Origin of the sequence: Micromonospora sp. C95, assembly GCF_018070465.1 — a bacterium.
In the GTDB taxonomy this organism is placed as follows: domain Bacteria; phylum Actinomycetota; class Actinomycetes; order Mycobacteriales; family Micromonosporaceae; genus Micromonospora.
The window spans coordinates 1-57,671 of sequence record NZ_JAGPXT010000018.1; the positions used below are offsets into that span (position 1 = coordinate 1).

General features: G+C 72.7%; 51 protein-coding genes and 1 riboswitch (1 of these 52 running past the window's edge). Of the genes, 37 read left to right on the forward strand and 14 right to left on the reverse strand.

The window, feature by feature from the left end:
• Positions 1-71: 71 nt before the first annotated feature.
• Complete coding sequence (locus tag KBX00_RS19685) at positions 72-446, reverse strand: hypothetical protein (protein WP_301548270.1); 375 nt, start codon at positions 444-446, stop codon at positions 72-74.
• Between the two features lie 143 nt (positions 447-589).
• On the opposite strand from KBX00_RS19685, the gene truB reads away from it, so the two are divergent.
• From truB to dapB, 6 genes are all read left to right on the forward strand, one after another.
• Complete coding sequence (truB, locus tag KBX00_RS19690) at positions 590-1,474, forward strand: tRNA pseudouridine(55) synthase TruB (protein WP_210829085.1); 885 nt, start codon at positions 590-592, stop codon at positions 1,472-1,474.
• A 60-nt stretch (positions 1,475-1,534) separates the two neighbouring features.
• The gene (locus KBX00_RS19695) at positions 1,535-2,464 is read left to right on the forward strand and encodes a bifunctional riboflavin kinase/FAD synthetase (RefSeq protein WP_210829086.1); all 930 of its coding nucleotides are present in this window, start codon (positions 1,535-1,537) and stop codon (positions 2,462-2,464) included.
• A gap of 194 nt (positions 2,465-2,658) precedes the next feature.
• Entirely contained in the window at positions 2,659-2,928 is a 270-nt protein-coding gene (gene rpsO, locus KBX00_RS19700) for a 30S ribosomal protein S15 (RefSeq protein ID WP_013732184.1), read from the forward strand.
• A 221-nt stretch (positions 2,929-3,149) separates the two neighbouring features.
• The gene (locus tag KBX00_RS19705) at positions 3,150-5,516 is read left to right on the forward strand and encodes a polyribonucleotide nucleotidyltransferase (protein ID WP_210829087.1); all 2,367 of its coding nucleotides are present in this window, start codon (positions 3,150-3,152) and stop codon (positions 5,514-5,516) included.
• Between the two features lie 135 nt (positions 5,517-5,651).
• The gene (locus KBX00_RS19710) at positions 5,652-7,019 is read left to right on the forward strand and encodes a pitrilysin family protein (RefSeq protein ID WP_210829237.1); all 1,368 of its coding nucleotides are present in this window, start codon (positions 5,652-5,654) and stop codon (positions 7,017-7,019) included.
• A gap of 68 nt (positions 7,020-7,087) precedes the next feature.
• On the forward strand, positions 7,088-7,861 hold the full coding sequence (dapB, locus tag KBX00_RS19715; RefSeq protein ID WP_210829088.1) for a 4-hydroxy-tetrahydrodipicolinate reductase: 774 nt from the start codon (positions 7,088-7,090) through the stop codon (positions 7,859-7,861).
• A 25-nt stretch (positions 7,862-7,886) separates the two neighbouring features.
• Here dapB and KBX00_RS19720 read toward each other — a convergent pair whose 3' ends face one another.
• Positions 7,887-8,468: a GNAT family N-acetyltransferase gene (locus tag KBX00_RS19720; RefSeq protein WP_210829089.1), complete on the reverse strand. Its 582-nt coding sequence runs from the start codon at positions 8,466-8,468 to the stop codon at positions 7,887-7,889.
• A 35-nt stretch (positions 8,469-8,503) separates the two neighbouring features.
• Between KBX00_RS19720 and KBX00_RS19725 the strand changes: the two genes are divergently transcribed.
• On the forward strand, positions 8,504-9,787 hold the full coding sequence (locus KBX00_RS19725) for a glycosyltransferase family 87 protein (protein WP_210829090.1): 1,284 nt from the start codon (positions 8,504-8,506) through the stop codon (positions 9,785-9,787).
• On the opposite strand, the gene KBX00_RS19730 is transcribed toward KBX00_RS19725, so the two are convergent.
• Positions 9,683-10,237 carry a GNAT family N-acetyltransferase gene (locus KBX00_RS19730; protein ID WP_210829091.1) on the reverse strand — a complete coding sequence of 185 codons (555 nt, stop codon included), beginning with the start codon at positions 10,235-10,237 and terminating at the stop codon, positions 9,683-9,685. The two genes, KBX00_RS19725 and KBX00_RS19730, sit on opposite strands and share 105 nt — an antisense overlap.
• A 79-nt stretch (positions 10,238-10,316) precedes the next feature.
• On the opposite strand from KBX00_RS19730, the gene KBX00_RS19735 reads away from it, so the two are divergent.
• The 6 genes from KBX00_RS19735 to KBX00_RS19760 all read left to right on the forward strand — a co-directional run bounded on the left by KBX00_RS19735 (position 10,317) and on the right by KBX00_RS19760 (position 17,041).
• Entirely contained in the window at positions 10,317-11,546 is a 1,230-nt protein-coding gene (locus KBX00_RS19735; RefSeq protein ID WP_210829092.1) for a winged helix-turn-helix domain-containing protein, read from the forward strand.
• A gap of 56 nt (positions 11,547-11,602) precedes the next feature.
• The gene (locus tag KBX00_RS19740) at positions 11,603-12,142 is read left to right on the forward strand and encodes a DUF2752 domain-containing protein (protein ID WP_210829242.1); all 540 of its coding nucleotides are present in this window, start codon (positions 11,603-11,605) and stop codon (positions 12,140-12,142) included.
• A gap of 54 nt (positions 12,143-12,196) precedes the next feature.
• Positions 12,197-12,940, forward strand: a complete 744-nt coding sequence (gene thyX / locus KBX00_RS19745) for an FAD-dependent thymidylate synthase (RefSeq protein WP_210829243.1) — start codon at positions 12,197-12,199, stop codon at positions 12,938-12,940.
• Positions 12,941-13,020: 80 nt separating this feature from the next.
• Entirely contained in the window at positions 13,021-13,947 is a 927-nt protein-coding gene (dapA, locus tag KBX00_RS19750; protein WP_210829093.1) for a 4-hydroxy-tetrahydrodipicolinate synthase, read from the forward strand.
• A 52-nt stretch (positions 13,948-13,999) separates the two neighbouring features.
• The gene (locus tag KBX00_RS19755) at positions 14,000-15,691 is read left to right on the forward strand and encodes a ribonuclease J (protein WP_210829095.1); all 1,692 of its coding nucleotides are present in this window, start codon (positions 14,000-14,002) and stop codon (positions 15,689-15,691) included.
• 165 nt (positions 15,692-15,856) lie between these two features.
• A complete protein-coding gene (locus tag KBX00_RS19760) occupies positions 15,857-17,041 on the forward strand; it encodes a S1 family peptidase (protein WP_210829097.1) in 1,185 nt (394 codons plus the stop codon).
• 48 nt (positions 17,042-17,089) lie between these two features.
• Here the strand turns inward: KBX00_RS19760 and KBX00_RS19765 are convergent, their stop codons facing one another.
• Together KBX00_RS19765 and KBX00_RS19770 are read right to left on the reverse strand one after the other, a co-directional pair.
• Entirely contained in the window at positions 17,090-18,742 is a 1,653-nt protein-coding gene (locus KBX00_RS19765) for a YbjN domain-containing protein (RefSeq protein ID WP_374225332.1), read from the reverse strand.
• Positions 18,739-19,218: a YbjN domain-containing protein gene (locus KBX00_RS19770; RefSeq protein WP_210829101.1), complete on the reverse strand. Its 480-nt coding sequence runs from the start codon at positions 19,216-19,218 to the stop codon at positions 18,739-18,741. Before KBX00_RS19770 ends, KBX00_RS19765 begins: the two co-directional genes overlap by 4 nt.
• A 112-nt stretch (positions 19,219-19,330) precedes the next feature.
• On the opposite strand from KBX00_RS19770, the gene KBX00_RS19775 reads away from it, so the two are divergent.
• Complete coding sequence (locus KBX00_RS19775; RefSeq protein WP_210829104.1) at positions 19,331-21,781, forward strand: DNA translocase FtsK; 2,451 nt, start codon at positions 19,331-19,333, stop codon at positions 21,779-21,781.
• A gap of 417 nt (positions 21,782-22,198) precedes the next feature.
• Here KBX00_RS19775 and KBX00_RS19780 read toward each other — a convergent pair whose 3' ends face one another.
• Positions 22,199-22,426, reverse strand: a complete 228-nt coding sequence (locus KBX00_RS19780; protein WP_093410153.1) for a hypothetical protein — start codon at positions 22,424-22,426, stop codon at positions 22,199-22,201.
• A 75-nt stretch (positions 22,427-22,501) separates the two neighbouring features.
• Positions 22,502-22,816, reverse strand: a complete 315-nt coding sequence (locus KBX00_RS19785; protein WP_210829107.1) for a multidrug efflux SMR transporter — start codon at positions 22,814-22,816, stop codon at positions 22,502-22,504.
• Between the two features lie 58 nt (positions 22,817-22,874).
• Positions 22,875-22,941, reverse strand: a riboswitch (guanidine-III (ykkC-III) riboswitch).
• Between the two features lie 90 nt (positions 22,942-23,031).
• Here KBX00_RS19785 and KBX00_RS19790 point away from each other — a divergent pair.
• The 8 genes from KBX00_RS19790 (at position 23,032) to KBX00_RS19825 (ending at position 29,566) form a co-directional block, all read left to right on the forward strand.
• Positions 23,032-23,955, forward strand: a complete 924-nt coding sequence (locus tag KBX00_RS19790; protein ID WP_210829109.1) for an ornithine cyclodeaminase family protein — start codon at positions 23,032-23,034, stop codon at positions 23,953-23,955.
• Between the two features lie 61 nt (positions 23,956-24,016).
• Positions 24,017-25,504, forward strand: coding sequence for a 30S ribosomal protein S12 methylthiotransferase RimO (gene rimO / locus KBX00_RS19795; protein ID WP_210829111.1), 1,488 nt, complete (start codon positions 24,017-24,019; stop codon positions 25,502-25,504).
• Positions 25,505-25,575: 71 nt separating this feature from the next.
• Positions 25,576-26,169, forward strand: a complete 594-nt coding sequence (pgsA, locus tag KBX00_RS19800) for a CDP-diacylglycerol--glycerol-3-phosphate 3-phosphatidyltransferase (protein ID WP_210829113.1) — start codon at positions 25,576-25,578, stop codon at positions 26,167-26,169.
• A gap of 56 nt (positions 26,170-26,225) precedes the next feature.
• Entirely contained in the window at positions 26,226-26,735 is a 510-nt protein-coding gene (locus tag KBX00_RS19805; RefSeq protein ID WP_210829115.1) for a CinA family protein, read from the forward strand.
• Positions 26,736-26,973: 238 nt separating this feature from the next.
• On the forward strand, positions 26,974-27,432 hold the full coding sequence (locus tag KBX00_RS19810) for a helix-turn-helix domain-containing protein (protein ID WP_210829117.1): 459 nt from the start codon (positions 26,974-26,976) through the stop codon (positions 27,430-27,432).
• Between the two features lie 182 nt (positions 27,433-27,614).
• A complete protein-coding gene (locus KBX00_RS19815; RefSeq protein ID WP_210829119.1) occupies positions 27,615-28,475 on the forward strand; it encodes a PspA/IM30 family protein in 861 nt (286 codons plus the stop codon).
• Positions 28,476-28,497: 22 nt separating this feature from the next.
• Complete coding sequence (locus tag KBX00_RS19820) at positions 28,498-29,277, forward strand: hypothetical protein (protein ID WP_210829121.1); 780 nt, start codon at positions 28,498-28,500, stop codon at positions 29,275-29,277.
• Between the two features lie 91 nt (positions 29,278-29,368).
• Positions 29,369-29,566, forward strand: coding sequence for a hypothetical protein (locus KBX00_RS19825; RefSeq protein ID WP_307868926.1), 198 nt, complete (start codon positions 29,369-29,371; stop codon positions 29,564-29,566).
• An 18-nt stretch (positions 29,567-29,584) separates the two neighbouring features.
• Here KBX00_RS19825 and KBX00_RS19830 read toward each other — a convergent pair whose 3' ends face one another.
• Together KBX00_RS19830 and KBX00_RS19835 are read right to left on the reverse strand one after the other, a co-directional pair.
• Complete coding sequence (locus KBX00_RS19830; RefSeq protein ID WP_210829125.1) at positions 29,585-33,196, reverse strand: hypothetical protein; 3,612 nt, start codon at positions 33,194-33,196, stop codon at positions 29,585-29,587.
• A gap of 246 nt (positions 33,197-33,442) precedes the next feature.
• Positions 33,443-34,246, reverse strand: a complete 804-nt coding sequence (locus KBX00_RS19835) for an Fpg/Nei family DNA glycosylase (RefSeq protein WP_210829127.1) — start codon at positions 34,244-34,246, stop codon at positions 33,443-33,445.
• A gap of 110 nt (positions 34,247-34,356) precedes the next feature.
• Here KBX00_RS19835 and KBX00_RS19840 point away from each other — a divergent pair, with 110 nt between their 5' ends.
• Positions 34,357-35,559, forward strand: coding sequence for a hypothetical protein (locus tag KBX00_RS19840; protein ID WP_210829129.1), 1,203 nt, complete (start codon positions 34,357-34,359; stop codon positions 35,557-35,559).
• Positions 35,560-35,639: 80 nt separating this feature from the next.
• On the opposite strand, the gene KBX00_RS19845 is transcribed toward KBX00_RS19840, so the two are convergent.
• Positions 35,640-35,882 carry a CPCC family cysteine-rich protein gene (locus KBX00_RS19845; RefSeq protein WP_164445633.1) on the reverse strand — a complete coding sequence of 81 codons (243 nt, stop codon included), beginning with the start codon at positions 35,880-35,882 and terminating at the stop codon, positions 35,640-35,642.
• Positions 35,883-35,908: 26 nt separating this feature from the next.
• Entirely contained in the window at positions 35,909-36,820 is a 912-nt protein-coding gene (locus KBX00_RS19850; RefSeq protein ID WP_307868930.1) for an SAM-dependent chlorinase/fluorinase, read from the reverse strand.
• A 223-nt stretch (positions 36,821-37,043) separates the two neighbouring features.
• Between KBX00_RS19850 and KBX00_RS19855 the strand changes: the two genes are divergently transcribed.
• Positions 37,044-37,658: a hypothetical protein gene (locus KBX00_RS19855; protein WP_210829132.1), complete on the forward strand. Its 615-nt coding sequence runs from the start codon at positions 37,044-37,046 to the stop codon at positions 37,656-37,658.
• Positions 37,659-37,783: 125 nt separating this feature from the next.
• Here the strand turns inward: KBX00_RS19855 and KBX00_RS19860 are convergent, their stop codons facing one another.
• Positions 37,784-42,355, reverse strand: a complete 4,572-nt coding sequence (locus tag KBX00_RS19860; RefSeq protein ID WP_307868932.1) for an ATP-dependent helicase — start codon at positions 42,353-42,355, stop codon at positions 37,784-37,786.
• 179 nt (positions 42,356-42,534) lie between these two features.
• Here KBX00_RS19860 and KBX00_RS19865 point away from each other — a divergent pair, with 179 nt between their 5' ends.
• The 10 genes from KBX00_RS19865 to KBX00_RS19910 all read left to right on the forward strand — a co-directional run bounded on the left by KBX00_RS19865 (position 42,535) and on the right by KBX00_RS19910 (position 52,587).
• Positions 42,535-42,915, forward strand: coding sequence for a hypothetical protein (locus KBX00_RS19865; RefSeq protein WP_210829133.1), 381 nt, complete (start codon positions 42,535-42,537; stop codon positions 42,913-42,915).
• Between the two features lie 147 nt (positions 42,916-43,062).
• Positions 43,063-45,897, forward strand: a complete 2,835-nt coding sequence (locus tag KBX00_RS19870; protein WP_210829134.1) for a Na+/H+ antiporter subunit A — start codon at positions 43,063-43,065, stop codon at positions 45,895-45,897.
• On the forward strand, positions 45,894-46,358 hold the full coding sequence (locus tag KBX00_RS19875) for a Na(+)/H(+) antiporter subunit C (protein WP_210829135.1): 465 nt from the start codon (positions 45,894-45,896) through the stop codon (positions 46,356-46,358). The genes KBX00_RS19870 and KBX00_RS19875 overlap by 4 nt, the downstream gene beginning before the upstream one ends.
• Before the next feature lie 37 nt (positions 46,359-46,395).
• A complete protein-coding gene (locus KBX00_RS19880; protein WP_210829137.1) occupies positions 46,396-47,898 on the forward strand; it encodes a Na+/H+ antiporter subunit D in 1,503 nt (500 codons plus the stop codon).
• Positions 47,895-48,464: a Na+/H+ antiporter subunit E gene (locus KBX00_RS19885; protein WP_210829139.1), complete on the forward strand. Its 570-nt coding sequence runs from the start codon at positions 47,895-47,897 to the stop codon at positions 48,462-48,464. Before KBX00_RS19880 ends, KBX00_RS19885 begins: the two co-directional genes overlap by 4 nt.
• Complete coding sequence (locus tag KBX00_RS19890; protein ID WP_164445627.1) at positions 48,461-48,724, forward strand: monovalent cation/H+ antiporter complex subunit F; 264 nt, start codon at positions 48,461-48,463, stop codon at positions 48,722-48,724. The genes KBX00_RS19885 and KBX00_RS19890 overlap by 4 nt, the downstream gene beginning before the upstream one ends.
• Positions 48,721-49,056: a monovalent cation/H(+) antiporter subunit G gene (mnhG, locus tag KBX00_RS19895; protein WP_210829141.1), complete on the forward strand. Its 336-nt coding sequence runs from the start codon at positions 48,721-48,723 to the stop codon at positions 49,054-49,056. Before KBX00_RS19890 ends, mnhG begins: the two co-directional genes overlap by 4 nt.
• Before the next feature lie 162 nt (positions 49,057-49,218).
• The gene (locus KBX00_RS19900; RefSeq protein ID WP_210829142.1) at positions 49,219-50,571 is read left to right on the forward strand and encodes a hemolysin family protein; all 1,353 of its coding nucleotides are present in this window, start codon (positions 49,219-49,221) and stop codon (positions 50,569-50,571) included.
• Positions 50,568-51,635, forward strand: a complete 1,068-nt coding sequence (locus tag KBX00_RS19905) for a hemolysin family protein (RefSeq protein WP_210829144.1) — start codon at positions 50,568-50,570, stop codon at positions 51,633-51,635. The genes KBX00_RS19900 and KBX00_RS19905 overlap by 4 nt, the downstream gene beginning before the upstream one ends.
• A 10-nt stretch (positions 51,636-51,645) precedes the next feature.
• Positions 51,646-52,587 (forward strand): sporulation protein, encoded by a 942-nt coding sequence (locus KBX00_RS19910; RefSeq protein WP_210829146.1) that lies wholly within the window; start codon positions 51,646-51,648, stop codon positions 52,585-52,587.
• A gap of 17 nt (positions 52,588-52,604) precedes the next feature.
• Here the strand turns inward: KBX00_RS19910 and leuE are convergent, their stop codons facing one another.
• Both leuE and KBX00_RS19920 read right to left on the reverse strand, forming a co-directional pair.
• Entirely contained in the window at positions 52,605-53,267 is a 663-nt protein-coding gene (gene leuE / locus KBX00_RS19915) for a leucine efflux protein LeuE (protein WP_210829147.1), read from the reverse strand.
• A complete protein-coding gene (locus KBX00_RS19920; RefSeq protein WP_210829148.1) occupies positions 53,264-54,499 on the reverse strand; it encodes a bifunctional pyridoxamine 5'-phosphate oxidase family protein/GNAT family N-acetyltransferase in 1,236 nt (411 codons plus the stop codon). The genes leuE and KBX00_RS19920 overlap by 4 nt, the downstream gene beginning before the upstream one ends.
• 34 nt (positions 54,500-54,533) lie before the next feature.
• Between KBX00_RS19920 and KBX00_RS19925 the strand changes: the two genes are divergently transcribed.
• From KBX00_RS19925 to KBX00_RS19935, 3 genes are all read left to right on the forward strand, one after another.
• Positions 54,534-55,874, forward strand: a complete 1,341-nt coding sequence (locus KBX00_RS19925; RefSeq protein WP_210829154.1) for an aminotransferase class I/II-fold pyridoxal phosphate-dependent enzyme — start codon at positions 54,534-54,536, stop codon at positions 55,872-55,874.
• Positions 55,875-56,356: 482 nt separating this feature from the next.
• Complete coding sequence (locus KBX00_RS19930; RefSeq protein ID WP_210829155.1) at positions 56,357-57,058, forward strand: UdgX family uracil-DNA binding protein; 702 nt, start codon at positions 56,357-56,359, stop codon at positions 57,056-57,058.
• A gap of 32 nt (positions 57,059-57,090) precedes the next feature.
• A protein-coding gene (locus tag KBX00_RS19935) for an acyl-CoA dehydrogenase family protein (RefSeq protein WP_210829156.1) crosses the window boundary here: on the forward strand, positions 57,091-57,671 show its 5' portion. The gene runs 559 nt beyond the window's last position; 581 of the gene's 1,140 nt are visible here — the first part of the coding sequence; it begins with the start codon at positions 57,091-57,093; its stop codon lies off the right edge, out of view.

Sequence of the window (57,671 nt, forward strand, 5' to 3'; positions counted from 1 at the left end):
GCAACCGCCTCGTCGGCATCCTCCACGGCTGCCTCAAGAACACCACCCACTACGACCAGACAACCGCCTGGTCACACCGCACCCAACCCGCCGCAGCTTGACATCCAAGAAGCTGGGGTGTCTGACAAGAGCTGGCCGTACAGCGCGTAGATGACGAGCACCAGAGCCAGGCTCGCCACGAAGGAGACGAGCAACGCGATGATCTTCATGGTGGTGGGGTAGCGCTGACGCAGGGGCTGTCGTCGCTGCCAGGCCCACCAGCGGCGGCGCAGGGCCCCGGCACCGGGCAGCGCGGCCAGACCCTCGGCGAGTCGGACGCCCAGCGTGCGCCTCGGCGGTGGTGGATTCAGCATCCAGTCCGGCAGCGGGCTGGGCTGGTCGGGCGTACGCAGGCCGACCGAATCGTCGGGCCGGCGCGTTCGATCGGGACCACGGTCCGTGCTCATCTCGTTCTCCCCGTGTCTGCCGGCGCGGCACTCACCGTCGCCGATGAGCCCATCGTGGCAGGGCGGTCCCAACGCGAACATCCCGTTTTCGGCGGCCTGTCCGGTGCTCGGGCCGGCGCGCGGGTCTGGCAGGCTTGCACGTCGTGAGCACAGACGGCCTGATCGTGGTGGACAAGCCCGGCGGTATCACCTCGCACGACGTGGTCGCCCGGATGCGCCGGTTGGCCCGGACGCGGCGGGTCGGTCACGGCGGCACGCTCGATCCGATGGCCACCGGGGTCCTGGTGATCGGGGTCGGTCGGGCCACCCGACTCCTGACGTACGTGATCGGTGCGGACAAGAGCTACGCGGCGACCATCCGGCTTGGCCAGGCCACCGTCACCGACGACGCGGAGGGCGACGTGATCGCCACCATGCCCGCCGGGACGCTCACCGACGAGGCGATCCGGGGTGCCCTGGCCGGGTTGACCGGGGAGATCGACCAGGTGCCGAGCGCGGTGAGCGCCATCAAGGTCAACGGTCGGCGGGCGTACCACCGGGTCCGTGCGGGGGAGAGCGTCGACCTGCCGGCTCGGCGGGTCACCGTGTCCCGGCTCGACGTGCTGGCGATCCGCCGTGAGTCGCCCGACGTCGTCGACGTCGACATCGACGTGGCCTGCTCGACCGGGACGTACATCCGGGCGATCGCCCGGGACGCGGGTCTGGCCCTCACGGTCGGCGGCCACCTGACCGCGCTGCGCCGCACCGCCGTGGGTGGGTTCACCGTGGCGGAGGCGGTCACCCTCGACGAGTTGGAGCAGCGCGCACCGGAGGTGGTGGACCTGCCGCTCGCGGCCGCCGCCGAGCGGTTCTTTCCGCGCCGGGACGCCACCGAGGAGGAGGCGAAGGTGCTGTCGCACGGCGGTCCGCTCGATCCGGTCGGCCGCACCGGGCCGTACGCCGTGTTCGACCCGGCCGGTGGGCTGATCGCTATCGTCAGCGAGCGGGCCGGCCGGGCCCGCGCGGAGATCGTGCTCGCCCCGGCCTGACGCCGGGTACCGGACGGCCGACTGCCGACGGTCGGCGGTGAACGACAGCGGAGGAGCAGCATGCAGCGGTGGCGGGGGTACGACGCGGCGCCCGGTGGCTGGGGACGGTCGGTCGTCACCATCGGCGTCTTCGACGGTGTGCACAAGGGCCATCAGGCGACGATCGGGCACGCCGTGGCCCGCGCCCGTGAACTCGGTGTCGAGTCGGTGGTGCTCACCTTCGACCCGCACCCGGCCGAGGTCGTGCGACCCGGTTCCCACCCGGCGGTGCTGACCGAGCCACAACGCAAGGCGGAGCTGATCGAGGCCCTTGGGGCGGACGTGCTCTGTGTGATGCCGTTCACGCCCGAGGTGTCCCGGTTGTCGGCCGAGGCGTTCGTGCACGACGTGCTTGTCGAGCACCTGCACGCCGCGCTCGTGGTGGTGGGCGAGAACTTCCGGTTCGGTCACCGGGCCGCCGGTGACGTGGCGCTGCTGGAGCGGCTCGGCCGCACGTTCGGCTTCGCCGTCGAGGGGGCACCGTTGGTCGCCGAGTCCGGCACGGTCTTCTCCTCGACCTACATCCGCTCCTGTGTCGACGCGGGTGACGTGACCGCGGCGGCCGAGGCGCTGGGTCGCCCGCACCGGCTGGAGGGGGTGGTGGTCCGCGGCGACCAGCGCGGACGGGAACTCGGCTTCCCGACGGCGAACCTGCTCTGCCACCGGCACGCGGCGGTCCCGGCCGACGGCGTCTACGCCGCCCGGCTGGTCCGTCGGGGGCAGCGGCAGCCGCTCGCCGCCGCCGTGTCGATCGGCACCAACCCGACGTTCTCCGGCCGGGAGCGCCGGGTCGAGGCGTACGCACTGGACTTCGACGGCGACCTCTACGGCGAACGGCTGGCGCTGGACTTCGTGGCGCATCTGCGCGGCCAGACCCGCTTCGACTCGATCGAGCCGTTGATCGCCCAGATCGCCCAGGACGTCGAGCGGACCCGCCGGGTGCTGGGCTGACCGGTCATCGACCCGCCCGTGGCCCTTGACCGGCCGGGTCCGGTGGGTGCTGGTAGGCTGGCCGGGACGTCGGCTGACCGACGTGGGGCCTCGCCTGCCTGCTCGACGCCGCGGGTGCGAGGGCCGTCCGTCACCGGTGCCGTAGCCCGGCCCGACGGACAAACACCGAGACAACCCACCAGAACAGGGAGAACATGGCGCTCGACCAGCAGGCCAAGGCCAAGATCCGCGAGGAGTACGCGACCGCCGAGGGCGACACCGGGTCGCCCGAGGTGCAGGTCGCGGTCCTCACCAAGCGGATCGCCGACCTCACCGAGCACCTGAAGGTGCACAAGCACGACCACCACAGCCGCCGTGGGCTGCTGCTGCTGGTCGGCCGTCGCCGTCGGCTGCTCAACTACGTTCAGAAGAAGGACATCAACCGCTACCGGTCGCTCATCGAGCGGCTCGGCCTGCGCCGGTGACGTGACGGGGGAGTGGCCCACCAGGTCACTCCCCCGCCGTCGTCCTAACCGAGAAACGGGCCACGACCACCCAGACAAGGGAGTGTCGGCGTACCGGTCTCCGGTAGTGGCCTCCGGGCACCCCGGCATCCCGCCGGCGGTCCCGGGCGCTTCGATCGAAGACCGGCCGTCCGCACAGCTCCCGCGTCGTGGCCCCCGATGCGAAGGAGCATTGAAACAGCATGACCGAGACCAAACTCGGCACCGAAACCCGCACCGCCGTGATCGACAACGGGTCGTTCGGCACCCGTGAGATCACCTTCTCCACCGGCCGGCTGGCCCGACAGGCCGCCGGCTCCGTCACGGCCCAGCTCGGCGAGACGGTCGTTCTCTCCGCCACCACCGCCGGCAAGCAGCCGAAGGAGCAGTTCGACTTCTTCCCGCTGACCGTCGACGTGGAGGAGCGGATGTACGCCGCGGGCCGGATCCCCGGCTCGTTCTTCCGTCGTGAGGGCCGGCCCAGCGAGGACGCCATCCTCACCTGCCGCCTGATCGACCGGCCGCTGCGCCCGTCGTTCGTCAAGGGCCTGCGCAACGAGGTCCAGGTCGTCGAGACGATCCTCGCGCTCGACCCGCAGCACCCGTACGACGTCGTCGCGATCAACGCCGCGTCGATGTCGACGAAGCTGTCCGGCCTGCCGTTCTCCGGCCCGATCGGGGCCACCCGGATGGCCCACGTGGACGGCCAGTGGGTCGCCTTCCCGACCCACGAGGAGCTGGCTCGGGCGACCTTCGACATGGTGGTGGCCGGCCGCGCCCTGGCGGACGGCGACGTCGCGATCATGATGGTCGAGGCCGAGGCCACCGAGCACACCGTGAAGCTGGTCGCCGGCGGGGCACCCGCACCGACCGAGGAGGTCGTGGCCAGCGGCCTGGAGGCCGCCAAGCCCGCCATCCGCGAGCTGTGCCGGGCGCAGAGCGAGCTGGCCGAGGTCGCCGCCAAGCCGGTCGCCGAGTTCCCGGTCTTCCTTGATTACCAGGACGACGCGTACGACGCGGTCGCCGAACTGGCCCGCGCCGACGTCGCCGAGGCCCTGCAGATCGCCGGCAAGGCGGACCGCGAGGAGGCTCTGGACGCGATCAAGGCGCGGGTCCAGGAGGAACTCGGCGCCCGCTTCGAGGGTCGGGAGAAGGAGCTCTCCGCCTCGTTCCGTTCGCTTACCAAGTCCGAGGTGCGCAGCCGGGTGCTGCGGGAGCAGGTCCGCATCGACGGTCGGGGTCCGCGTGACATCCGTCCGCTGAGCGCCGAGGTGGGCGTGCTGCCCCGGGTGCACGGCTCGGCGCTGTTCGAGCGCGGTGAGACCCAGATCCTCGGCGTCACCACGCTCAACATGCTGCGCATGGAGCAGGCGTTGGACACCCTCTCCCCGGAGAAGTCCAAGCGCTACATGCACAACTACAACTTCCCGCCGTACTCCACCGGTGAGACCGGTCGGGTCGGCTCGCCGAAGCGCCGCGAGATCGGGCACGGTGCTCTGGCGGAGCGGGCGCTGATCCCGGTGCTGCCCTCGCGGGAGGAGTTCCCATACGCGATCCGGCAGGTCTCCGAGGCGCTCGGGTCCAACGGCTCCACCTCGATGGGCTCGGTCTGCGCCTCGACGCTGGGCCTGCTCAGCGCCGGTGTGCCGCTGAAGGCGCCGGTCGCCGGCATCGCCATGGGTCTGATCTCCGACGAGGTCGACGGCAAGACCCAGTACGTGACGCTCACCGACATCCTCGGTGCCGAGGATGCCTTCGGTGACATGGACTTCAAGGTCGCCGGCACCCGCGACTTCGTCACCGCGCTCCAGCTCGACACCAAGCTCGACGGCATCCCGTCCGACGTGCTGGCCGCCGCGCTCCAGCAGGCGCACGAGGCCCGGCAGACCATCCTCGACGTGATGCAGCGGGCGATCGAGGCGCCGGCCGAGATGTCCGACTACGCGCCCCGGGTGACCACGGTCAAGATCCCGGTTGACAAGATCGGCATGGTGATCGGCCCGAAGGGTCAGACCATCAACGCCATCCAGGACGAGACCGGCGCCGAGATCTCCATCGAGGACGACGGCACCATCTACGTCGGCGCGACGAACGGTCCGTCGGCGCAGGCCGCCGTCGAGCGGATCAACGCGATCGCCAACCCGACCCTGCCGAAGGTCGGTGACCGCTTCCTCGGCACGGTGGTGAAGACCGCTCCGTTCGGCGCGTTCGTCTCGCTGCTGCCGGGCCGCGACGGTCTGCTGCACATCTCCAAGGTGGGCGACGGCAAGCGGGTCGAGAAGGTCGAGGACTTCCTCAACGTCGGTGACCGGGTCGAGGTGGAGATCGCCGACATCGACCAGCGCGGCAAGATCTACCTGGACAAGGTCCGCCCGGAGGGCGCCGAGGCGCCGGCCGCCGCGGCCGGCGAGGAGCGGCCCGCCGGCCGTGACCGGGGTGGCGACCGGGGCCCGCGTGACCGGGGCGACCGCGAGCGCGGTGGCGACCGGGGCGGCCGTGGCCCCGAGCGTGGCGAGGGCGGCGAGGGTGGCGGCGACAACCGTCCCCGGCGCCGTACCCGGCACAGCTGACAAGTGAACCGCTGACCGGCCGGGCGACACCGTCGCCCGGCCGGTTCGTTCGTCAACTCATCCATCCCCTCGTACTGAAAGCAGGTGGCCGTGAGCCGTACCCGGCATTCGTCTCTCCCCGCGAGCACAGCCGGGGTGACACCGCCCGGTGCCGGCCGGCGCGCCACCGCGACCGCCCGGGCCGCCGGTGGGTCGACCCGGGCGGTGACCCGGACCCTGAGCGACGATCCGCTGGGCGGCACGGTGCGCCGTACGGTGCTGCCCAACGGGCTGCGGGTGCTGACCGAGGCGATCCCGGCCATGCGCAGCGTCTCGTTCGGCGTCTGGGTGGCGGTCGGCTCGCGGGACGAGACCGGCCCGCAGGCCGGTGCCGCCCACTTCCTGGAACACCTGCTGTTCAAGGGCACCCACAAGCGGAACGCGATGGAGATCTCCTCGGCCATCGAGGCGGTGGGCGGTGAGACCAATGCCTTCACCACGAAGGAGTACACCTGCTACTACGCTCGGGTGCTGGACGAGGACCTGCCCCTGGCCATCGACGTCATGTGCGACCTGGTCGCCGACTCGGTGCTGGAGCCGGCCGACGTGGAGACCGAGCGCGGCGTGATCCTCGAAGAGATCGCCATGCACGACGACGAGCCCGGCGACGAGGTGCACGACCTGTTCGCCCAGGCCGTCTACGGTGACCACCCGCTGGGCCGGCTGATCTCCGGCACCGCGGACACGGTCACCCCGATGACCCGCCGGCAGATCCAGAGCTTCTACCGGCGGCGCTACGTCGCACCGCAGATCGTCATCGCCGCCGCCGGCAACCTCGACCACACCGCCGTGGTGCGGCTGGTCCGCCAGGCGCTGCGGGGCACCCCGCTGGACACCGACCCGGCGGTGCCCGCGCCGCAGCGGCCGGCCACTCCCGGCGTACGCACCCGGGCCACCGCCACCGTGGTGGAGGCGAAGGAGACCGAGCAGGCGCACGTCGTGCTGGGCTGCCCGGGCATCGACCGGCTCGACGAACGCCGCTTCGCCCTCGGGGTGCTGAACAACGTGCTCGGCGGCGGCATGTCCAGCCGGCTGTTCCAGGAGATCCGGGAACGCCGTGGCCTCGCCTACTCCGTCTACTCCTACGCCAGCCAGTACGCCGACAGTGGCCTGTTCGGCGTCTACGCGGGCTGCGCCCCGGGCCGGGTCGACGAGGTGCTGGAGCTGACCCGGGCCGAGTTGGCGCGTACCGCCGCGCGCGGCGTCACCGAGGCGGAACTGGCCCGGGGCAAGGGCATGAGCAAGGGTGCGTTCGTGCTCGGCCTGGAGGACACCGGTTCCCGGATGAGCCGGCTGGCCAAGGGCGAACTGCTCTACGGCGACCTGGTGCCGGTAAACGAACTACTCGACCGGGTCGAGGCGGTCACCCTCGACGACGTCAACTCCCTCGCCGCAGAGCTGCTGAGCCGGCCGATGTCCCTCGCGGTCGTCGGTCCGTTCGCCGGCCGGGACTTCAGCGCCTGACCCTCCGCGCCGACCGGGTGGTACCACCGTCGGGGTGTCCGCGTCCCGATTGGGATAGGTTGTGCCGCGTGACTGACGAGCAGGAGAAGACCGCCGCCGAGTCGATCAAGGTCGGCGTGCTGGGTGCCGGTGGCCGGATGGGTGCCGAGGTGTGCCGGGCCGTCGAGGCGGCCACCGACATGAAACTGGTGGCGACCGTCGACCAGGACGACTGGCTGGTCAGCGCCGCCGAGGCCGGGGCGGAGGTGCTCGTCGACTTCACCACCCCCGACGTGGTGATGGACAACCTGCGCTGGTGCATCGACCAGGGCATCCACGCGGTGGTCGGCACCAGCGGCTTCACCGAGCAGCGGATCGAGCAGGTACGCGGCTGGTTGGCCGGCCGCCCCGACGCGGGCGTGGTGATCGCACCCAACTTCGGTCTCGGCGCGGTGCTGATGATGCAGTTCGCCGCGCGCGCCGCCCGCTACTTCGAGTCGGTCGAGATCATCGAGCAGCACCATCCACGCAAGCTCGACGCGCCCAGCGGTACCGCCATGCACACCGCGCGCCTGGTCGCGGCGGCGCGTGCCGAAGCCGGTCTCGGTCCGGTGCCCGACGCCACGAAGGACGAGCTGGGCGGGGCCCGCGGCGCCGACGTCGACGGGGTGCGGGTGCACGCCGTGCGGGCCACCGGACTTGTCGCCCACCAGGAGGTGCTCTTCGGCACCACCGGCGAGACGCTCACCATCCGGCACGACTCGTACGACCGGGTCTCGTTCATGCCCGGCGTGCTGCTCGCGGTACGCGCGGTGCGGAACCGGCCGGGCCTGACCCTCGGCCTGGACGCCCTGCTCGACTGAGCGACCCGCCGGCCGGTTGGTCCGGTCAGTCGGTCCGGGGCGGCTCGGTGGGGACGGCGACGTGCAGGCGCAACTGGGGGACCAGCATGTCGTCGACGTCAAGTGCGCGGCCCGCGCCGTCGGGCTCCCAGCCGGCGGTGGTGAGGAACTTCCGGGACGCCTCGTCGCCCTCGAAGACCCACGCCACCGCCCGGTCGAAGCCGGACTCCCGCCACAGGTCGACGCTCGCGGCGAGCAGCCGGGAGCCGTGCCCGCGCCGGCCCCAGCGGGGCTCGACGAGCAGGTCGGTCACCGCCACCACGTCCGCGCCGAGCGCCTCGGCCGGTTCGTTCGGGGCCAGCGCCTCGGCGTCGGCCGGACCGGAGGCGGCGAAGCCCACCAGATACGATTGCTCGGCCTGTTCGACGGCGACCAGCACCCGGTGGGTGTCGCCGGGCGGCTGGCGCACCGAGGCGTCCCAGCGCTCGGCCAGCGACGCCTCGTCGAGGCTGGCCAGCACGTCCCGGGGCAGCAGTCGCCGGTAGGCGACCCGCCAGGTGGCGAGCTGGATGCGGGCGATCTCGGCGGCGTCCTCCGGACGCGCCGGGCGGACGTACCCGAGACTCATGGCACGACAGCCTACGCAGGGCGAGGGAGGCGACGGTGGCGCAGGGTGCCAGGCGGACGGTCGGACAGGTCGCCACGGTGATCGTGCTCGCCGTCGCGGTGGCCGGGTTCCTGTCCGTGGCGGCCGTCCGGCACGGCTTCTTCGACCTGCAGGTCTACCGGGGCGCTCTGGTCTGGTGGGTGCACGACGGCGGGGAGATCTACGACTACCTCAAGCCCGGCACCCAGTACGGCTTCACGTACCCACCGTTCGCCGCCCTGGTGATGCTGCCGATGGCGTACCTGTCCTGGCACGCGGCGATCGTGGTGAGCGTGGCGGCCGGCGTGGTGACCACGGCGGTGCTGATCTGGTGGCTGCTGGATCCGGTCGCCCGGCGCGCCGGTTGGACCCGCTGGTTCGCCTTCGCGGTGGCACTGTGCCTGGTCGCCGCCTTCGAACCGATGCGCGAGACGATCAACTTCGGCCAGGTCAACACGCTGCTGCTCTTCCTGGTCGCGGTGGATCTGCTCCGGCTGCTGCCGGGCGGCAGCAGATGGGCCGGGATCGGCATCGGCCTGGCCACCGCGATCAAGCTCACGCCGGGCATCTTCATCGTCTACCTGCTGGTGACCGGGCGCTGGCGCGCGGCGGTGACCGCCTCGGGCACCGCGACCGCCGCGACCGTGCTGGCCGCCGCGCTGTTCCCGGACGCCTCCCGGGAGTTCTGGACCAGCGCGCTGTGGAACACCGGGCGCGTCGGTGAGCTGGCCTTCGTCTCCAACCAGTCGTTGCGCGGCGTGGTGGCCCGGCTCGACCCGGAGAACCCCAGCACGCTGGCCTGGCTGCTGCTGGTCGCCGGGACGCTGCTGCTCTGGGCGTGGCGGTCCCGGGTCGCGGCGTCCGTGGGCGACGAGGCCACCGGGCTGGCCCTGACCGGCGCGGTGATGTGCCTGGTCAGCCCGGTCACCTGGGTGCATCACCTGGTCTGGCTGCTACCGGGTCTGCTGCTGCTGGTGGACCGGGGCATGGCCGCGCCACCGGGCAGCCGGCGGCGGGCCCTGCTGGCCTGCGCGGCCGTCGGGTACGCGTTCCTGACCAGTCGGATCGTCTGGGCGTGGGAGGAGGACTTCACCGGCCTCGACGGTTTCCTGTTCGGCAACACCTACGTCTGGATCAGCCTGGCGCTGCTGGCCTTCCTGCCGGTGCGTCCGGTCGCACCCCGGTCGACGTCGGATTCAGTCGCCGTCGAGCCGGCCGGTGTACCGCAGCTCGACCAGCCCGATCGCCGGTCGCCCACCGGACAACGGCACCGGATAGGTCGACCGCTCACCGTCCGGTGACAAACCGGCCCGCTCGTAGAACCGGCGGGCCCGGTCGTTGGCCGCCAGCACCCACAGCCGGTACTCCGTCCAGCCGGATTCGCGCAGGCCCGCCCGGGCCGCCGCGAACAGGGCCCGAGCGGTGCCGTCACCCCAGTTGTCGGGCGTGACGTAGAGGCTCACCACCTCGCCGTACGCCGGGTCGAGGTCGCCGCGATCCTGATTGTTGCGGTAGGGCCCGAAGGTGGTGAAGCCGACGAGCGTGCCGTGCGCCTCGGCCAGCAGGGTGGTGAACGGGTGATCGGGGTCGGCGGTGCCGAGGGCTCGCCGGCGTTGCGCCCAGGCGACCGGGTTGAGCCGGTCCAGCACCTCGTCCGGCATGATCCCGGCGTAGCCGGCCTGCCAGCCGCGCACGTGCACCCGGGCCACCGCCTCGGCGTCGTCGGGCTGCTCTTGGCGAATGCAGGGCATGCACGTAGTTCTAGGCCGCCGGGGCGGGCAGGTCCAGTGTCCGCACCGATGTCGTACCCCTGCCGTAGCCTGCCTAGCGATGGCCGCACCGGAATCGCTCTCGCTCGCCCAGGCCCGCCGCGTCGCGTTGGCCGCGCAGGGCTTCGCCGATCCGGCGCCCACCGGGGCGCCCACCCGCCGGCACCTGCGTCGGGTGCTCGACCGGATCGGGTTGATCCAGATGGATTCGGTGAACGTCCTGCAACGGGCGCACTACCTGCCGCTCTACAGCCGGCTCGGGCCCTACCCGACCACCCTGCTCGACGCCGCCGCCTACCGCCGCCCCCGCGAGTTGTTCGAGTACTGGGGCCACGAAGCGTCGCTGGTGCCGGTCGCCCTGCATCCGGCGCTGCGTTGGCGGATGGCGCGGGCGCACGCCGACGCCTGGGGTGGGATGCGTCGCATCGCCGCCGAGCAGCCCGCCCTGGTCGCCTGGGTACGCGACGAGGTGGCCGCCCGGGGGCCGCTCACCGTGGCCGAGATCGAGCACGACGTGCCCCGCCAGACCGGCAACTGGGGGTGGAACTGGTCGGCGGTGAAGCAGGCCCTGGAATACCTCTTCTGGGCCGGCGAGGTTTGCGCGGCACAGCGCACCACCTCGTTCGCCCGCCGCTACGACCTGCCGGAACGGGTGTTGCCGGCGCAGGTGCTGGACGCGCCGACGCCGTCCGACGCCGAGGCGTACCGCACCCTGGTGAGCATCGCGGCCCGGTCGCTCGGGGTGGCCGCGGAGCCGGAGCTGCGCGACTACTTCCGGCTGCCGGTGGCCGGCGCGCGGCAGGCCATCGCCGAGCTGGTCGAGGCGGGGGAGTTGCGACCGGTCACGGTGCAGGGGTGGCGGCAGCCGGCCTGGTTGCACGCCGAGGCCCGGCTGCCCCGCTGGGTACGCGGCAACGGCCTGGTGAGTCCCTTCGATCCGCTGGTCTGGGAACGCGCCCGCACCGAACGGCTGTTCGGCTTCAGCTACCGCATCGAGATCTACGTGCCCGCGCCGCAGCGTGTGCACGGCTACTACGTGCTGCCGTTCCGCCAGGGCGAGCGCCTCACCGCCCGGGTCGACCTGAAGGCGGACCGCAAGGCCGGGGCGCTGCTGGTGCCGGCCGCCTGGGTGGAGCCGGACGTCGACCCGGGAGAGACGGCGATCGCCCTGGCCGCCGAGCTGTACCGCCTGGCCGGCTGGCTCGGCCTGGACGCGGTGGCCCCGCCCGCCGCCGGTGACCTCGCGGCGCCGCTGGCCGCCGCGCTGGTGGGCCTGGCCGGTGTACGGTGAGGTCCGTGACGAGCGTTGACCGACCGGACGCTGCCCAGCCGCACCCGCACGCCGACATGCAGACGGCCCACCCGCACGGTGGCCACGAGGGCACCGCGCCGCAGGGCGACTGGCCGGCTGGTTACCCGGCCGGCTATCCGGTGGCCGAGTCCGACCGGCTCACCCGGTTCGTGACGCGGATGCACGCCCGCACACCGCGCTGGGTGGTGCCGTTGGCCGCGGTCGGCTGCGTCGCCGCCGGCATCGGCTACACGCTGCTCAGCGACCCCACCCGGTCGGCGCCCGACGCGCTGCCGACCTGCCTGCTCAAGCTGACCACCGGGCTGGACTGCCCGGGTTGTGGCGGCACCCGCGCCCTCTGGTACGTGCTGCACGCCGACCTGCCGGCCGCCGCCCGGCACCACTTCCTCTTCGTCTTCGCGCTGCCCTTCCTGGCGTACCTCTTCGTCGCCTGGGCCGGTCGGCAGGCGTTCGGTTGGCGGCTTCCCGAGCTGCGCATCGGTCCGAAGCTGGTCGGCGGGTTCCTCGCCGCCTGGCTGGCCTTCTCGGTGGTCCGCAACCTGCCCTGGCCGCCCTTCACCGCCCTCTACGTCTGACCCGCCTGCCCGCCGCCCACTACCCGGTCGGCTACAGTCCCAGGAATGCCGGAGATGGTGCAGCCCCAGGTCAAGCTGATCGCGTGGACACACTTCGATCCGCCGGAGGACGTGCCGTGGTCGACCGATGCCGACGGAGGGCAGGCGCTCGCGGAGTTCGCCGGGCGGGCCTGCTACCAGAGCTGGAAGAAGCCGAATCCGGCCACCGCCACGAACGCCGGCTACCTGGCGCACATTCTGGAGGTCGGGCACCTCTCGGTGCTGGAGCACGGCTCGGTGAGCTTCTACTTCACCGGCGTGTCCCGCTCGTTCACCCATGAGCTGATCCGGCACCGGCACTTCTCGTACTCCCAGCTGTCGCAGCGGTACGTGCCGGAGCGGGACGCCGCGATGGTGGAGCCGACCGTGATCGCCGAGGATCCGGAACTGCACAAGCGGTTCGTCGAGGCCGCCGAGGCGAGCGTACGGGCCTACAACGATCTGCTGGAGGGGCTGGAGCGGCGCTTCGCCGACGTGACGAACCCGACCCTGCGCCGCAAGCAGGCCCGCCAGGCGGCCCGCGCGGTGCTGCCGAACGCCACCGAGACCCGCATCGTGGTGACCGGCAACTACCGCGCCTGGCGGCACTTTATCGGCATGCGCGCCACCGAGCACGCCGACGTGGAGATCCGCGAGCTGGCGGTGGAGTGCCTGCGACAGTTGCAGCGGGTCGCACCGAACGTCTTCGCCGACTTCACCATCTCGACGCTGCCCGACGGCACCGAGGTGGCGCAGAGCCCGCACGCCCAGGTGTCCTGAACGGGGGCCGGGCCGCCCGCCCGGGGGGTGGGGAGCCCTTCCCCGGTGGCCGGCCGTCGGCCGTCCGATAGGTTGTCACCATGACGCACGACCACCTCGACGCTCCGGTTCGAACGGCCTCCCGTCCGTTCGGCCGGGTGCTCACGGCCATGGTGACCCCGTTCACCGCCGACGGGGCGCTCGACCTCGACGGCGCGGCGCGACTGGCGGATCACCTGGTCACCGAGCAGGGCAACGACGCGTTGGTGGTCAACGGCACCACCGGCGAGTCACCGACCACCACCGACGCCGAGAAGGAGCGCCTGATCCGGGTCGTGGTGGAGGCGGTCGGCGACCGGGCCCGGGTGGTGGCGGGGGTCGGCACCAACGACACCCGGCACACCATCGAGCTGGCGACCTCGGCGGAGAAGGCCGGCGCGCACGGGCTGCTGGTGGTCACGCCGTACTACAACAAGCCGCCGCAGACCGGCCTGCTGCGCCACTTCACCGCGGTGGCCGACGCCACCGGCCTGCCGGTGATGCTCTACGACATCCCACACCGCTCCGGTGTGGCGATCGAGACCGAGACCCTGGTTCAGCTCGCCGAGCACGGTCGGATCGTCGCGGTCAAGGACGCCAAGGGCGACCTGACGGCGACGAGCTGGGTGACCAGCCGGGCGGAGCTGGCGTACTACAGCGGCGAGGACTCGCTCACCCTGCCCGCCCTGGCCGTCGGCTGCGTCGGCGTGGTGGGCACCTCCACGCATTTCACCGGCGCCGAGACCAAGCGGATGATCGAGGCGTACGACACGGGGGACACGGCGACCGCGCTGGCGCTGCACCGCCGCCTGCTGCCGCTGTTCACGGGGATCTTCCGTACCCAGGGCGTGATCCTGGTCAAGGCCGGCCTGACGGTGCAGGGCCTGCCGGGCGGGCCGGTCCGACCGCCGTTGGTGGACGCCACCGACGGCGAGATCGCCCAGCTGCGCGCTGACTGCGCGGCGGCGGGCCTGCCGCTCCCTGAATGATCAAACGATACGACGGACGTCGGGTGACGGCGTCGCAGAATGAGGTGAACGCGTGACCGAGGCGCACAACGAGGAGGCCCAACTTCCACCGCCGCTGCCGGAGGGCGGGCTGCGGATCACACCGCTCGGCGGGCTCGGCGCCATCGGCCGGAACATGACCGTCTTCGAGTACGACGGCAAGCTGCTGGTCGTCGACTGCGGTGTGCTTTTCCCGGACGTTGAACAGCCCGGTGTCGACCTGATCCTGCCGGACTTCGGCCCGATCCTCGATCGGCTCGACGACATCCAGGCGATCGTGCTGACGCACGGCCACGAGGATCACATCGGTGCGGTGCCCTACCTGCTCGCCCACAAGCCCGACATTCCGCTGGTCGGCTCGCAGTTCACCCTCGCGCTGGTGGAGGCGAAGCTGGCCGAGCGGCGCATCCAGCCGTACACGCTCACCGTGCGGGAGGGCGGTCGGGAGCGGCTCGGTCCGTTCGAGTGCGAGTTCTTCGCCGTGAACCACTCGATTCCGGACGCGCTCGCGGTGGCCATCCGGACCCCGGCCGGGCTGGTGCTGCACACCGGCGACTTCAAGATGGACCAGCTGCCGCTGGACGGCCGGATCACCGACCTGGCGGGCTTCGCCCGGCTCGGCGCCGAGGGCGTGGACCTGCTGCTGTCGGACTCGACGAACGCGGAGATCCCGGGCTTCGTCACGCCCGAGCGGGAGATCGGTCCGGTCCTCGACTCGATCTTCGCGAAGGCCCGGGGTCGGATCATCGTGGCCTCGTTCGCCTCCCACGTGCACCGGGTGCAGCAGGTCTTCGACTCGGCCGCCGAGCACGGTCGTAAGGTCGCCCTGATCGGCCGGTCGATGGTCCGCAACATGGGCATCGCGCGGGATCTGGGTCTGTTGAACATCCCGCCCGGCCTGGTCGTCGGTCTCGACGAGGCGACCTCGATGCCGCCCGAGCAGATCGTGCTGATGTCCACCGGTTCGCAGGGCGAGCCGATGAGCGCCCTGGGTCGGATGGCCAGCGGCGACCACCGGCACATCACCATCGCACCCGGTGACACGGTGGTGCTCGCCTCGTCGTTGGTGCCGGGAAACGAGACCTCCGTCTACCGGGTGATCAACCGGCTGGCCCGGGCCGGTGCGGTGGTGGTGCACAAGGACGTGGCGAAGGTGCACGTCTCCGGGCACGCCCCGGCCGGGGAACTGCTCTACCTGCTCAACGTGGTCCGGCCCAGCAACCTGATGCCGGTGCACGGCGAGTGGCGGCATCTGCGCGCGCACGCCCGACTGGGCATCGAGTCCGGCGTGGCGGCGGACCGGGTGGTGCTCTGCGAGGACGGCGACGTGGTCGACCTGGTGGAGGGGCGGGCCAGCCTGGTGGGCCACGTCAAGAGCCGGTACGTCTACGTCGACGGCCTGGCCGTCGGCGACGTGAGCGAGTCACTGCTGACCGAGCGACGCATCCTCGGTGACGGTGGCTTCATCGCCGCTACCGTGGTGGTGGACTCGGTCACCGGCAAGGTGGTTGCCGGCCCGACCGTCTCGGCCAAGGGCTTCTCCGAGGATCCGGCGGCGTTCAACGCGGTGATCCCGCTGGTGACCGAGGCGCTCAACCGGGCCGCCGCGGACGGGATCACCGACCCGCACCAGCTCCAGCAGATCGTCCGGCGCACCGTGGGCCGCTGGGTCAACGACGCCTACCGTCGTCGTCCGATGATCGTTCCTACCGTGGTCGAGGTCTGAGCACCGGGCGTACCGGTCCGGTTCCGGTGGGCCACCACACCCGGCGGGTGGTGGCCCATCGGCGTCAGCAAATCGATTGGTCGCGTGCGAGTTCAACCGTTCGCGCGGTTTGCCCGTACTCCGAGCCGGCAGGCGTAACCGCGCCAGCCGGGAGGAGCATGGCGGATGGACCGCAGACGATTGACAGCCATCGGTGTCGTGGTGGCGGCCGTGGGCGCGGCGGCGGCCGTCGCCCTGCCGTCGTTCGCCGGTGACGGTGGCCCGCCGGCCGGCGCACCGACCAGCGGGGCGGTCGAGGGTGCCGACCCGGACGTGGTCGAGGCGATGCGCCGGGACCTGCGGCTGGACGACTCGCAGGTGGCCGCCCGACTGAAGACCGAACGCTGGGCCTCCGGGGTGGTCGACCAACTCCGGACGGACCTCGGCGCGGCCTACGGTGGCAGCTGGCTGAGCGCCGACGGCAGCGAGCTCAACGTGGCGGTCGCCGACGCGGCACAGGCGCAGCGGGTCCGGGCCACCGGCGCGGTGCCGAAGGTGGTCGAGCGTGGGGTGGGCCAGCTCGACACCCTCAAGAGCCGGATGGACCGTACCGCCGCCCGCGCCCAGCAGGTCTCCGGCTGGTACGTCGACGTCGCCTCGAACAGCGTCGTGGTGCTCGCCGAGCCGGGGGCGGAAACGGCCGGGTGGCGTTTCGTGGCCCGCGCCGGGGTACCGCGAACCGCGGTGCGGATGGCCACCGAGGAGCAGCCGCGGCTCTTCGCCGACGTACGCGGCGGCGAGCCCTACTTCATCGGTAGCGGGCGTTGCTCGGTCGGCTTCGCGGTGGTTGGTGGCTTCGTCACCGCAGGCCACTGCGGGCGGGTCGGTGCCCGGACCACGGGTGCCGACCGGGCGCCACAGGGCGTCTTCCGGGCCTCGTCCTTCCCGGGTGACGACTGGGCCTTCGTGCAGGTCAACAACAGCACCAGGGTGCTGCCGGAGGTGACCGACTTCCGCGGCGGGGTGGCCCGGGTGGCTGGTTCGCAGGAGGTGCCGGTGGGCTCGTCGATCTGCCGCTCCGGCTCCACCACGGGCGTACGGTGCGGCACGGTGCAGGCCCGTAACGCCACCGTCCGCTACCCGGAAGGGCTGGTGGGTGGCCTGGTGAGGACCAACGTCTGCGCCGAGCCCGGCGACTCCGGCGGCTCGTGGATCTCGGGCAACCAGGCGCAGGGCGTGACCTCCGGCGGCTCCGGCGACTGCGTCCGCGGTGGCACGACGTTCTACCAGCCGGTCAACGAGATCCTTCAGCGGAACAACCTGACCCTGCTCACCACGCAGAACTTCCGCGCCCTGAGCGGCCGGCGCTGACTCGCCGTTCCCGGCCGGGTGCTGTTCCGCCTCCCGGCCGGGAACGGGTCAGGGCAGGGCGGTGACCGCCGCCGCGTACGCGACACCGGTGCGGATCGCCGCGTCGACGAGCACCGCGACCTGATCCGGGGCGGCACCGCACGCCAGGTCCGTGCTCACCTCACCGGCCAGCACCAGCTCACCGTCGCCCGGATCGTGCGCGTACGCCTTGGGTAGCAGCCGGTCCCGGTTCCAGGCGTTGCAAAAGGCGTACGCCTCTGTGCGCCGGGTCGCCGCCAGCCGACGCCCGGCCACCACCCGGGCGTGCAGGATGTCGTGGTGTGCTCCGGCCCGCCGGAAGTGGATCACCGCGTCGCCCCAGCGTCCCAGCACCGTGCCGGCGGGGTCGACGGTGTAGCCGTCACCCCGGCGGTCGAGCGCGTTGGTGATCATGGACACGGTCAACGCGCCGATCTCGTCGACGGCCAACTCGGTGTCACCGCCGTCCGGCCCCGGCCGGTCGTCGGGCTCCCCGTCCAGCCCGACCTCGTCGGCCGACTCGAACTCCTCGTCGGCGGGCAGCGGCACCACGGGTTCGAGTGGCCGCTCGGCCAGCCAGGCCGCCATCCGACCCGACTGGTGCCCGGTGCCGTTGCGGGCGTCGAAGCTGCCGGCCAGCGTGGTCGCGACGGCGAGCAGTTCGGCACCGAGCCGAGTCGCGGTGATCTCGGCGGCCGGTCGCCCAGGGTACGCCGGCCGGCGTACCCTCCGGCCGGCGTCCGCCTCGCCCACCAGGCCGCAGACCAACGCACCCGCCGCGGCGAACTCCATCACACAGAGGTCCTCGTGTGCTCTGTCCAGTCGGGGCAGCTGCTCGACGACGATCTTCAGACCGCGGTCGAGGTGCCCGCCGAGCGCACAGAAGCGCAGGTGGGTGGCGAGGTGGGCGAACCCGTCGGGCTCCGTCCGGTGCCGCCGGTACGCCCGCACATGCGCATGGCCCGCCTGCTCTGCCCGGCCCGCCCGCAGCCAGGGCAGCAGCGCTGCGGTCAGGGCCGCCTCCGGCTGAGCGGTGCACCCGACCGGCGCGTCGAGCAGCGGATCGAGCAAATCGAGCGCGGTGGTCCAGTCGCCCCAGCCGGCCAGCAACTGCGCCTGCCGTACCGGCAGGCAGTCGGGGCACCCGGCGGCCGGGTCGGGTCCCCCGTCCCGCCACCGGGTCAGCCAGCGTCGGGCCACAGGCTCGTCGCCCACATGGTCAGCGATCCGGCATCTCAGCTGCGCCACCAGCGCCGTGTTCGCCTCGCCACCTGCCACGGTGAGCCCGTCCAGCACGCCGTGGGCCTGGTCCAGGCCGATGCGAGGGGTGCCGAGCAGCGCCTCGACGGCGTACCGCCGATAGCGGCGCAGCGTCTCGTCGTCCTTCTCCGCCGCGTGCAGGCACCGTCGCACGGGCTCGAACAGCCGCCACCGTTCGCCGTCGCGCAGATGCGTCTCGACCAGCTCGCACCAGGCGTCCAGCGCGGTCCGCCGATCGCCGTCCGTCTCGGCGAGGGCGGCGACCCGGGCCAACTCGCCGACGCGCGCTTCGCCGTCGGGCATGTCCCGGGCGTTGGCGAGGGCGTCGGCGATCCGCTGATCGGCGCGTACGCCGTCGGCCGGCCCGGCGGTGCCTCGCGCCCGGCTGCGGCTCCGGCGACCGCCGGGGAGCGGCCCGGTCACGGATGCACCGTCCCCGCCAGCCGGCCGACCTCGGCGGCCAGCCGGCAGCCGGCCGAGATGCCCCGGTCGAGCAGCCGGTCCAGCTGGTGCGGCGTGACGCCGCGTTCCAGGTCGGTGATGACCTCGCCGCAGACCCGGGCCTGCCCGGCGTCGTCGACGTGCACGAACGCCTTCGGCCAGAACCGGTCGCGGTTCCAGGTGTTGCAGAAGTCGTGCAGCCACGGCACGTCCTCGACGGAGAAGGCCCGGGCGGCGACGGTGCGCACCTGGAGCAGTTCCCCGGCGTCTCCGGCGCGGAGGAACCAGATGTGCCCGTCTGCCCATCTGCCCACCAGCGGGCCGTCGGTGTCTCCGCCGACCGCGTGACCGCGGTGCGTCAGCACGGCGGCGACGAGATCCCGCGTCAACGGGCGCAGCGTCGACGGATGACCCGCCAACGGGTCGCCGGTACGGTCCTCGAAATCCGGCGACCCCATCGGACACTCCCTCGCGAGGCGAATATCACGGCAGGCGGCGGGGACCGCGCTGCGACACGCGGAGCGACCAGGATGACCGGCCAATCACCCGGCCCGCCGTTACGGTGATGCTATGGCGGGCCGTACCCCTCAGGCGAGTCGGCGGCGCGGCGCGTCGCCGCGTGGCGGCGCGAACAGTCGTGCCCGCCAGCCGGCCAAGAAGACCACCCGTGCGCCGGCGCGGCGCCGGACCTCGACGAGGGGGCCGGGCCCCGCCGCGTACGTCGGTCGGGCCCTGCAGGCACTGTGGATGGGCCTGGCCCACGGGGTCGGCTGGGCGGTCCGCGCCGCCGGCCGGCAGGCCGCCTCGGCCCGCGACCTCGACCCGGAGCACCGTCGCGACGGTGCCGGCCTGCTGCTCATCGGCCTCGCCCTGCTCGGTGCGGGCGCGATCTGGTTCTCCGCGGCCGGCCCGGTCGGTGCCCGACTCGCCGACACCGTGCGGCTCTTCCTCGGTGCGATCTCCATCGTGGTGCCGGTCCTGCTGGGCATCGGCGCCTGGCGGCTGATGCGGCAGCCCGGCGACCCCGAGCACCGCGGGCGCGGGCTGGTCGGCTGGGGTTCCATGCTGGTCTCCACCGCCGCGCTGTTGCACATCGGCCAGCAGCCGGCCGGCCCGGGCGAACGGGACTTCGCCGGTGGCCTGATCGGCGCGGGCGTGGGCAGCGTGCTTGAGCGCGCGGTCACCGCCTGGGTGGCGGTGCCGCTGCTGGTCCTGTTGCTGGTGTTCGGGCTGCTGGTGGTCACCGCGACGCCGATCAACAAGATTCCCGAGCGGCTCGGTCTGCTGGCCGGTGGGGTGGTCGGGCAGGACGAGACGGAGCCGGCGGAGGCGTCCGCGACGCCGACCCGCCGGCGCCCCACCAAGCGGGCGGCCCCGCCGGTCGACCCGGACGAGTTCGACGACCTGGACGGCGCGGATCTGCAGGAGACCATGGTCCTGCCGCGCAAGGCGCCGTCCCGGGTGCCCGCCAGCCGCAAGCCCGCCGAGCCGCCGGAGCACTCACCCGCGCCGACCCGGGCCGAGCAGCTCGCGCTTACCGGTCTGGCCGGCGACTACACGCTGCCTCCGTCGAACATGCTCGGCAGCGGGGCGGCACCGAAGACCCGCAGCAAGGCCAACGACGAAGTGATCGCCGCGCTCACCGGCGTCTTCGACCAGTTCGACGTGGACGCGGCGGTGACCGGCTTCACCCGGGGGCCGACGGTGACCCGCTACGAGGTCGAGTTGGGCCACGGCGTCAAGGTGGAGCGGATCACCCAGCTCTCCCGCAACATCGCGTACGCGGTGAAGTCCCCGGACGTACGCATCCTGAGCCCGATCCCGGGCAAGAGCGCGGTGGGCGTGGAGATCCCGAACACCGACCCGGAGAACGTGTCCCTGGGCGACGTGCTGCGTTCGCGCGCCGCCACCAGCGACCACCATCCGATGGTGGTTGCGCTCGGCAAGGACATCGAGGGCGGCTACGTGGTGGCCAACCTGGCCAAGATGCCGCACATCCTGATCGCGGGAGCCACCGGCGCCGGCAAGTCGAGCTGCCTGAATTCCCTACTTATGTCCATTTTGACCCGGGCCACGCCGGACGAGGTGCGGCTGCTGCTGATCGACCCGAAGCGGGTCGAGATGACCGGCTACGAGGGCATCCCGCACCTGGTCACCCCGATCGTGACCAACGCCAAGAAGGCGGCCGACTCACTGGAGTGGGTCGTCCGCGAGATGGACATGCGTTACGACGACCTCGCCGCGAACGGGGTCCGGCACATCGACGACTTCAACCGGAAGGTCCGCAACGGCGAGATCAAGGCGCCACCGGGCAGTGAGCGCGAGATGCGCCCGTACCCGTACCTGCTGGTGATCGTGGACGAGTTGGCCGACCTCATGATGGTCGCCCCACGCGACGTCGAGGACTCGATCGTGCGGATCACCCAGCTCGCCCGGGCCGCCGGCATCCACCTGGTGCTCGCCACCCAACGGCCCTCGGTCGACGTGGTGACCGGCCTGATCAAGGCCAACGTGCCGTCCCGGCTGGCCTTCGCCACCTCGTCCCTGGCCGATTCCCGGGTCATCCTCGACCAGCCGGGCGCGGAGAAATTGCTCGGCCGGGGCGACGGGCTGTTCCTGCCGATGGGTGCCTCGAAGCCGGTGCGGATCCAGGGCGCCTGGGTCACCGAGCGCGAGATCAACGATGTGGTGAAGTTCTGCAAGGACCAGCGTGAGCCGGAGTTCCGCCCGGACGTGCTGACCCCCGCGCAGGACAGCAAGAAGAAGATCGACGAGGACATCGGCGACGACCTGGACCTGCTGGTGCAGGCGGTCGAGCTCGTGGTCACCTCGCAGTTCGGCTCGACCTCGATGCTGCAACGCAAGTTGCGGGTCGGCTTCGCCAAGGCGGGCCGGCTGATGGACCTGATGGAGACCCGGGGCGTGGTCGGCCCGTCGGAGGGCTCCAAGGCACGCGACGTACTGGTCAAGCCGGACGAGCTGGAAGAGGTCCTGGAGGGCCTGCGGGGTGGCGACGGCTGAGGCGGGCGTGGAGGCGCTCGCCGACCACGGCTGACCGACCCCGTCACTCAAGGTAACTACCTAGCCGGAACCCACCAACCCCTCCGTCGCCTTTGCTCTGCTTCACCATACGCAACGGTCACCGAGGGTGATGGTCCGTCGTCGTTCGACGGCGGGGGGCCGTTTGGTCACCCCAGCTCACAAGCTATTGCGCGGGTTGAAGCAGAGCAAAGGCGACGGAGGGGTAAGGGTGGGTGGGCGGCTGACGCTACGGATTGTGTCCGGCGGAGACGGTAGCTGTGCGTGTCCGTGCGTGGTCGCTCCACAGAGGTGGGACAGCCACGTGCGGGCGAGGGACGGCAGGGGCCGTCGTGCGGGTGGCGCAGGCATGACGACGGCCCGCCGCGGAGCGCGGCGGGCCGTCGAAAACAGCCGGGATCAGAGTGCGCTGAGGATCAGCATGCTCAGCAGCATGGCGACCACGTTGGCCGCGGCGGCGTACCAGCCGAGCGGCTTGTCACCGAGCACCGCGCCGACGACGCCGAGGACCAGACCGATGACTCCGAAGAGGATCGGGTTGAGCAGCAGCGCGAGTACCGCGCACACGAAACCCACGATGGTGCAGATGCGGGCGGCGCTGGTCGAGCGGACGGTGCTGGTGGCCATGTCTTCCTCCAGGGGTGAGTCTCAGGTCTGCCGTCCGGATCTCTACCCACTACGGACGATCGCCACGCACACACATCAGTGAAACAGCTTGAGCCCGATCACGCCGGCCACCACCAGCAGCAGGCTGAGCAGGCGGGGCAGGTTGGCCGGCTCGCCGAGCGCCACCATGCCGACGACGGCGGTGCCGACCGCGCCGATGCCGACCCACACCGCATAGCCGGTGCCGACCGGGATCTCCCGCAACGCGTACGCCAGGCCGGCCATGCTCAGCACCAACGTGACCGCGAAGACCACCGAGGCGACGGGTCGGGTGAATCCGGCGGAGCGGTCCAGGGCGATCGCCCAGGCCGTTTCGAGCAGTCCGGAGAGCACCAGCACGAGCCAGGCCATCAGGTCACCTCTTCGAGCCTTGCCCGGCCGCCGGGGCCGGGACGAGTCGGGTCCGTCATGCGGGGCGTCTTGGCCTGACCGGGTACGCCCGCGACTCGTCCGGGGCGGCCGCGTGGACCGCCGAAACCGACCGTAGCACCGGGCAACGGGCCGCCCGGGTGAGACGGATCACCCGGGGTATACCTCAAGTCCGCTTCAAGCTGCACCATGGACGCGTGACCGTGCTCATCTCCGATCCGGAGGTCGCCGCCGCGCTGGACGCGGCGACCTCGGTCGACGCGATGCGTCAGGCCCTGCTCGCCGCGTACCACGGGCGGCTCGTCGCCCCACCCCGGGCCGCCGCGCCGCTGGGCGGCGGCCGGATGGTGCTCACCGCCGGGCACCTGGTCGGGCAGTGGTACGGGTACCGGGCGTACGACACGTTCGGGCACCCGGAGACCGAGCAGGTGGTGGTGCTGCACGACGGGAGGACCGGCGCGGTGCGGGCCGTGGCCGTAGGGGAGGAACTGGGTTCCCGGCGTACCGGCGCACTCGGCGCGGTGGCGGTGGACACGCTGGCCCGTGCGGACGCGGCCACCGTCGGCGTGATCGGCTCCGGTGGTCAGGCGTGGACCCAGGTCTGGGCGGCCGCCGCCGTGCGGCGTCTGCGCGAGGTGACCGTGCACAGCCGCTCGGCCGCGCGGCGGGAGGCGTTTGCCGCCCGGGTGCGGGCGGAACTCGGCGTCCCGGCCCGCGCGGTGGACACCGCCCGGGAGGCGGTACGCGACCGGGACGTGGTGGTGCTGGCCACCGCCAGCCCGACTCCGGTGCTCAGCGCCGCCGACCTGCGTCCCGGGACCCACGTCAACGTGGTCGGCTTCAAGCAGGTGGACCGCGCGGAGTTCGGCACCGACCTGCTCGACGCCGCCACCGTGCTGGCCACCGACTCGGTGGCGCAGGCGCGGTCGTACACCCCGCCGATGCTCGCCGCGCTGCCGCCGTACGCCTCCCGGCTGCGCGACCTGGGCGCGGTGCTGGCGGGCGCGGCACCCGGCCGCACCGGTGCGGACCAGATCTCGGTCTTCTGCTCGGTCGGTCTGGCCGGCACCGAGGTCTTCCTGCTCGACCGGGTGGTCCGGATCCTCGCCGCGGCGGTCTGAGCGAGCCGACCCGGCGCAGACCGCCGTCGCCGGTGCGGGCGTCGTCGCCCGGTACCCTCGGATGGTGTCTGCCACCTCCTCTCCTGCCCCCGATGGTCGCCGGGTCGCACTGCTGACCCTGGGCTGTGCCCGTAACGAGGTCGATTCGGAGGAGTTGGCCGCCCGCCTGCACGCCGACGGCTGGCAGGTGACCACCGACGGCGAGGGCGCCGACGTGGTGGTCGTCAACACCTGCGGGTTCGTGGAGAAGGCCAAGCAGGATTCGATCCAGACCCTGCTGGCCGCCGCCGACACCGGTGCCAAGGTGGTCGCCGCCGGCTGCATGGCCGAGCGGTACGGTCGGGAACTGGCCGACAGCCTTCCCGAGGCGCAGGCGGTGCTCAGCTTCGACGACTACCCGGACATCGCCGCCCGGCTGGACGCGGTGGTCGCCGGCCGGGAGGTGGCCGCGCACACTCCCCGCGACCGGCGCGAGCTGCTGCCGCTGACCCCGGTCGCCCGGCGCGACAGCGCGGTCTCCCTGCCCGGGCACGGCCGGGGTAGCGACGTCGACGAGCACACCCCGGCCCACCTGCGTACCGTGCTGCGTCGCCGGTTGGACAGCGGACCGGTGGCCTCGCTCAAGCTGGCCAGCGGCTGCGACCGGCGCTGCGCGTTCTGCGCCATCCCCGCCTTCCGGGGCGCCTTCGTCTCGCGCACACCGGACGAGCTGCTCGCCGAGGCCGAGTGGCTGGCCAAGAGCGGCGTCCGGGAACTCGTGCTGGTCAGCGAGAACTCGACGTCGTACGGCAAGGACCTGGGCGACCCGCGCGCGCTGGAGAAGCTGCTGCCGCAGCTCGCCGCCGTCGAGGGCATCGTCCGGGTCCGGGCCAGCTACCTCCAGCCGGCCGAGACCCGGCCCGGGCTGATCGAGGCGATCGCCGGCACGCCGGGGGTGGCACCCTACTTCGACCTGTCGTTCCAGCACTCCAGCGAGCCGGTGTTGCGCCGGATGCGCCGTTTCGGCTCCACCGACCGGTTTCTGGACCTGCTCGCCGCCGCCCGGCAGTTGGCACCGGAGGCCGGGGCCCGCAGCAACTTCATCGTCGGGTTCCCCGGCGAGACCCGGAGCGACGTCGACGAACTGGTGCGGTTTCTCACCGAGGCCCGGCTCGACGCGATCGGCGTCTTCGACTACAGCGACGAGGACGGCACCGAGGCCGCCGGACTGTCGGGCAAGGTTTCCGCCGCCACCATCAAGCGCCGGTACGACAGGCTCAGCGCGCTCGCCGACGAGCTGTGTTCACAGCGGGCCGAGGATCGCCTCGGCTCGACGGTGGAGGTGCTCGTCGACTCGGTCGACGATGGGGTCGTCGAGGGACGGGCCGCACACCAGGCGCCGGAGGTGGACGGGTCGACCACCCTGGTCGCCCCCGACGGCGGTGGCGTCGACCTGGCCGCGCTGCGCCCCGGAGACCTGGTCCGCGCCACGGTGACCGGTACCGAGGGCGTCGACCTGCACGCCGTGCCGGATGCGATGATCTCCGCCGCGCCCGGCGCGGCGCGGTGACGGTGGGCTGGGACGAGGCGGGGGAGGCACGAGGTGCGGTGCCGGGTGCGCCACCCGAGCGGGGCGATTCGATGACCGGGGCGACGGAGTCACCTGCGGTGCCGGTGGTGGCCCGGGTGCCCGTGGTCAACGCCGCGAACGCCCTGACCGCGCTGCGGCTGGTGCTCGTACCGGTCTTCGCCGCCTCGGTGGTCGTGTCGGGGATGACGCAGGCCGGATGGCAGGTCATCGCCTGCCTGATCTTCGCCGTGGCCTCGGTCACGGATCTTGTCGACGGGTGGATCGCCCGCAGGTTCGCGCTTGTCACCGCCGTCGGAAAGGTGGCCGACCCGATCGCCGACAAGGCGCTCACCGGTGCCGCCCTGCTGCTGTTGTCCTGGTACGACCGGCTGCCCTGGTGGGTCACGGTGGTCATCCTGGCCCGGGAACTGGGGATCACGGCGCTGAGGTTCTGGGTGATCCGGCGCGGCGTGATCGCCGCCAGCCGGGGCGGCAAGATCAAGACTGCGCTTCAGGTACTGGCCATCACCTGGTATCTCTGGCCGATGCCGGCCGCTCTCACCCCGATCGGACCCTGGATCATGGGCGCGGCGGTCGTGGTCACCCTCGTCACCGGGCTGGACTACCTCGCCCAGGCCACCCGGTTGCGACGCACCCAGGGGTGAGCGGTCAACGGCGTTGCTACGGGTAGACCGCCCCGGGGCCGGGAAGGATGCAGATCATGGGTGTACGCGAGGGTGAGGGTTCGATGGGCGCTGCGGCGGCAGGCGTGGTGCACCGCCTCGCCGAGCGGCGGGAGACGTTCGCCACCGTCGAGTCGCTGACCGGCGGGCTGTTGGCCGCCACCGTGGTGGAGATCGCCGGGGCGAGCGCCGTCTACCGGGGTGGGCTGGTGGTCTACGCCACCGAGCTGAAGGAACGGCTGGCCGACGTACCGGCGGATCTGCTGGCCGAACGCGGCCCGGTCGACCCCGATGTGGCGAAGGCGCTCGCCGAGGGTGGGCGGCGACGCTGCGGCGCCGACTGGGGTCTGGCCACCACCGGTGTGGCCGGACCGGAACCGCAGGGCGGCAAGCCGGTCGGTCTGGTCTTCGTCGCGGTGGCCGGATCGGACGGCACCGAGGTGCGGCAACTGAATCTTGCTGGTGGTCGCGACCAGGTCCGGGGTGCCGCCGTGACCGAGGCCCTGCGCCTGTTGGCTGACCGGATCGACGCCCCCCAGCCGGCCTGACCTCGCCGTCGTCGATGCTGGGTGCCACCGACCGGGGCACTCCAGGTGCCGTCGTACGGGCGGATCGGACACCTGCGCTGCCACGGATCGGCCGAGCGGTGGACGGCGGCCGTGGGATGACCGGGCGGGGCGGGATGTCGCGGCGGCGCACAGCGGGTACGGTTGCGGGAAAGCTCCGACAGCCGGTGCTCCCGCAGGCCGGTCGGCCGGGCGAACTGTGTCCCCCAGGGGAGGTGCGATGGTCCTGCTACGCCGGGTGATCGGTGACGCACTACGGGCGCGCCGGCAGGGGCAGCACCGCACGCTGCGCGAGGTCTCGTCCGCAGCCAACGTCAGCCTGGGCTACCTCTCGGAGATCGAACGCGGCCATAAGGAACCCTCCAGCGAGCTGCTCGCGGCGATCTGCGACGCGCTGGGTGCCCGCCTGTCCGAGCTGCTGCGCGAGGTCAGCGACACGGTCGCACTCGCCGAACAGATGCCCGGCGTGCTGGTGCCGGTGCAGGACGAGCCGACCGAATCGACGCCGGTCGCCGCCGCGCCGGTGCACAAGGCCACCGGTCGGGGCGTACGCCAGGTCACCTCGGACGGCAACGTCGCCGTCTCGGTGCGGCAGGATTCCCCGCTCAAGGCCACGCTGCGCAGCGCCCGGGTCCGGCCCGCCGACCGCAGCGACCGGGACGTGGTCTGCGCCGCCTGAGCCTCGCGGCCGATGGTCGCGGTAGCTCCCGCCGCGTAGGGTTGATCGCGGACGTCCCCTCTCGCCGGTACGGATGCCGTGTTGGCGCCCGGCTGGGACGATGGAGCCACCATCGCTGGTAGCCGAGCCGTTCCCCGGGGGTGGGGCAGGCACAGCGACGTGATTGAGGGGATACCGCGGAGATGGCGAACCCGTTCGTCAAGGGGTGGAAGTACCTGATGGCGCTCTTCGGCGCCCGCATCGACGAGCACGCCGACCCCAAGGTGCAGCTCCAGCAGGCCATCGACGAGGCGCACCGGCAGCACCAGGCGCTCGTCCAGCAGGCCGCCGCCGTGATCGGCAACCAGCGGCAGTTGGAGATGAAGCTGTCCCGGCAGATGTCCGACGTCGAGCGGTTGCAGGCAAATGCCCGCCAGGCGCTGGTCCTGGCCGATCAGGCCCGGGCCAAGGGTGACGAGACCGAGGCCGGGCGGTACGAGCAGTCCGCGCAGACCCTGGCCACCCAGTTGGTGAACGCCGAACAGTCCGCGGAGGACCTGAAGACCCTGCACGACCAGGCGCTGGCCGCCGCCGGGCAGGCCCGCCGGGCGGTGGAGAACAATTCCATGATCCTCCAGCAGAAGCTCGCCGAGCGCGCCAAGCTGCTCAGCCAGCTGGAGCAGGCCAAGATGCAGGAGAGCGTCGCCGCCTCGCTGGAGTCCATGTCGGCGCTCACCGCCCCCGGCAGCACGCCCACCCTCGACGAGGTACGCGAGCGCATCGAACGCCGTTACGCCAACGCCATGGGCCGGGCCGAGTTGGCCGGCAACTCGACCGAGGGCCGGATGCTGGAGATCCAGAAGGCGACCCTGGACACGGCCGGTTCCGCCCGGCTGGACCAGATCCGCGCCAGCATGGCCGGCGAGCAGCTCGGTGCGGGCACCGACCGCGGCACCGCCGAGGAGCAACCGGCGAGCGCGGACCCGGGAGTGGCCCGGCTCGACGAGATCCGCGCCAGCATGAGCCGCGAACGCGGCACCGGCGACACCACGGCCGCCGGCTGAGCGGAGAATCGAGGAGGCGACGGTGGCTGCGGACGAGCGCACCCGGTATTTCCGCCGGCTGAGCCGGCTGCGCGGCTCCGCCCGCCGGTGGAGCGTCCTGGCCGGCGGGCTCGGCGGCGCAGCTGCGGTGCTGACCCCGTACGCCGGGATCGGTCTGGCTGACGCGGCATGGGCCGCCGCCGCGGGCGCGGCCACCGCATTGGCCGCCTGGCGTTGGGTGGACCTGCGTGCCCTCGCCGCCCAACCCGCTCCACCACCGCTGGACCCGGCCCAGGTGGCCGCCCGCAACCGCGCCCGCCTGGTCGCCGCCGTGGAACGTCTCCCCGCCGGTGCCGGCGTGCTGGCCGAGGTGCGTCGGGTCCGCTCCCGCACCGCACTGCGCGGCACCGCCGCCGCCCAACCGTGGGAGCGCCTGGACCGGGCCGCCGCGACCATGGCATCCATGTCGGGCCGGCTGACCGGCCTCGCCGAACCGGCCGTCGCCGAAGCCTCCGCCGCCGAACAGTCCCTGCGTGAACTGGCCAACCGGGTCGCCAGCGTGGAACGTGCGGTCCGCCTCGCCCCGGCCGACGCGAAGCCGCCGCTGGCCGAGGCGCACCGGGCGCTCACCGGCCAACTGGAGACGGGCGTGACGGCGTACGAGCGGCTTGTCGTCGCCGCCGCCGGCTACCTCGCCGAGGAGTACCGCCCCGAGACCGAACACCCGGCAGCCGCCCGGCTGACCGAAGCGACCGACCTCCTGCACGGCTTCGCCGCCGCGCTGTCCGAACTACGCGCCGTCGGCCGCCCCGCCGGCCCGTGAACAGACCGGGCGGGGTTCAAGATCCTGCCATGTTGGATCCTGGACCGGGTGTGATCCAATTGCGGCTATGAATCGACAGCGGGTTCTTGCAGTGCTGCTGCTGCTTATCGCGTTTCTGGCGCTTGTCGTCTCGCGTACCTTCCCGTTCACGGACGATCTTTCCGGCCTGGCCGAGTCGGCGATCGCGGTCGGCGGCGCGGTGTGCGGGCTGGCCGGCGTGTGGCTGTGGTTGCGCAGGACGCCGGCGAGCGAAGCGCCGTCGACCACGGGCGAAGCAGAGAACCGCTGACCGTACCGGAGCGCGGAGTCACTCGGGGGTGGTGACCGGGATTGGGCCGGTGTACGGGGAGGCGCCGACCACGTTGAACGAGCGCACCCGGTAGTGGTAGGTCACGCCCCGGGACAGGCCGGTGTTGGTGAAGCCCCGACCGGTCACGGTGAAGGTGGCCAGCTCCCGGGTGAACGCCGGGTCCAGGGCCCGTTCCACGGTGAAGCCGGCGCCCTGCCCGGCGGGCGTGCTTGCCGACCAGCCGAGCACCACGGTCGCGGTGTCCGGGCCGGGAGCGGTGGTGGCCACGCTGACCGAGGTCGGTGTGCCGGGCGCGGGTGGGGTGGTCACCGCGGCCAGGGTGGACCAGGGTGAGGCGGCGCCCAGGTAGGTGGTGCGTACCCGGTAGTAGTAGGTGGTGTCGGGCGCGACCGCCGGGTCCAGGTGGCTGTCGCCGACGCTTATCGCGGTGGTGCCGGGCCCACTGGTGAAGGTCGGGTTGGTGGCGCGTTGCACGTCGATGCCGGTGGCGAAGGAGTTGTTGGCCCAGCGCAGCGCCACCCGCAGCGGTGCGGCGGGTGGAATTGTCGCGGTCAGCTTGGCCGGCGCGGTGAGCTGAACGGACGCGGGAACGCTGTTCGACCAGGTGGAGCAGCTCGTCGCGTTCTCGGCGCGGATGCGGTAGTGGTAGGTGACGGCCGGGGTGACGGTGGCGTCGGTGTACCGGGTCGCGGTGGCCGCCACGGTGATGGTGGTCAGCCCGTTGGTGAAGGTCGCGTCGGTGGCCCGGTGCAGCAGGTGGCTGGTGGCCGGCGGGCGGCTGCCGCTGCCGGTCCAGGCGAGGGTGATCGCCGGTAGCGCGGTGGCCGAGCCGGGGACGGGTGCCGCGGTGAGCCCGGTCGGGGCCCGGGGCGAGACCCGGACCACGAGCGGGCGGTTCATGCCCAGATCGCGATGCCCGGCCGCCGCGCTGCCCCAGCGGAACTCCCAGCCGAGATTCACCAGCTGGTTGACCACCGCTGCGGGTCGTCCGTCGAGCGGACTGATCGGGGTGGAGTCGAGCCGGGCGCCGGCTGGTCGGGTCGGGTCGAGCAGCCGTACGCAGTCGCCGATCTTGAACGGTAGCAGCGGTGCCTCGGGACGCAGCGCGAGCAGCACGTCCTCACCGGGATCGACGCGCACCACCTGCTTCCAGCCGAGTTCGCCGGGGTGCGGTGGCCGGATCGTGCCGTCCCGACCGACCCGGCCGACCACCTGCACGTCGAGGCCGTCGAACCGCACCGGATGGCTCTGCCGCCCACAGCCGCGTACCCGCCAGAGCTGACTGCCGTCGCCCGGTGTGCCGACCGCCAGGGCCGAATCGCTGGCGTGCACCACCTCGGTCGCCGGGTCGGTGGGACCGAGCGGCAGGGTGGCCGCGCCGCGTGGCCCGCCGTGCGGATGGGCCACACCGAGGCGACCGGCGAGTCTGCCGTACTCGGGCTCGAAGACCTGGCACACGGACCTGACGGTCAGCGGCAGGCTCACCGGTGCCCCGCCGGGCGGGGTGAACTCGACGGTACTGGCGTGGACCGGAATCCGGGTCGGCGCACTCGTGGTGCCGAAGCAGGGGTCGTAGGCCGGTTGCGGCACGACCGGGGGACGCTGGCTGGCCGCGTACGCGGCGGGCAGGCGGTCCCGTAGCCGGTCGAGGTCGTACGGCCGGGCCGGGGTACCCGTCACCCGTAGCTGCATCAGCGTTCGGGTGTTCGGACCGTATCCGGGCAGGGTCGGCGGCGCACCGCCCTCGGCGGTCCGGTCGGGGCCACCGGTGAGGTGGTCGTAGCGGGGGTCGAAGCAGGGCAGCGGGGCGGGGCAGTCGTTGTACAGGATCAGGGTGGTGCCGGGGTCGACGGTGGCGAAGTCCACGAGCACGTCGGCCCGTTCGCCGGGGGCGAGCAGCAGCGCGTGGCCGTCGACGTTGAGTACGGTCGGGTCGCGTCGGTCGTAGCGGAAGCCGATCGGTCGATTCGGCACGACCACCGGCGCTGGCAGCAGGCCGCCCTCGTTGCCGATCCGGATCATCTCCGGGCCGGCCGCCGCCGGGTCCGGCACGCCACCGGGCCGCCCGTCGGTCGGCCAGTCCGCCGGCCGGTCCGGAGCGCGGACCGCGTCGACCATCGGCACCTCACCTGCGGCGGCGTCGGCGAGGATGCCCTGCGGTGTCCACATCGGCGCATCCGAGACAGCCCGGTACAGCTGCAGATTGAGCCAGCGGTCGGTGCAGGCGTTGAGGATGCGCCACCGGTGAACCTTCGGCTGCACCTCCAGGCACGGGTACGCGGCCCCGTTCACCAGGACCGTGTCGCCGAACGCGGCGGGCACCGCGCTCGGATGCGGCACGCCTGGGGTCTGCGGCGGCTCGTCCGGGTCGGTGACCGGGTCGTGATGCGGGTTGGGCATGGTGGCGGCGGAGGCGTCGGGGCCAGCAGTGGCGGTACGCGACCAGGGCCCGTAGTCCCACCGGCCGGTCGGGTTGATCCCGTCGCGGCGGTACGGGTTCTGGCGGGTCTGGTAGACGTGCGGGTGCCAGAGGGAACCGCGTGAACCCCACCGGTCCCGATCCCAGGTCGGATCCTGGGCGGCGAGCTGGGCGTCGTCCGGCACGAACGTCTTGTCCTCGAAGACCAGCGGCAACTGCTCGGCCGGCAGCGTCCCGTCGGCGGTCAACCGCTCCTCGGCGTCGTCGGTGAGCAGGTAGAGCGCGAGCTGACCGGAGTAGCTGGTCAGCCGGGAGAGCCCGACGGTGTTGTCGTGGAACCAGAGCAGGCGACCACTCTGGTCGTTGGGGTAGTAGCGGGTGGTGGCACCCTGACCGGGATGGGGCATGTCCGGCACGTGGGTCAGGCCGGTACCGGTGGGATAGGGGGTGATCTCACCCGCCGGACTGATCCAGTGCCAGGGGCCACCGGCGCTGATCCAGCCGGTGAGCGCGCCGCAGAGGTGCAGCACGGCCCGGTTCTGCGGGTAGGGCGCCGGCCCGTCGAGGGGCCCCGGACCGGCACCGGGCACGGTCGGGTCGACCGGCAGGAAGAGGTCGCCGGTGGGCAGCTGGTTGATGAACTTGATGCGTACCGGCCGGCCGCGTCGGGCGAGCACGACCGGACCGAGATGCCAGGGTCGCCGTGGCGGGGCGACCGTGTTGTGCCCGTCCGGGTTGGTGCCCAGGTTCAGTTGGCGGTAGCCGCGCAGCCGGGTCGCCGGCAGGTCCCGGTGCAGCCGTTGGGTGTATTCCTGGAGCCCGATCTCGTAGTAGTCGCAACCGGGATAGGTGATCGTGTCAGGCACGGCGACCGGCAGGTGGGCACCGTGCGGGGTACGTCCCAGCGGGCCGAGGCCGGGCAGCGGGTCGACGAACTTGCGCAACCCGGTGCCGACCATCACCTGCCCGTCCTCGTCGTGACCGGGCAGTGGACTGTAGGCGTGGTTCGGCACCGTGCCGAAGCAGCGGGGTGCCGCCGCCGGGTCGAGGCTCGCCGGCGCCGGCCGGGGTGGGGTCGGTTCCGGGTGCGGCTGCCCGGGCACCGCCGGAGCCCGCGTCACTGCGCCCGGCTGGTCGGTGCGGGCGGCGCGGTCCAACCAGGTCGACCGGAGTCTGCGGAAAACGGCCATGGCTCTCCCGGTGATCGGGGCGCGACGGTCACCACCCCGACGTGGCGGCGCGGACGCGCGGGCTGACGTTCCGTGAGCCCTCAACCGCAGCATGCGACGGGTGGTGGCCGGTTAGGAAGTCCCCTTTCGTGCCAATCTGCCGAGCTGCCGGCGTGTCGCCGCCGCCACTCCGCGCCGCTGGCGTGGCCGGCCGTCCACCCGCCCCGACCTGCCCAGACCGCTGCGTGGAAGATGCGCGGTGACCGCTCAGGTCGGCGCGCCGGGCTGGCAGGTGGGACACCAGTAGGTGACCCGGTCGCCCAACTCCTCCTTGCGGATGGCGGTGCCGCAGCGCCGGCACGGCTGCGCCCGGCGCCCGTACACGTAGCTGGTCCGGCCCCGCGCCAGCGCGCCGGTGGTGCTCTGCGTCCAGCGACCCCGGTTCGCGGCCAGCAGCTTCTGCGCCAGGGTCACCAGGCCGGTGAGGTCGGGTACGTCCCGCACGGGGGTGCGGGGGTGCACGCCGCGCAGGAACAGCACCTCGCATTTGTAGAGGTTGCCGACGCCGGCCAGGATGCGCTGGTCGAGCAGGGCCACCCCGACCGGGGTGTCCGGATGGGTGGCGAGCCGACGGGTGGCCTCGGCCGGATCCCAGTCGGCACCGAGCAGGTCGGGGCCGAGGTGACCGACGAGGCGCTCCTCGTCGGCGGTGGGCACCAGCGCCACCTCATGCAGGTGGTAGCCGACGGCGGTCGCGGCCGGGGCACGCAGCACCACCCGGATCAGGTGTGCCGGCCGGGCCGTCCACCGCTGTCCGGGCGCGTACGTCCGCCAGGTGCCGTCCATCCGCAGATGCGAGTGCAGCGTCCAGCGCGACTCACCGGTGCCGGCGGGGGCGTCCAGCCGGAGCAGCAGGTGTTTGCCCCGGCTCGCGCTGTCGCATACCGACCAGCCGGTGAGGTCGGTGGTGGCGAGCGCGGGCACCCGGAAATCGCTGCCGGTCAGCCGGGTGCCGACCAGCGCGCGTTCCAGGACGCGGGCGGTGTTCCAGACGGTGTCACCTTCGGGCACGGCACCATTCTCCCTCACCCGAGCGCAATTCACATGTATCGCTATTTGTATGGTGCTTCTGTTCGATCTACGGATATAGGCACTATCGGGGAGTTCTGAGGAGAATGCCGATGAATCGTCCCCGCAATGCCGTCCTGGCCGCCCTCCTGGCCACCGTCCTCGCCGTCGCCCTCCATCCGCACTCCGCCTCCTCGGCCGGCCGGGCCGACCGGTGGACCGCCGATCTGTCGGTCGTCGGCGCCGACGACGTCAACGTGCGGCACACCCGCGCCGGCCTGCGACTGGCCGACGCCCGGCCACCCGGCGTGCCCGCCCGACGCAGCGCCGTCGCCGAGGGGATGCTGGTGGGCGTACCGCGTACCCTCAGTCGCCCGGCCACCCGGATCCGTGCCCAGGCCACCGTCGTCGCCCGGTCCGGCGCCACCGCGACCGTGCAGGTCCGCGGCTGGCGGGCCGCCGGCTGGACCGAATGGCGCGATGCGGCGCCCGCGGCCGTCTTCGACCGGCCGGTCCGCCGGGTACAGGCTCGGGTGGTGTTGACCGGCAGCCCCTCCGGTGCCAGCACCGAGGTCCGCGCCGTCCGGCTCACCGCCGACACCGTCGCCGCCACCACCGCGGCCACCCCCGGCCTGACCTACCGGGTGTACGCGACCCGGATCGGACTGGTGGGCGAGCTGACCGCGAACGGGCACACGGTTCGCGTCCGGGACCATTTCGTCGCGTTGCCCTCCCGCCGGGGGCTGTCGCCACGCAACACCGGCGATTACACCGTCCGGGTCTGCACCGTCACCGGCAGTCGCTGCGAGTACGCCCCGGTCTGGGACGTCGGCCCGTGGAACACCCGCGACGACTACTGGAACCTCAGCGCGGTGCGGGAGAACTGGAAGGCGCTGCCGCAGGGCAGGCCGCAGGCGCAGGCCGCGTACCAGGACGGTTACAACGGCGGGCGGGACCAGTTCGGTCGGCTGGTGCTCAACCCGGCCGGCATCGACCTCGCCGACGGGACGTTCTGGGACGGGTTGCAGCTGTCCACGAACGCCTGGGTCGACGTGGCGTACCTGTGGACCGGCACCGGGCCCCGAGGGGTGGTCGGTGACGGACCGTTGACGGTGCGCTCCGGACCGAGTACCGGCTACCCGTCCCGGGGCCTGGCCGCCCAGTACGCGAACGTGCCGATCCAGTGCTACGTGACCGGGCAGACGATCGTCGGCCCGTACCGCACCACCAACCGGTGGAATCGCCTGGCCGGTGGGCAGTTCGTCAGCCACGCGTACATCTCGACGGTCTGGGGTGGGTCGGTGCCGCTCTGCTGAGAGCGGCACCCCGAGCCGGGTCGGCGTCCTCCCAGGCCGGCCCGGCTCGCCGCGTCAGCGGGTGCCCCGGCCCGGCTGACTCAGGGCATCTCCTCCGGCCTCGGCGTCCGTACCAGCTCCTGGTACCGAGGGTGGCAGGCACCGTAGACGGCGAAGTTGAGGCGGGCGTGCGACAGGCTCAGATCGCCGTTCGCCCCACCGCGTACGACGTCCGCGTCGGCGTCGCCCTGACCGTCATCTGTCCAGAAACAGACCGGGCAGGTGCCGCCGCCGGTCCGGTACGCGCAGCAGGGACAAGCGGCGGGAACCCAGCGATCATCCACCTTGACAGCTTTCCACAGTAGACACTTCATCCGTGTTGTCCGGGAGCGTCCCCCACGACGCCGTAACCCCGGACCCGCAGCAGCGTACCCGGGGCCACCGCGAGCAGTTCCGCGGCGTGTCCACCGTTGACGGAGAGCGCGACCCGGCCGGTCGAGTCGACGTGCGCCACCAGGGCACCGACGGGGGCGTCACCGAAGGTACGTCCGTGCACCGCCTCCCGCTCCCACCCGCCGACGCCGGCCGGCCCGTCCTCGGCGACCGCGCCGGGTGCGGTCGGCTCGGTCACCGGACACACCCGGACCCGCCCCGGCAGGGGGTCGAGCAGCTCGGCCGGGGCGGCCAACTGGACGTTCCCGAAATGGTCCACCGTCAGCACCTCGGCGACGAACCCGTCCGGCCGCCGGCGGAGCAGCGGTTCGGGCAGCCGCACCAGCGTCGTCGGATCGATCGCCGGGCCGGCGTCGGCCAGCGGGGCACCGCGAGCCAGGTGGGCCGCGACGGGGGCGAAGACGTCCCGCCCGTGGAAGGTGGCCGACACCCGGGGCGCCAGCCAGCGCGGATTGGTCAGCTCCACCGCCCCGGTCACCCCACCGAGCGCCGCGGCGGCGTCCAGCAGCAGGCCGTTGTCCGGGCCGACCAGCAGACCCGTGGGGGTGCCCAGCGCGACACCCCGGCGGTTCGTACCGACCCCGGGGTCGACCACCGCCACGTGCACCCCCGGTGGCAGGTGCGGCACGGTCTGGGCCAGCACCGCAGCGCCCCGCCGGACGTCGCCCGGCGGCACCAGGTGGGTCACGTCGATGACCCGCAGCGCGGGCGCGACGCGGGCGATCACCCCGTGGCAGACCGCCACGAAGCCGTCGGCGAGGCCGTAGTCGGTGGTCAGCGAGACGACCTCGGGCGGTGGTCGGGACTCGCGGGCTGCGCTGCTGGTCACGGCACCGGATCGTACGCCCGTATCCGTCGCCCCGGCGGACGGTGCCGGCGCGGGATCGCCGCTTCCACCGCCAATCCCCGACAGCGGCATACCCGCGCCGCCGCTGCCGCACCACGTCGGTCTGTGGGAGTCGTGAGGTGGGCGCTCCGATGCCGGAAAGCCGACAGCGTGGCTGACCGACCGGCCACTGCCGGTGGCGGTCCCGGTTGGACAGACTGCGTGGGTGAGTCACCGGATGCTGCCAACCGTCGTTGTGCTGATGGTCGCCGTGGCCCTCGCCGCCTGCGGAGCCGACCAGGACGCACCGCCTGCCGCCGCACCGGCCCCGACCGTCAGCGGACCACCGGCGGATCCGGCCCCGCCGAACGCCGCAACTGCGCCGACCGGCGCGGCGAGCCCGGCCGCCCCGGGGGAGGCTGCCACGGGCAGTGCCGTACCGCCGTCGTCGCCCCGACCGGCGCCGACCGGCGCCGACCGCACCACCGAACGGCGACCGCCGAGCCCGCCGCCGGTGGAGCTGCCGCCCCGCCAGGCCGGCGAACCGACCGGCCGGGAGGTCGTGGCGGCGTTCCGGTCGGCCGGGCTGAAGGCGGCCAACGTCCGGGACCGATCAGTCGACTGTGGACCGGACGGGTTGGGGTTGGGCTGCTCGGAACTGGTCGTGACCGACAACGTGGCCGTCTACGTCTTCCCCGACGAGAGCAGCGCCGGTGACCTGGCCGAGCGGTGGAGCGGGGCCGCCTACCGCAGCGGCACCGTGGTGCTCAACTACCTGGAGGCACCGACGCCGCCCGCCGACCGCCCCCGCTACGAAAAGGTCCTCGACAAGCTCCGCTGAAGCCCCTCCCTCCCCCTCCTGGTGCGCGCGATCTTGCACTTCTGGTCGCCGACATGCCCTATTCGAGCCGAATTGTCGCGACGAAAAGTGCAAGATCGCGACGGTGGTGGGGTGGGGGTGGGGGGTCAGGGGCGGAGGCGGAGGCCGCGGGGGGTGGTGCGGAAGCCGGCGGCGGTCAGGGCGTCGCGTAGCGGCGACGAGCGTACGGACTCGCCGTCGGCGCGTTCCACCGAGATCGGGCCCAGCGCGCCGGAGTGGACGGCGTCGGCAAGCGCCTTGCCGGCCGCGCCCAGCGCGTCGACGTCGTCGGTGAAGGAGAGCAGCGTCCGCCCACCCCGCTCCACGTAGAGCGCCAACCCGCCCTCGACCAGCACGACCAACGCCCCGGCCTTGCGACCCGCCCGGTGCCCGCTGGTCGGCGGCGACGCCGCGTCACCGGAGTCGACGGCCCGCTCCGGCCAGGGCAGCGCCGCGCCGTACGGATTCGCCGGGTCGGTGGCGGCCAGCACCACCGTGGCCCCGCCCCGAGACCGGCCACCGTCGAGTGGATCGGCGCCGGCGCGGATCCGGTCCACCGCGCCGGGCACCGCGAACTGCGCCGCGCCCAACCCGTCGACGAAGTATCCGCGTCGGGCCGCGCCGCGCTCCTCCAGCGCGGACAGCACCGGGTAGACGGCGGCGAAGCCGCCCGCCACCTGCTCGGCCACCACCGCGCCCCGGGTCAGCACACCGTGCCGTTCCAACAGGACGTCGGCGAGGGCGGCGGCGCGGCGGGTCGGGTCGGTGTCCCGCGCCGGCAGCCGGGACCAGCGCCCGGCCACCGTCGGCGGCCCACCGCGACTCGGCAGCGCCACCCGTCCGGGCCGGCGGTAACGGCCGCGGGCCGCGGTCGGGCGGGCACGGTGCGCGCCACCGGCGCCGAGGACCGCCCGCAACGGAGCCAGGGTGTCGTTGGTGAGGTGGCCGGCCCAGACCAGGTCCCAGATGACGGCGGTCAGCTCGGCATCGTCGGTGGCGCCGACCCGGTCGGCCAACGGCCGGAAGAACAGGGCCTGCCCGGCGTCGAGCGCGTCCAGCACGGCGTCGTGCAGGGGTGTGCGCGTGAGGGTCTCGTCCGGCGGCGGGAGCAGCAGGGCAGCCGAGTCGGCGTACGCCAGGCTGACCCAGCCGTCCCCACCGGAGATCGCCCCCGCGCCGGCCCACAGCACCTCACCGCTGGCGCACAGTTCGTCGAGCTGGGCGGGGGAGTAGTCGGCGACCCGGGCGGGCAGTACCAGCCGTTCCAGCGCCGACGCGGGCACCGAGGCACCCTGCAACTGCTCGACCGTCGCAGCCACCGCCTCGACGCCCCGTGCCGAGGCCCCGATCTGCTGCCAGCGGGGCAGGAAGGCGGCCAGGGCCTGCGGTGGCACCGGCTCGATCTCGCGGCGTAGCGCGGCGAGGGACCGGCGGCGCAGCAGGCGCAGCACCTCGGCGTCGCACCACTGGGTGCCCGCCGTCTCCGGGGTGAACTCGCCGGAGACCACCCGGCCGGTGGCGGCCAGCCGGCGCAGCGCCTGCTCGACCACGAAGACCCCGAGCCCGAACCGGGCCGCGCAGCCGGCGGCGGTGAACGGGGTGTGGGTGCGGGCGTACCGGGCCACCAGGTCGCCGAGCGGGTCGGCGACCGGTTCGAGGTACGCCTCGGCGACACCGACCGGTAGGGCCACGCCGAGGGCGTCCCGCAGCCGGCCGGCATCCTCGACGCCGACCCAGCGTTCCTGCCCGGCGATGCGGACCCGCAGCACCCGGCGGGCAGCGGCCAGGTCGGTCAGCCACGCCTCGGGTGCCCCGCGCTCGGCCAGCTCGGCGGTGCTCAGGTCGCCGAGCTGCCGGAGCAGCTCGATCACATCCTCGGCGTCGCGGGTACGGCGCTGGGCCGTGCGCCAGCGCAGTTGCCGTTCGGTCTCGGCGAGCACCGCCGGGTCGAGCAGCTCGCGCAGGTCGACCCGGCCGAGCAACTCGCCGAGCAGGGCCGAATCCAGGGTGAGGGCAGCGGCCCGGCGTTCCGCCAGCGGAGCGTCACCCTCGTAGAGGAAGGCACCGACGTAGCCGAAGAGCAGCGAGCGGGCGAACGGGGACGGCCGGGCGCTCTCCACCTCGACCAGGCGCACCCGGCGGCCGGCCAGGTCACGCATCACCTCGGTCAGCGCGGGCAGATCGAAGACGTCCTGCAGGCATTCCCGCGCCGCCTCCAGGGTGACCGGGAAGTCGGCGTACTCGCGGGCCACGTCGAGCAGTTGGGCGGCGCGTTGCCGTTGCTGCCAGAGCGGCTGGCGGCGGCGCGGATCGCGGCGGGGCAGCAGCAGCGACCGGGCGGCGCACTCCCGGAAGCGGGCGGCGAACAGCGTCGAGGTGCCGACCGACTCCTCCACCAGTTGGGCGATCTCCTCCGGATCGAAGGCCACCACGTCGGCGCCGGGCGGGGTGTCGGCGGTGTCCGGCAGCCGGACCACGATCCCGTCGTCGGCGGGCATCACCTGCGCGTCGACCCCGTAACGCTCGGCGAGGCGGCGGCCGATGGCCAGTGCCCAGGGCGCGTTGACCCGGGCGCCCAGGATGCTGTGCACGGCCAGTCGCCAGTCACCAAGCTCGTCACGGAAGCGTTCGACGACAACCGTCCGGTCGTCCGGCAGGGCCCGGGTCGCCGCCCGCTGCTCGTGCAGGTAGGTCAGCAGGTTTCCGGCGGCCCAGTCGTCCAACCCGGTGGCCCGCAGCGTGGCGGTGGCCTGCTCGGTGTCCTGCCGGAGCAGAGCCCGCACCCGGGCACCGATCGCCCGGCCCAGTTCCACCGGCCGGCCCGGCTGGTCGCCCTTCCAGAACGGCATCTTCGCCGCCTGCCCGGGCGCGGGGGAGACCAGCACCCGGTCCGGTGTGATCTCCTCGATCCGCCAGGACGACGAACCGAGCAGGAAGACGTCGCCGACCCGCGACTCGTAGACCATCTCCTCGTCCAGCTCGCCGACCCGGGCGGCCCGCTGGGCGCCGGCCAGGAAGACACCGAACAGGCCCCGGTCGGGGATGGTGCCGCCACTTGTCACCGCGAGCCGTTGGGCACCGGGACGGCCGGTCAGCACGTCGGCGGCGCGATCCCACACCAGGCGGGGGCGAAGCTCGGCGAAGGCGGTGGACGGGTAGCGGCCGGAGAGCATGTCCAGTACGGCGTGCAACGCGGAGTCGGGCAGCTCGGCGAAGGGAGCGGCCCGGCGGATGACGGTGGCCAGGTCGCCGACCCGCCACTCGTCAAGCGCGACCATCGCGACGACCTGCTGGGCGAGCACGTCCAGCGGATTGCGGGGGTGGCGCAGCTCCTCGATGGCCGCCTCGCCCATCCGCTCGGCGACCACCGCGCAGGAGAGCAGGTCGCCCCGGTGCTTGGGCAGGACCACCCCGCGCGACACCGCGCCGACCTGGTGCCCGGCCCGGCCCACCCGTTGCAGGCCGGCGGCCACGCTCGGCGGCGCCTCGATCTGCACGACCAGGTCGACCGCGCCCATGTCGATGCCGAGTTCGAGACTGGAGGTGGCCACCACGGCCGGCAACCGGCCCGCCTTCAGCGCCTCCTCGATCTGCCGGCGCTCCTCCCGGGAGACGCTGCCGTGGTGCGCCCGGGCGATCACCGGCGGGGCGCCGGACACCGCGCCGGCCTGGGCCATCATCTCGGCCGGCGTCCGGGCAGCCGGGCCGCTCGGAGGCGGTGCCGCCGCAGCCGTCTGGTCGGCGGCCAACTCGTTGAGCCGGGCGCAGAGACGTTCGGCGCTGCGTCGGGAGTTGGTGAAGACGATCGTCGAGCGGTGTGCCCTGATCAGGGCGAAGACCCGTTCCTCCACGGCCGGCCAGATGGATGCCGTGCGGGGACCGGCGAGGTCGTCCTCCGGTGTCGCCTGCTCGTCGAGGCGGGTCATGTCCTCCACCGGCACCTGGACGCTGACCTCGATCGTCTTGGCGGTCGCCGGGGCGACCACCTCGACCGGGCGGACGCCGCCGAGGAAACGGGCGCACTCGTCCAGCGGCCGGACGGTGGCGGAGAGCCCGATGCGCTGTGCCGGCGCCGGCAGCAACTCGTCGAGCCGCTCCAGGGAGAGCGCCAGGTGGGCGCCGCGTTTGGTGCCGGCGACCGCGTGCACCTCGTCGACGATCACGGTCTCGACACCGCGCAGCGAGTCCCGAGCGGCCGACGTGAGCAGTAGGAACAGCGACTCCGGAGTGGTGATCAGGATGTCCGGCGGCGTGCGGGCGAAGGCCCGCCGCTCGTCGGCGGGAGTGTCGCCGGTACGCATCCCGACGGTGATCTCCGGCGGGGGCAGGGCGAGCCGGGTGGCGGCCTGCCGGATGCCGGTGAGGGGGGCGCGGAGGTTGCGTTCGACGTCGACCGCGAGTGCCTTGAGCGGGCTGACGTAGAGCACCCGGCAGCGCCGCCGAGGATCGGCCGGGGTGGTCTCGCGGGACAGCCGGTCGAGTGACCACAGAAACGCCGCGAGGGTCTTGCCGGAGCCGGTGGGCGCCACGACCAGGGCGTGCCGGCCGGCGGCGACCGCGTTCCAGGCGCCGGTCTGCGCCGCCGTCGGTGCGGCGAACGCCGCACCGAACCACTCCCGGGTCGCCGGCCCGAACCGGGAGAGCACCCCCTCGCCGGGGGTCGTGCTGGGTTCCGCCACGAACCCATCCTGCCCCCGGGCACCGACATTCGTCCGTCGCGAGCCAGGCGATAATGTCGTGTTAAGACGTTTAAGGTGACTTGCGCCGAGAATCCGTTAAGTCTTACTTAACTGCTTGCTCTTGCTGGGCAACATAAAGTAACTTCACCCGGGTCGTGGTGAGTGGTGGAGGGGGCGGGATGGCCGTCGAGGAGCGGAGTTCGGGGCCCGGCACCGACATCCTGATCCGCAAGGTCGACAGCCATGTCACCGCCCTGCGCGCCGGGCTGCACGGCCCGGATCTCGAACTCGCCGAGCGGCTCGCCAGTTGCCTGCGCGAACTGGTCGTCTCCACCGCGCAGGCCAGCGCGGCCGACCGTGCCCAGGTGCGGGCCGCAGTGCACTACTTCGTCCTGCGTCGCGAGAGCCGGGGCCGGTTGTTGTCCGTGCGATCCCTGGCCGCCGCGCAGCGACTTGTCAACCGGGCCGCGTCCCAACTTGGCCGGGCGGACCTGGTCGTCGAGGGGCGTCCGGTGCGCGGCGGCGAGGGCGCCCCGACGGACGTTGCCGCACACAGCTGATTCGGCTTTTCATCGGATTTCGCCGTATTGACGGCGAAAGTGTTTTCTTCTCGGAAAAAGCACCCATAGCGCGTTGATCTGTCGTCTGATCGCTGCTAGACCCCCAACCCCCGTGGGGCGTCGCGGCCACCTCGACCGGGAGCGCGCGTGCTCGTACTGCTGATCCTGCACCTCGTGGCGGCCGTCGTGGCACCGCTGCTGGTCCGCCGGTGGGGTCCGCGTGCCTGTTACCTGCTGGCGTTGGTGCCGGCGGCCGCCTTCGGCTGGGCGCTGGTACGCACACCCGACGTGACGCACGGCGGTGCGGTGGTCGAGACCTACCCCTGGATTTCGGAACTGGGCCTGGACCTCGCGCTGCGGATGACCACCCTGTCCTGGCTGATGACCCTGCTGGTCGGCGGCGTCGGCGCGCTGGTGCTCGGCTACAGCGCCCGGTACTTCCCGCCCGACGCGCTCGGCAACGCACGGTTCGCCGGCGTGCTCGTCGCCTTCGCCGGGGCGATGCTCGGACTGGTCCTCGCCGACGACCTGCTGCTGCTCTACGTCTGCTGGGAGCTCACCACCGTCTTCTCGTACCTGCTCATCGGGCACAGCACCGAACGGCGGTCGAGCCGTTGGGCAGCGGCCCAGGCGCTGACCGTGACCACCCTCGGCGGCCTGGCCATGCTTGTCGGGTTCCTCATGCTCGGCCACCACGCCGGCACCTACCGCTGGTCCGAGCTGGCCCAGCAGCCGCTGCCCGGCGGGGCGTACCTGGTCGTCGCGGTACTGCTGATCCTGCTCGGTGCGCTGTCGAAGTCGGCGGTGCTGCCGTTCACCTCGTGGCTGCCGGTGGCCATGGCCGCACCGACACCGGTCAGCGCGTACCTGCACGCGGCGGCGATGGTGAAGGCCGGCGTCTACCTGCTCGGCCTGCTCACCCCGGTGCTCGCCGTGGTCGGCCCGTGGCGTCCGGTGGTGCTGATCGCCGGTCTGGCCACCATGCTTGTGGGCGGTTGGGCGGCACTGCGGCAGACCGACCTGAAGTTGCTGCTGGCCTACGGCACGGTCAGCCAGCTCGGACTGTTGACGGTGGTCGTCGGGGTGGGCACCGCGGACGCCGCGCTCGCCGGTGTCGCCATGCTGCTCGCCCACGCATTGTTCAAGGCGGCGCTGTTCCTCGTGGTCGGCGTGATCGACCATGGGTCCGGGACCCGCGACCTGCGGGAGTTGTCGGGACTGCGGCACACCGCACCGGTGCTGACCGGGGTGGCCGTGCTCGCCGCCGCCTCGATGGCCGGACTACCACCCCTGCTCGGCTTCGTCGCCAAGGAGGCCGTGTTCGCCGCCTTCGCCGACCAGCCACTGGTGCTGGCGGTGCTCGTCGTCGGCACCGTGCTCACCGTCGCGTACAGCATCAGGTTCATCTGGGGCGCGTTCGCCGACCGACCCGGCGCCGCCGCCACCGATCTGGGACGGATCGCGCCGTCGCTGCTGGCCCCACCGGCCCTACTGGCCGTCGTCGGGCTCGTCGCCGGCCCGGCCGCGGGTGTATTGGATCACCTGCTCCGCCCGTACCCCGAGCTCTTCGGCACGGTCGGGAAACACCTGGCCCTGTGGCACGGGCTCACCCCGGCGCTCGGTCTGTCCGCGCTGGCGCTGGCGGGCGGTGCCGCGCTGTTCGCGCTGCGCGGCCCGCTGGCCCCGGCGCTGGCCCGGCTGCGGTGGCCGGTCACCGGCCAACAGGGGTACGAGTGGATCACCCACCGCTTCGACCGGGTCGCGCTGGACGTCACGAGCGTCACCCAGCGGGGATCGCTGCCGCAGTACCTCGGCCTCATCCTGATCGTGCTGGCCGCGGTGCCGGGCGGGTCGGTGTTCCTCATTCAGCCCTGGGAGCAGCCGCTTGAGCTGTGGGCCACGCCCGCACAACCGGTGGTGCTGCTGGTGGTCTGCGTCGCCGCCCTGCTCGCCGTGGGTGCCAGTCGACGGTTGACCGCGATGCTGTTGGTCGGCATGACCGGTTACGGCACCGCGATGCTGTTCGTGCTCTACGGCGCACCCGACCTGGCACTTACCCAGTTTCTCGTGGAGACGATGACCATCGCGATCTTCGTGCTGGTGCTGCGTCGACTGCCCGAACGGTTCTCGACCCGGCCGCTGCGGCGCAGTCGCTGGATCCGGCGGACGATCGGCGTGATCGTCGGCACGACCGTGGCCGCGCTGGCCGTCGGTGCCGCGGCCGCCCGGCAGGCGCGGTCCATCTCCGAGGAATTCCCGCACCTGGCGGTGGAGCAGGGCCACGGCCGCAACGTGGTCAACGTGACCCTCGTGGACATCCGCGCCTGGGACACCCTGGGGGAGGTGGCGGTGCTGGTGGCCGCGGCCACCGGGGTGGCGAGTCTGATCTTCCACCGGTCCCGCACCGGGCCTCGGCCCCGCCGCCGGGAGGTCGCCGACGACGAGGCGCCCGCCGGCCGGGCGGTCTGGCTGCGTGGCGGGGCCACGCTGCACGAACGGCAACGGTCGATCGTGCTGGAGGTGGTCACCCGCCTGATCTCGCACACCGCGGTGCTCTTCTCGCTCTACCTGCTCTTCTCCGGGCACAACGCGCCCGGTGGCGGCTTCGCCGGAGGGCTGGTGGCCAGCCTCGCGCTGACCATGCGGTACCTCGCCGGTGGCCGGTACGAGCTGGTCGAGGCGGCACCGATCGGTGCCGGCACGGTGCTCGGTGCCGGCCTGCTGCTCTCGGTCGGCGGCGGCGTGGTCTCCCTGCTCGTCGACGGCACCGTGCTGGAGAGCACCACGGTCGACCTCTGGCTGCCCCTGATCGGTCACTTCTACCTGGTCACCTCCCTCTTCTTCGACGTCGGCGTCTACCTGGTGGTGATCGGTCTGGCGCTGGACGTGCTGCGCAGCCTCGGCGCCGAGGTGGACCGGCACATCGAGGCGGCCGGCGGGCCCGGGGGCGGGCTCGCCGGCCAGCGGGGGGAGGCACGGTGAGGGCCGCCGGAGCGAACCTGGTCTCCTTCATCACGATCGGGGTGCTCGTCGGCTGCGGCGTGACCCTGCTGCTGGAACGCAGCCTGAGCCGGATCCTGCTCGGCGTCATCCTGATCGGCAACGGCGTCAACCTGTTGATCGTCTTCGGCGGCCGGTCCGGGGAGGCGCCGGTGGTCGGTGTCAGCGACGAGGCGGCGATGAGCGACGCCCTGCCCCAGGCCATGGTGCTCACCGCCATCGTGATCACCTTCGGCTTCACCGCCTTCCTGCTGGCGATCAGCTACCGAAGCTGGTACCTCAGCGGCGACGACGAGGTACCCGACGACATCGAGGACCGGCAGATCGTCCGCCGGACCGCCCAACGGGAGGTTTCCGCCGCCGACCTCACCGGTGAGCCGCCGACCGCCGACCCGCAGCAGGTCGACGCCCCGGCCCCACCTCGCGAGGAGGGCCCGGGATGAGCCGGTACGCGCCGACGGGGCCGGATCGGGAGCGGCGATGAGCACGCTCGTCCCGCTGCCGGTGGTGTTACCGCTGCTGGGCGCCGCGCTGACCCTGCTGCTGGCGGGCCGGCCGTGGACCCAGCGGACGGTGAGCGTGGGTTGCCTGAGCACCAGCCTGGTGGTGGCGGTGGTACTGCTGGTGCAGGCGTACCGGCAGGGCCCGCTGGTGGTGCAGATCGGCGGCTGGCCGGCGCCGGTGGGCATCGTGCTGGTCGCCGACCAACTGGCGGCGCTGATGCTTGTGGTCTCCTCGGCGGTGACCCTCTGCGTGCTGCTGTACTCGATCGGGCAGGGCCAGGCGGAGGTCGGGGAGCGGTCCCCGGTGGCGATCTTCCACCCCACCTACCTCGTGCTGACCGCCGGGGTGTGCAACGCGTTCCTCGCCGGTGACCTGTTCAACCTCTTCGTCGGCTTCGAGATGCTGCTCGCCGCGAGCTTCGTCCTGATCACCCTCAACGGCACCCGGTTGCGCATCCGTACCGGTTCCACCTACGTCGTGGTCAACGTCCTGGCGTCGATGATCTTCCTGATCTCGGTGGGCCTGGTCTACGCGGCCACCGGCACGCTCAACCTGGCCCAGCTCACCGCGCGACTGGACGCGCTGCCGGACGGCGTACGCCTGAGTCTGCAGCTGATGCTGCTGGTGGCCTTCGGCATCAAGGCGGCGGTCTTCCCGCTGTCGGCCTGGCTGCCCGACAGCTATCCGACGGCACCGGCCCCGGTCACCGCGGTCTTCGCTGGCCTGCTCACCAAGGTCGGCGTGTATGCGATCATCCGGACCCAGACCCTGCTCTTCCCGGGTCAGCAGGCCGGGGAACTGCTGATGGTGGCGGCCGGCCTGACCATGCTGGTCGGCATCCTCGGCGCGGTGGCCCAGTCGGACATCAAGCGACTGCTGTCGTTCACGCTTGTCAGTCACATCGGCTACATGATCTTCGGGGTGGGGCTGAGCACGGTCGCCGGGCTGGTCGGTGCCATCTTCTACGTGGTCCACCACATCACCATCCAGACCACCCTGTTCCTGATCTCCGGACTGGTCGAGCAGCGGGCCGGCAGCACCGACCTGCGCCGCCTCGGCGGGCTGGCCCGACTGGCGCCCCTGGTGGGCGTGCTCTTCTTCGTCTCGGCGATGAACCTGGCGGGTATCCCGCCGTTCTCCGGCTTCCTGGGCAAGCTTGGCCTGCTCCAGGCCGGTGTCGCCGTGGGCGGTCCGCTGCCCTGGACGTTGGTCGCCGTCGGCACCGTGACCAGCCTGCTCACCCTCTACGTGGCGAGCCGGGTGTGGAACATCGCCTTCTGGCGCTCGCCCTGCGAGACGGTGGCGCCGACCGCCCCGCTGCCCGCGCTGATGGTCGGCGCCACGGTCGCCCTGGTGGCGCTCGGTGTGTCGTTGACCTTCGTGGCCGGACCGTTGTTCGACTTCACCGGGCGGGCGGCGACGGATCTGATCGAGCGCACCCCGTACGTGCAGGCCGTCCTGCCCGGCGGGGCGTCATGACCACGCCGGAGGCTCCGGACCGGCGTACCCGGGTGGGCCGGTGGCGTGACCAGCTGATCGCCTACGGCTGGCTGGTGCTGGCCTGGAACCTGTTCTGGGGGGAGTTCACCTGGGGCAACCTGCTGGGCGGGCTGCTGACCGCCGGGGTGGTGCTGCTGTTCTTCCCGCTGCCGCCGGTGACGTTCCACGGCCGGCTCCGGCCGTGGGGTCTGCTGGTCTTCGGCGGTCGGTTCGTCGTCGAGCTGGTCCGGGCCAGCGCCCACGTCGCCCGGATCGCGGTGCAACCCGGGTACACGCCGCGTTCGGCGATCATCGGCGTGCGGCTGCGGCTGCCCACCGACCTCAACCTGGCGCTCACCGCCGAGGTGCTCTCCCTGGTGCCCGGCACCTTGATCATCGAGGTGGACCGGGATGCCGGAATCCTCTACGTGCACGTGCTCGACGTACGCGGCCCCGCCGCCCTCGCCGCCGGCCGTGCCCAGGTCCGCGCCGTGGAACGGCGGATCGTCGCGGCGATCGGCTCGACCGCGGAACTGCGGCGGATGCCTAGCAAGGAGTTGCCGTGACCATCTTCCTCGCCGTCGTGCTCACCAGCCTGCTGTCGGTGACCGCGCTGCTCGCCCTCGTCCGCCTCTACCGGGGTCCGACATTGCTGGACCGGGTCGTCGCCGCCGACATGCTGCTCGCCACCATGGTCGGCGCGGTCGGCGCGGAGGCGGCGGTCAACCGGCACGCCACCACCCTGCCGGTGCTTGTGGTGCTCGCCCTGCTCGGCTTCGTCGGGTCCGTCTCGCTGGTCCGCTTCGCCGTCCGGGACCGGCCGTGACGCCCGGTGCCGTGGCGGACTGGCTGGCAGCCGTCAGCCTGGTCACCGGTGCGCTGCTGAGCCTGGCCGCCGCGATCGGGGTGCTGCGCTTCCCGGACACCCTCAGTCGCATGCACGCGGCCACCAAGCCGCAGGTGCTCGGCGTGCTGCTCCTGCTGCTGGGGGTGGGGCTGCGGCTGCGCAGCCCGGCCGACCTCGGCATGATCGTCCTCGTCGGGGTGTTCCAACTGGTCACCGCCCCGGTCGCCGCCCAGATGATCGGTCGGGCCGCGTACCGGGCCGGGCGGGTGGACCGGAACCTGCTCGACGCCGACGAACTCGCCGACCACTGAGCCGTCCCGGGCACAATGAGTACGCACACCCGCCCGGCCTGGGCCACGCCGCCGGTAGAATGACCGCATGATCGACTCTTCTGCCCAGGAGGGCAGCAGTAGCCAGCCGGGTAGGCCCCGGCATCCCCACGCACCGACGACCCCGGGAGCCCTGAACCTCCCGTGTTGATCCTCGTCGGTCTTCTTCTGATCGTTGTCTTGACCGTCGCGACGGGGTACTTCGTCGCGCAGGAGTTCGGCTACGTCGCGGTCGACCGCGGCAAGCTGAAGCAGGCCGCCGCCGAAGGTGACCAGGCGTCCGTCCGGGCCCTGGAGGTCGCCGGACGGCTGTCGTTCATGCTCTCCGGTGCCCAGCTCGGCATCACCGTGACCGCACTGCTCGTCGGTTACGTCGCCGAGCCGTACCTCGGTGCCGGCCTGGCCGAGCTGCTCGGCGTGGCCGGCGTCTCCACCGGCGTCAGCCTGCCGCTGTCGGTCGCGCTGGCCCTGGTCATCGCCACGGTGGTGCAGATGGTGGTGGGCGAGCTGGCCCCGAAGAACCTGGCCATCGCCCGGCCCGAACCGGTCGCCCGGGCACTGGCCCGCTCCACCCTGGTCTACCTGGCCATGGCCGGCCCGCTGATCAAGCTCTTCGACAAGTCCGCGGTGCGGCTGCTGCGGCGGGTCGGCATCGAGCCCATCGAGGAACTGCCCAGCGGCGCCACCCCGGAGGACCTGGAACAGATCATCGCCGAGTCCCGGCTGGAGGGGCACCTCGACGCCGACATGTCGGAGCTGCTGGACCGGGGGCTCGACTTCCGGCAGTTGACGGCCGGTGAGGCGATGGTGCCCCGGGTCGACGTGCACACCGTACGCGCACACGAGCCGGTGAGTCGGGTGGTCGAGCTGCTCGACACCGGCCGCTCCCGCTTCCCGGTACGCGGCGCGGAGGGCGTCGACGACCTGGTCGGCGTGATCGGCATCGCCGACGTGCTCCAGGTGCCACCGGTCGAGCGCGCCAGCACCCCGGTCAGCGCGGTCGCCGTACCGCCGCTGCTGGTGCCCGAGACGCTGCCGCTGCCCACCGTGCTGGACCGGCTCCGCTCCGGGCACCGCCAGCTCGCCTGCGTGGTCGACGAGTACGGCGGCTTCGCCGGGGTCATCACGCTTGAGGACATCGCCGAGGAACTGGTCGGCCCGATCCGCGACGAGGACGACCCGCCGGAGCGGGCCCCGGCGCGGCAGGAGGACGGCTCCTGGGTGGTGCCCGCCCGTTGGCGCATCGACGAGGTCGCCGACAGCACCGGCATCGCCCTGCCCGAGGCACCCGAGTACGACACCCTCTCCGGACTTGTCATGCGGGAGCTGGGCCGGGTGCCCGAGGTCGGTGACCGGCTGGAGATCAGCCTGCCGGCCGACGGCGACAACGGCCAGGTGCCGCCGCGCGCTCTGGTCGAGGTGCTCGCGGTGGACCGGCACGTGGCCGACTCGGTCCGCCTCCAGGTCACCGGCGGGCGTGAGGAGGTGTCGGCATGAGCACCGGATTCGCCTTGCTCACCTCGGTGGTCCTGCTGGCGCTCAACGGCTTCTTCGTCGCCGCCGAGTTCGCCCTCGTGGCGAGCAAGCGGTACCGCCTGGAACAGGCCGCGGCGAGCGGCGGCCGGGCCGCCCGGGCCGCCCTCGACGGGGTACGTGAGCTGTCCCTGATGCTGGCCGGTGCGCAACTCGGCATCACCCTGTGCACGCTGGGCCTCGGCGCCCTGGCCGAGCCGGCGATCGAGCGGCTGCTCAGTCCGCTGCTGCACACGGTCGGCCTGCCGTACGGCGCCAGCCACGTGATCGCGTTGATCTTCGCGCTGAGCCTGGTCACCTTCCTGCACCTGGTGGTCGGTGAGATGGCACCGAAGTCCTGGGCGATCACCCACCCGGAGCGGTCCGCGCTGCTGTTGGCCCTGCCGTTCCGGGCCTTCGCCCGGGTGGCCCGTCCGGTGCTGTCGGTGCTCAACGCGGTGGCCAACGCCATGCTGCGGCTGGTGAAGGTGAACCCGCAGGACCAGCTGGCCCAGGTGCACGGCCCGGACGAGTTGCGCATGCTGCTGGAACAGTCCCGGGAACACGGGCTGCTCGGCGCTGCCCAGCACGAACTGCTGACCAGCATGTTGGAGCTGCAGGGCACCACGGTCGCCCAGGTGATGGAACCGTTCGACCGGATGGTGACCGTGCGTCGGGACGACCCGGCGGAGCGCATCGAGCAGGTGAGCCGGGACAGCGGCCGGTCCCGGCTGGCGGTGCTGGACGCCGCCGGTGACGTCTGCGGTCTGGTGCACGTACGGGAGGCGGTGCGGGCCACCGCCGGTCGACCCGACGCCACCGCGGCGGACCTGATGAACGACGCCATCACGCTGCCCGACACCGCCACGGTGACCGAGGCGGTCGCCGTGATGCGGGCCCGCCAGTCGCAACTCGCGCTGGTCCGCAACGGCGGTGGTCCCACCCGGCCGGTCGGTTTCGTCGCGCTGGAGGACCTGCTGGAGGAGGTCATCGGGGAGTTCGACGACGAGACCGACTCGATCCCGCGCGCGGTGCGCCGGCTCAGATAAGGGGTACGCGGTGCGGCTGACGGGGGTGTCGCCGGGATCGGGCGGAACGGGCCTGACGGTGCAGACCGCGCTGGCCAACCCGAGCACCCGTCCCGGCCTGCGCCTGCCGGGGCGGGTGAACCTCATCGCCGGTCCCGTGGACATACCGGTGCTGCACGTCCGGCTCGGCCTGGTCAGCACGGTCGAGCCGGACGACCCGGAGGCTCCCCGCCGGCTGGTGCAGTTCCATCAGGCGCAGGTGGCGGGCCCGCTGGTGCTGCGGGCCGGACGGGCCCGGTCGATCCCGTTCGAGTTCCCGGTGCCGTGGGAGACGCCGGTGACCACGCTGGGCGGCGTGCCGTTGCTCAGCCTGCGGATGGGGCTGCGTACCGAGGTGGCGATCGAAGCCACCCTGGACCAGGGGGCGATGGTGCCGGTGCTGGTCCACCCGTTGCCGACCCAGCAGCACATCCTGGCCGCCCTGGACACGCTCGGCTTCCGCGTCCGCCAGTCCGGCCTGGTCGACGGCCGGCTACCCGGCGTGGAGCAGGCCCTGCCCCTGCACCAGCGATGGGGCTTCTGGGTCGGTCCGCTGTACGCCGGACCGATCACCGAGCTGGAGGTGATCTTCGTGACCAATTCCGCCGGCCTGGAGGTGATCCTCTGGTCCGACCGGAGGCTGGCGCTGGCCGGGATCACCCACACCAGCATCAGCCGGTTCCGGAGCTGGCACGTCGGCGCGGACCAGCGGGACTGGGTGAGCACCGTGGACGGGTGGCTGCGCGCGGCCATAAACCGGCACGCCGCCGCGGCGGCACACGCCGACTGGTCGGCCCCCATCGCCGAGTCGGCCCACGTCAGCCGCCCACCTGACCGGCCGTTGCCACCTGGCCCGGAGCCTGGTGGCGACGCGGGTGGTGCCGGTGTCGGCGGCGGCGAGGGCGGTGGTGGCGGTGGTGGCGGTGGCACGTGAGGGCGCCCGCCCGCCGGTCAACCCTGGGCGAGCTTGAGGCCGAAGCCGAGGAAGAGGGCACCCACCGCGCTTGTCGCGCCGGCCGCCAGCCGGCGACGCCGACTGAACTGGGCGGCCAGGAAGGTACCCGCGAAGATCAACGCGGTCAGGTAGAGCGCGCTTGTCACCTGGGCGATCAGACCGAGCAGCAGGAACGACAGCGCCGGCCAGGGGTAGGTCGGGTCGACGAACTGGATGAAGAACGAGACGAAGAACAGGATCGCCTTCGGGTTGAGCAGACTGATCACCAGCGCCTTGCGGAACGGGCTGCGCATCGCCGCCGGCTCCGCGGCGTCGATCAACCGCGGGGTGGCCGGGTCGTGGCGGTCCCGCCAGCGCCGCCACGCCCCGCGCAGCATGGTCAACCCGACATAGCCCAGGTACGCGGCCCCCGCGTACTTGATCACGAGGAAGACCGGCGGGTACGCCTTGAGCAGCGACGCCACTCCGGCCGCCGAGAGGAACATCAGGATCGCGTCACCGACCCAGACGCCGCTCGCCGCCCGGTAGCCGACGCCGACGCCGCGCCGCGCGGCGGTGGAGAGGACGAACAACGAGTTGGGGCCGGGCAGCAGCACGATGGCCACGGTGCCCAACACGTACGTCCACAGGTCGGTGATTCCCAGCACGTCCGACATCATCGGGCCGACGTGGCCTGAGCGCGAAGCCTTTCCCGCAGGCTGACCTGTGCTTTCGGCCACTCGTCGACGGTCATCGAATACTGCACGGTGTCCCGCCACGAGCCGTCCGGCCGCAACCGGTGCATCCGCAGCACTCCCTCCCGGGTCGCGCCGAGCCGCTCGATGGCGCGCTGCGAGCGCTCGTTGCGGATGTCGGTGTGCCAGACCACCCGCACCGCGTCCAGTTCGTCGAAGGCGCGGGTGAGCAGCAGCAGCTTCGCCTCGGTGTTGATCCCGGTACGCCACCACGGCCGGCCGAGCATGGTGTGTCCGATCGTCACCGACCGACGCGCCGGGTCGATCTCGTAGTACGAGGTGGAGCCGACCACCGCGCCGGTGGCCGCGCATCGTTGCGCCCAGGCGACCCGGTGCTCGTCGGCGAGAGCCGCGCTGATCACCTCACGCAGCTGGCCCGGACCGGTCGGCAACGATCCGCTCAGGTACCGCCAGACCTCGGGATCGGCGGTGGCCGCGTACAACTCGTCGGTGTGAGCCTCGTCGAGTGGCTCCAGCAGCACGTGTGCGCCACCCAGGACCGCCGGCTCGTGCCAGGGCGAGCGGCGCGGGCGCAGGTAGGCCGGCAGTGGCGCGGTGACCCCGGCGTCCGGCTCCGGCCGGCCGGGGGTCAGCCGCAGCGGCACCACCCCGGCCCAGTGCGCCAGGTCGAGATCGGCCGGGTCGTCGCGCACCCCGCCGGTGCGGGAGCGCAGCGACACCTCGGTCAGCGGCAGCGCCAGCACGGCCGTCTCGGCCAACTCCCGCCGGCTCGGCGGTCGGCTGTCCGCCGCGCGGCCGGTGCCGACCTTCTCCACCAGGGCGGTGAGCACGTCGGCCTTCTCGATCTGGTCGGTGACCAGGTGTGCGGTGCCGTGCGCGACCACCGACCGGTAGTTGGCGCTGTGGTGGAACTGGGAGCGCCCGTAGACCAGCCCGTCGAGCAGGGTGACCGCGACGCAGACCGGCAGGCCGTCCGCGCGGGCCGCGAGCAGCGGCCGGCTGCCGGTGGAGCCGTGCAGGTAGAGCGTGTCGCCGCTGCGCACGTGCAGCGTGGGCAGCACCCGGGGCTCGCCGTCCACGGTGAACCCGAGCGCGCAGTGGTACGCCTCGTCGAGCACGGCGTGGGTGGCGGTGCGGTCGTAGCTCATCCGGTCCCGGGAACGGCTGGCGGTGGTGCGGGTGGTCTGCGGGTACATGCCTCCACCTTTGTTCTAGTACAATCCCTGTTTTGTGTCAGCACGCTATCAGGTGACCGGTGCGACGGCCGTCGAGATTTCGGCCAGCATCGAATCCGCCATCCGCGACGCCACCCTCGCCCCCGGCGACCCCCTGCCACCGGTGCGCACGCTCGCCGCCCACCTGGCCGTCAGCCCCGCCACCGTCTCCCGCGCCTACGCCGAACTGCGCCGCCGCGGACTCGTCGTCACCGCCGGTCGGCACGGCACCCGGGTACGGCCCCGACCGCCGGTCGCCGCCCGACGAGCCGCGCTGCGCCCGCCGCCCGCACCCGGCCTGCGCGATCTGTCCCGTGGACAACCCGACCAGCGGCTGCTGCCGCCGCTGCGTCGGCACCTGGCCGCCCTCGCCGACACCGTCGGCGACCCGGTGGGCTACCCCGACCTCGGCGTACTGCCCGAGATGACCGAGATGGCCGGGGCACGCCTGGCCGCCGACGGGGTGCCGGCCCCCGGGCTGACCCTCACCGGCGGCGCGCTGGACGGCATCGAGCGCCTGCTCGGCGCGCACCTGCGCCACGGCGACGCGGTCGCCGTGGAGGATCCGGGCTGGGCCGGCCTGCTCGACCTGCTGGCCGCCCTCGGGTTACGGCCGATCGGAATGCCCGTCGACGACGACGGCCCGATCGTCGCGGGAGTCGCCGCCGCCCTCGCCGCCGGAGCACGAGCGCTCATCGTGACCAGCCGGGCCCAGAACCCCACCGGCGCGGCGGTCTCCGCCGACCGGGCCGACGCCCTGCGCACCCTGCTAGCCGGCCGGGCCGACCTGCTGTTGATCGAGGACGATCACGCCGCCGAGCTGGCCCGCGTACCGTTGCACCCGCTGGCCGGAGCCACCACCCACTGGGCCTTCCTCCGCTCGGTGAGCAAGCCCTTCGGCCCCGACCTGCGCCTGGCCGTGCTGGCCGGAGACGAGACCACGGTGGCGCGGGTGGCCGGCCGGTCCCGGGTCGGCACCGGTTGGGTCTCCACCGTGCTGCAACGGCTCGTGCTCTCGCTCTGGGCAGACCCGGAGACGACCGCCCTTGTCGACCGGGCGGCGCAGAGCTACGAACGGCGGCGGCACGCCCTGGTCACCGCCCTCACCGACCGTGGCCTGCCCGCCCACGGCCGCACCGGCATCAACGTCTGGGTCGCGGTGGACGACGAGACAAGCGCGCTGACCACCCTGCGCGACGCCGGCTGGGCGGTCGCGCCGGGCGCCCTCTACCGGATCGCCGGCCCGCCGGGACTACGCATCACCGTCAGCGACCTGCCCGAGGCGGAGATCCCGGCGCTCGCCGACACGGTCGCCCGCGCGGCCCACCCCACCCCGTCACCGGGCTTCACCGCCTGACCAGCCCCCTGTCGCCTTACGACACGTGAGGTCGCACACCCAGATCCCCTCGGCCGTCCGTGCCCGGGCCGAGCCAGCGCCACCCCACGTCGCGCCGCCCGAGCCGGCGGTCGAGCCAGCAACTTCCCCGATGTTGCTGGCTCGGGGCGGGTGGTGGCAGCAACTTCCCCGATGTTGCTGGTGGGGGTGGGGTTTGGGGCAGCAGGATCCCCGATGTTGCTGACAAGGGCGCGGGTTGGGCCGCCGGCACGGGCTGCCGAGTGTCCGGCGGGCGCAGGCGTCAGGAGTGACGTCGGGCCCGGCATGCGGCGTTTCGGGTCCTCGCGTCGGGTGGATACGCCGAGGTGCGGCGTTTCGGGCCCTCCCGGCGAGCGGATAGGCCGAGGTGCGGCACCTCGGTTTGCCTGGGGCGCGGAGGGCCGCGAGGCGACGCGCCGCCGCTGGCTCGCGTGGGCCGTGCCACAGCGGGTAGAACAGTCGCCATGGCCGACACCGACACCGCGCCCGGCGCCCAGCGGTTCATCCCGCCACAGGCCGACACCCTCGACGACCTGCGGGCCGCCGCCACCGGCTGTCGCGGCTGCGAGCTGTACCGGGACGCCTCACAGACCGTCTTCGGCCGGGGCGACACCACCGCCCGGGTGGTCTTCGTCGGCGAGCAGCCCGGCGACATGGAAGACCAGAAGGGACTGCCCTTCGTCGGCCCGGCAGGAAGACTGCTCCGCAAGGCGGTCGACGACGCCAAGCTCGACCCGGCCCACATCTACCTCACCAACGCGGTCAAGCACTTCCGCTTCGAACTACGCGGCAAGCGGCGGATCCACCAGACCCCCGACCGGGTACACATCACCGCCTGCCGGCCCTGGTTGGTCGCCGAGTTCGCCCAGTTGGCCCCCGAGGTGATCGTGGTGCTCGGGGCGACCGCCGCCAAGGCGCTGCTCGGCCCGACGTTCCGGGTCACCCGCCAGCGCGGCGAACTGCTGCCCTGGCCAGCCGCCGCCCAACACCCGGAGGATTTCCAGCGGGTACCGGTGGACAGCGCCGGAGGGATCACCGACGCGCCCCCGGCCCAACTGCTGGCCACCATCCATCCGTCCGCCGTGCTCCGGGCCGACAACCAGGACGTCGCGTACGACGGGCTGGTCGCCGACCTCACCGTCGTCTCCCGCGCCCTCGCCGGCTGACGCCCGCGCCCGGCGGTGCCAGACTTGCCGCCATGCAGCAGCACCTCTACCAGCCCGACCACGACGAGTTCCGGGATCTGTGCCGGCGTTTCCTGGACCGCGAGGCCGTGCCGCACCACGAGCGTTGGGAGACCGACGGCATCGTCGACCGCGAGGTGTGGCGGAAGGCCGGCGCCGCCGGGCTGCTCGGGCCGGACGTCGACGAGGCGTACGGCGGCGGCGGACAGCGGGACTTCCGGTACAACGCGGTGCTGGTCGAGGAGATCGTCAACTCGGGCTGCTCCGGGCTCGGCTTCGGCCTGCACAACGACGTGGTCGCGCCGTACCTCACCGAGCTGACCACCGAGGAGCAGCGCCAGCGCTGGCTGCCCCGGTTCTGCTCCGGCGACCTGGTCACCGCCATCGCGATGAGCGAACCCGGCGCCGGCTCCGACCTGGCCGGCGTCCGCACCACAGCCGTCCGCGACGGCGACAGCTACCTGCTCAACGGGCAGAAGACGTTCATCACCAACGGTGAGCTGGCCGACCTGGTGATCGTGGTGGCCCGTACCGCCGACGAGGGTGCCCACGGCGTGAGCCTGATCGCGGTGGAGACCGGAACCGCCGGCTTCAC

Coding starts and splice junctions, on each gene's coding strand:
- KBX00_RS19815 (WP_210829119.1), top strand. CDS start 27,615: ATGGCGAACCCGTTCGTCAAGGGGTGGAAGTACCTGATGGCGCTCTTC.
- leuE (WP_210829147.1), bottom strand. CDS start 53,267: ATGATGTCGGACGTGCTGGGAATCACCGACCTGTGGACGTACGTGTTG.
- KBX00_RS19880 (WP_210829137.1), top strand. CDS start 46,396: ATGAGCACGCTCGTCCCGCTGCCGGTGGTGTTACCGCTGCTGGGCGCC.
- rpsO (WP_013732184.1), top strand. CDS start 2,659: ATGGCGCTCGACCAGCAGGCCAAGGCCAAGATCCGCGAGGAGTACGCG.
- KBX00_RS19865 (WP_210829133.1), top strand. CDS start 42,535: ATGGCCGTCGAGGAGCGGAGTTCGGGGCCCGGCACCGACATCCTGATC.
- KBX00_RS19885 (WP_210829139.1), top strand. CDS start 47,895: ATGACCACGCCGGAGGCTCCGGACCGGCGTACCCGGGTGGGCCGGTGG.
- KBX00_RS19930 (WP_210829155.1), top strand. CDS start 56,357: ATGGCCGACACCGACACCGCGCCCGGCGCCCAGCGGTTCATCCCGCCA.
- thyX (WP_210829243.1), top strand. CDS start 12,197: ATGGTGCAGCCCCAGGTCAAGCTGATCGCGTGGACACACTTCGATCCG.
- KBX00_RS19770 (WP_210829101.1), bottom strand. CDS start 19,218: ATGGGGTCGCCGGATTTCGAGGACCGTACCGGCGACCCGTTGGCGGGT.
- KBX00_RS19730 (WP_210829091.1), bottom strand. CDS start 10,237: ATGCCCTGCATTCGCCAAGAGCAGCCCGACGACGCCGAGGCGGTGGCC.
- KBX00_RS19780 (WP_093410153.1), bottom strand. CDS start 22,426: ATGGCCACCAGCACCGTCCGCTCGACCAGCGCCGCCCGCATCTGCACC.
- pgsA (WP_210829113.1), top strand. CDS start 25,576: ATGACCGGGGCGACGGAGTCACCTGCGGTGCCGGTGGTGGCCCGGGTG.
- KBX00_RS19805 (WP_210829115.1), top strand. CDS start 26,226: ATGGGTGTACGCGAGGGTGAGGGTTCGATGGGCGCTGCGGCGGCAGGC.
- KBX00_RS19810 (WP_210829117.1), top strand. CDS start 26,974: ATGGTCCTGCTACGCCGGGTGATCGGTGACGCACTACGGGCGCGCCGG.
- KBX00_RS19740 (WP_210829242.1), top strand. CDS start 11,603: ATGCAGACGGCCCACCCGCACGGTGGCCACGAGGGCACCGCGCCGCAG.
- KBX00_RS19685 (WP_301548270.1), bottom strand. CDS start 446: ATGAGCACGGACCGTGGTCCCGATCGAACGCGCCGGCCCGACGATTCG.
- KBX00_RS19735 (WP_210829092.1), top strand. CDS start 10,317: ATGGCCGCACCGGAATCGCTCTCGCTCGCCCAGGCCCGCCGCGTCGCG.
- KBX00_RS19720 (WP_210829089.1), bottom strand. CDS start 8,468: ATGAGTCTCGGGTACGTCCGCCCGGCGCGTCCGGAGGACGCCGCCGAG.
- KBX00_RS19760 (WP_210829097.1), top strand. CDS start 15,857: ATGGACCGCAGACGATTGACAGCCATCGGTGTCGTGGTGGCGGCCGTG.
- KBX00_RS19695 (WP_210829086.1), top strand. CDS start 1,535: ATGCAGCGGTGGCGGGGGTACGACGCGGCGCCCGGTGGCTGGGGACGG.
- KBX00_RS19775 (WP_210829104.1), top strand. CDS start 19,331: ATGGCGGGCCGTACCCCTCAGGCGAGTCGGCGGCGCGGCGCGTCGCCG.
- KBX00_RS19920 (WP_210829148.1), bottom strand. CDS start 54,499: ATGTACCCGCAGACCACCCGCACCACCGCCAGCCGTTCCCGGGACCGG.
- KBX00_RS19905 (WP_210829144.1), top strand. CDS start 50,568: ATGAGCACCGGATTCGCCTTGCTCACCTCGGTGGTCCTGCTGGCGCTC.
- KBX00_RS19840 (WP_210829129.1), top strand. CDS start 34,357: ATGAATCGTCCCCGCAATGCCGTCCTGGCCGCCCTCCTGGCCACCGTC.
- KBX00_RS19830 (WP_210829125.1), bottom strand. CDS start 33,196: ATGGCCGTTTTCCGCAGACTCCGGTCGACCTGGTTGGACCGCGCCGCC.
- rimO (WP_210829111.1), top strand. CDS start 24,017: ATGGTGTCTGCCACCTCCTCTCCTGCCCCCGATGGTCGCCGGGTCGCA.
- KBX00_RS19705 (WP_210829087.1), top strand. CDS start 3,150: ATGACCGAGACCAAACTCGGCACCGAAACCCGCACCGCCGTGATCGAC.
- KBX00_RS19785 (WP_210829107.1), bottom strand. CDS start 22,816: ATGGCCTGGCTCGTGCTGGTGCTCTCCGGACTGCTCGAAACGGCCTGG.
- dapA (WP_210829093.1), top strand. CDS start 13,021: ATGACGCACGACCACCTCGACGCTCCGGTTCGAACGGCCTCCCGTCCG.